Annotated in this window: 58 protein-coding genes (2 of these 58 cut by a window edge); 28 read left to right on the forward strand and 30 right to left on the reverse strand. The window is 58.5% G+C overall.

The features are described 5' to 3' along the window. The 6 genes from addB to regB all read right to left on the reverse strand — a co-directional run. Positions 1 to 280: the beginning of a double-strand break repair protein AddB gene (gene addB / locus ACTF58_RS01750; protein ID WP_438990238.1), read on the reverse strand. 2,687 nt of this gene lie to the left of the window's left edge; the window shows 280 of its 2,967 coding nt (coding positions 1-280); the start codon lies at positions 278 to 280; the stop codon falls past the left edge of the window. Next, on the reverse strand, positions 264 to 953 hold the full coding sequence (locus ACTF58_RS01755) for a nucleotidyltransferase family protein (RefSeq protein WP_438990239.1): 690 nt from the start codon (positions 951 to 953) through the stop codon (positions 264 to 266). Before ACTF58_RS01755 ends, addB begins: the two co-directional genes overlap by 17 nt. Next, positions 929 to 1,951, reverse strand: a complete 1,023-nt coding sequence (locus ACTF58_RS01760) for an aminoglycoside phosphotransferase family protein (protein WP_438990240.1) — start codon at positions 1,949 to 1,951, stop codon at positions 929 to 931. The genes ACTF58_RS01755 and ACTF58_RS01760 overlap by 25 nt, the downstream gene beginning before the upstream one ends. Then, positions 1,948 to 2,421, reverse strand: a complete 474-nt coding sequence (gene tsaE / locus ACTF58_RS01765; RefSeq protein ID WP_438990241.1) for a tRNA (adenosine(37)-N6)-threonylcarbamoyltransferase complex ATPase subunit type 1 TsaE — start codon at positions 2,419 to 2,421, stop codon at positions 1,948 to 1,950. Before tsaE ends, ACTF58_RS01760 begins: the two co-directional genes overlap by 4 nt. A gap of 41 nt (positions 2,422 to 2,462) precedes the next feature. Continuing rightward, positions 2,463 to 4,019, reverse strand: a complete 1,557-nt coding sequence (locus tag ACTF58_RS01770; protein ID WP_438990242.1) for a PAS-domain containing protein — start codon at positions 4,017 to 4,019, stop codon at positions 2,463 to 2,465. 61 nt (positions 4,020 to 4,080) lie between these two features. Further along, positions 4,081 to 5,493 (reverse strand): sensor histidine kinase RegB, encoded by a 1,413-nt coding sequence (gene regB / locus ACTF58_RS01775; protein ID WP_438990243.1) that lies wholly within the window; start codon positions 5,491 to 5,493, stop codon positions 4,081 to 4,083. A 71-nt stretch (positions 5,494 to 5,564) separates the two neighbouring features. Between regB and ACTF58_RS01780 the strand changes: the two genes are divergently transcribed. The 3 genes from ACTF58_RS01780 to ACTF58_RS01790 all read left to right on the forward strand — a co-directional run bounded on the left by ACTF58_RS01780 (position 5,565) and on the right by ACTF58_RS01790 (position 7,883). Then, entirely contained in the window at positions 5,565 to 6,194 is a 630-nt protein-coding gene (locus ACTF58_RS01780) for an SCO family protein (RefSeq protein WP_438990244.1), read from the forward strand. 78 nt (positions 6,195 to 6,272) lie between these two features. Continuing rightward, entirely contained in the window at positions 6,273 to 6,824 is a 552-nt protein-coding gene (locus tag ACTF58_RS01785; RefSeq protein WP_438990245.1) for an ActR/PrrA/RegA family redox response regulator transcription factor, read from the forward strand. Then, on the forward strand, positions 6,825 to 7,883 hold the full coding sequence (locus ACTF58_RS01790; RefSeq protein WP_438990246.1) for a glycosyltransferase 61 family protein: 1,059 nt from the start codon (positions 6,825 to 6,827) through the stop codon (positions 7,881 to 7,883). It begins immediately after the preceding gene. Here ACTF58_RS01790 and ACTF58_RS01795 read toward each other — a convergent pair. Continuing rightward, entirely contained in the window at positions 7,861 to 8,313 is a 453-nt protein-coding gene (locus ACTF58_RS01795; protein ID WP_438990247.1) for a GNAT family N-acetyltransferase, read from the reverse strand. The two genes, ACTF58_RS01790 and ACTF58_RS01795, sit on opposite strands and share 23 nt — an antisense overlap. Then, positions 8,313 to 8,921 carry an HD domain-containing protein gene (locus ACTF58_RS01800; RefSeq protein WP_438990248.1) on the reverse strand — a complete coding sequence of 203 codons (609 nt, stop codon included), beginning with the start codon at positions 8,919 to 8,921 and terminating at the stop codon, positions 8,313 to 8,315. Before ACTF58_RS01800 ends, ACTF58_RS01795 begins: the two co-directional genes overlap by 1 nt. A gap of 134 nt (positions 8,922 to 9,055) precedes the next feature. On the opposite strand from ACTF58_RS01800, the gene ACTF58_RS01805 reads away from it, so the two are divergent. The 3 genes from ACTF58_RS01805 (at position 9,056) to ACTF58_RS01815 (ending at position 11,414) form a co-directional block, all read left to right on the forward strand. After that, positions 9,056 to 9,379, forward strand: coding sequence for a hypothetical protein (locus tag ACTF58_RS01805; protein WP_438990249.1), 324 nt, complete (start codon positions 9,056 to 9,058; stop codon positions 9,377 to 9,379). A 73-nt stretch (positions 9,380 to 9,452) separates the two neighbouring features. After that, the gene (gene ahcY / locus ACTF58_RS01810; protein WP_438990250.1) at positions 9,453 to 10,841 is read left to right on the forward strand and encodes an adenosylhomocysteinase; all 1,389 of its coding nucleotides are present in this window, start codon (positions 9,453 to 9,455) and stop codon (positions 10,839 to 10,841) included. 231 nt (positions 10,842 to 11,072) lie between these two features. Then, a complete protein-coding gene (locus ACTF58_RS01815) occupies positions 11,073 to 11,414 on the forward strand; it encodes a DUF2853 family protein (protein WP_438990251.1) in 342 nt (113 codons plus the stop codon). 223 nt (positions 11,415 to 11,637) lie between these two features. Here ACTF58_RS01815 and ACTF58_RS01820 read toward each other — a convergent pair whose 3' ends face one another. From ACTF58_RS01820 to tsaD, 4 genes are read right to left on the reverse strand one after another with little or no spacing between them, the layout of a single operon-like run. Beyond that, positions 11,638 to 12,057 carry an EVE domain-containing protein gene (locus tag ACTF58_RS01820; RefSeq protein ID WP_438990252.1) on the reverse strand — a complete coding sequence of 140 codons (420 nt, stop codon included), beginning with the start codon at positions 12,055 to 12,057 and terminating at the stop codon, positions 11,638 to 11,640. Next, positions 12,057 to 12,329 (reverse strand): YciI family protein, encoded by a 273-nt coding sequence (locus ACTF58_RS01825; RefSeq protein ID WP_438990253.1) that lies wholly within the window; start codon positions 12,327 to 12,329, stop codon positions 12,057 to 12,059. The genes ACTF58_RS01820 and ACTF58_RS01825 overlap by 1 nt, the downstream gene beginning before the upstream one ends. A gap of 2 nt (positions 12,330 to 12,331) precedes the next feature. Next, a complete protein-coding gene (locus ACTF58_RS01830; RefSeq protein ID WP_438990254.1) occupies positions 12,332 to 13,288 on the reverse strand; it encodes an NAD(P)H-dependent glycerol-3-phosphate dehydrogenase in 957 nt (318 codons plus the stop codon). Then, positions 13,285 to 14,379: a tRNA (adenosine(37)-N6)-threonylcarbamoyltransferase complex transferase subunit TsaD gene (gene tsaD / locus ACTF58_RS01835; RefSeq protein WP_438990255.1), complete on the reverse strand. Its 1,095-nt coding sequence runs from the start codon at positions 14,377 to 14,379 to the stop codon at positions 13,285 to 13,287. Before tsaD ends, ACTF58_RS01830 begins: the two co-directional genes overlap by 4 nt. Before the next feature lie 47 nt (positions 14,380 to 14,426). Between tsaD and ACTF58_RS01840 the strand changes: the two genes are divergently transcribed. The 6 genes from ACTF58_RS01840 (at position 14,427) to ACTF58_RS01865 (ending at position 20,760) form a co-directional block, all read left to right on the forward strand. Then, a complete protein-coding gene (locus ACTF58_RS01840) occupies positions 14,427 to 15,110 on the forward strand; it encodes a uroporphyrinogen-III synthase (protein WP_438990256.1) in 684 nt (227 codons plus the stop codon). 79 nt (positions 15,111 to 15,189) lie between these two features. Further along, a complete protein-coding gene (locus ACTF58_RS01845; RefSeq protein WP_438990257.1) occupies positions 15,190 to 16,368 on the forward strand; it encodes a COG4223 family protein in 1,179 nt (392 codons plus the stop codon). 10 nt (positions 16,369 to 16,378) lie between these two features. Beyond that, positions 16,379 to 17,836, forward strand: a complete 1,458-nt coding sequence (locus ACTF58_RS01850) for a heme biosynthesis protein HemY (RefSeq protein WP_438990258.1) — start codon at positions 16,379 to 16,381, stop codon at positions 17,834 to 17,836. Positions 17,837 to 18,073: 237 nt separating this feature from the next. Continuing rightward, positions 18,074 to 18,556 (forward strand): SsrA-binding protein SmpB, encoded by a 483-nt coding sequence (gene smpB / locus ACTF58_RS01855; protein ID WP_438990259.1) that lies wholly within the window; start codon positions 18,074 to 18,076, stop codon positions 18,554 to 18,556. Positions 18,557 to 18,718: 162 nt separating this feature from the next. Beyond that, complete coding sequence (gene sseA, locus ACTF58_RS01860; protein WP_438990369.1) at positions 18,719 to 19,576, forward strand: 3-mercaptopyruvate sulfurtransferase; 858 nt, start codon at positions 18,719 to 18,721, stop codon at positions 19,574 to 19,576. Next, the gene (locus tag ACTF58_RS01865) at positions 19,576 to 20,760 is read left to right on the forward strand and encodes an aromatic amino acid transaminase (protein ID WP_438990260.1); all 1,185 of its coding nucleotides are present in this window, start codon (positions 19,576 to 19,578) and stop codon (positions 20,758 to 20,760) included. The genes sseA and ACTF58_RS01865 overlap by 1 nt, the downstream gene beginning before the upstream one ends. A gap of 97 nt (positions 20,761 to 20,857) precedes the next feature. Here the strand turns inward: ACTF58_RS01865 and ACTF58_RS01870 are convergent, their stop codons facing one another. From ACTF58_RS01870 to ACTF58_RS01885, 4 genes are all read right to left on the reverse strand, one after another. Next, positions 20,858 to 21,631, reverse strand: a complete 774-nt coding sequence (locus ACTF58_RS01870; RefSeq protein ID WP_438990261.1) for an inositol monophosphatase family protein — start codon at positions 21,629 to 21,631, stop codon at positions 20,858 to 20,860. Further along, entirely contained in the window at positions 21,618 to 22,964 is a 1,347-nt protein-coding gene (locus ACTF58_RS01875) for a TldD/PmbA family protein (RefSeq protein ID WP_438990370.1), read from the reverse strand. The genes ACTF58_RS01870 and ACTF58_RS01875 overlap by 14 nt, the downstream gene beginning before the upstream one ends. Before the next feature lie 51 nt (positions 22,965 to 23,015). Further along, positions 23,016 to 23,723 carry a hypothetical protein gene (locus ACTF58_RS01880; protein ID WP_438990262.1) on the reverse strand — a complete coding sequence of 236 codons (708 nt, stop codon included), beginning with the start codon at positions 23,721 to 23,723 and terminating at the stop codon, positions 23,016 to 23,018. A gap of 72 nt (positions 23,724 to 23,795) precedes the next feature. Next, positions 23,796 to 25,313, reverse strand: a complete 1,518-nt coding sequence (locus ACTF58_RS01885; RefSeq protein WP_438990263.1) for a DUF2125 domain-containing protein — start codon at positions 25,311 to 25,313, stop codon at positions 23,796 to 23,798. Between the two features lie 122 nt (positions 25,314 to 25,435). On the opposite strand from ACTF58_RS01885, the gene ACTF58_RS01890 reads away from it, so the two are divergent. After that, the gene (locus ACTF58_RS01890) at positions 25,436 to 26,188 is read left to right on the forward strand and encodes an SDR family oxidoreductase (protein ID WP_438990264.1); all 753 of its coding nucleotides are present in this window, start codon (positions 25,436 to 25,438) and stop codon (positions 26,186 to 26,188) included. Beyond that, positions 26,185 to 26,790, forward strand: coding sequence for an enoyl-CoA hydratase/isomerase family protein (locus tag ACTF58_RS01895; protein ID WP_438990265.1), 606 nt, complete (start codon positions 26,185 to 26,187; stop codon positions 26,788 to 26,790). The genes ACTF58_RS01890 and ACTF58_RS01895 overlap by 4 nt, the downstream gene beginning before the upstream one ends. On the opposite strand, the gene ACTF58_RS01900 is transcribed toward ACTF58_RS01895, so the two are convergent. After that, complete coding sequence (locus ACTF58_RS01900; protein WP_438990266.1) at positions 26,774 to 27,139, reverse strand: STAS/SEC14 domain-containing protein; 366 nt, start codon at positions 27,137 to 27,139, stop codon at positions 26,774 to 26,776. The genes ACTF58_RS01895 and ACTF58_RS01900 overlap by 17 nt on opposite strands. A gap of 73 nt (positions 27,140 to 27,212) precedes the next feature. Next, positions 27,213 to 27,512, reverse strand: a complete 300-nt coding sequence (locus ACTF58_RS01905) for an HNH endonuclease (RefSeq protein WP_438990267.1) — start codon at positions 27,510 to 27,512, stop codon at positions 27,213 to 27,215. Positions 27,513 to 27,588: 76 nt separating this feature from the next. Between ACTF58_RS01905 and ACTF58_RS01910 the strand changes: the two genes are divergently transcribed. Together ACTF58_RS01910 and ACTF58_RS01915 are read left to right on the forward strand one after the other, a co-directional pair. Further along, positions 27,589 to 28,902 carry a mechanosensitive ion channel family protein gene (locus tag ACTF58_RS01910; protein ID WP_438990268.1) on the forward strand — a complete coding sequence of 438 codons (1,314 nt, stop codon included), beginning with the start codon at positions 27,589 to 27,591 and terminating at the stop codon, positions 28,900 to 28,902. Further along, positions 28,899 to 30,029 carry a TIGR03862 family flavoprotein gene (locus ACTF58_RS01915; RefSeq protein WP_438990269.1) on the forward strand — a complete coding sequence of 377 codons (1,131 nt, stop codon included), beginning with the start codon at positions 28,899 to 28,901 and terminating at the stop codon, positions 30,027 to 30,029. Before ACTF58_RS01910 ends, ACTF58_RS01915 begins: the two co-directional genes overlap by 4 nt. Before the next feature lie 93 nt (positions 30,030 to 30,122). Here ACTF58_RS01915 and polA read toward each other — a convergent pair whose 3' ends face one another. From polA to ACTF58_RS01930, 3 genes are all read right to left on the reverse strand, one after another. Continuing rightward, positions 30,123 to 32,918, reverse strand: coding sequence for a DNA polymerase I (gene polA, locus ACTF58_RS01920; protein WP_438990270.1), 2,796 nt, complete (start codon positions 32,916 to 32,918; stop codon positions 30,123 to 30,125). Between the two features lie 175 nt (positions 32,919 to 33,093). Next, a complete protein-coding gene (locus tag ACTF58_RS01925; RefSeq protein WP_438990271.1) occupies positions 33,094 to 33,267 on the reverse strand; it encodes a zinc-finger domain-containing protein in 174 nt (57 codons plus the stop codon). A 60-nt stretch (positions 33,268 to 33,327) separates the two neighbouring features. After that, a complete protein-coding gene (locus tag ACTF58_RS01930; RefSeq protein ID WP_438990272.1) occupies positions 33,328 to 34,905 on the reverse strand; it encodes a DUF5928 domain-containing protein in 1,578 nt (525 codons plus the stop codon). A 139-nt stretch (positions 34,906 to 35,044) separates the two neighbouring features. Here ACTF58_RS01930 and ACTF58_RS01935 point away from each other — a divergent pair, with 139 nt between their 5' ends. Together ACTF58_RS01935 and ACTF58_RS01940 are read left to right on the forward strand one after the other, a co-directional pair. Beyond that, positions 35,045 to 35,863, forward strand: coding sequence for a sulfotransferase family protein (locus tag ACTF58_RS01935; RefSeq protein ID WP_438990273.1), 819 nt, complete (start codon positions 35,045 to 35,047; stop codon positions 35,861 to 35,863). Between the two features lie 70 nt (positions 35,864 to 35,933). Further along, positions 35,934 to 37,286, forward strand: coding sequence for an MmgE/PrpD family protein (locus ACTF58_RS01940; protein ID WP_438990274.1), 1,353 nt, complete (start codon positions 35,934 to 35,936; stop codon positions 37,284 to 37,286). 3 nt (positions 37,287 to 37,289) lie between these two features. Here the strand turns inward: ACTF58_RS01940 and ACTF58_RS01945 are convergent, their stop codons facing one another. From ACTF58_RS01945 to ACTF58_RS01955, 3 genes are all read right to left on the reverse strand, one after another. Next, positions 37,290 to 38,279 carry an adenosine kinase gene (locus ACTF58_RS01945; RefSeq protein ID WP_438990275.1) on the reverse strand — a complete coding sequence of 330 codons (990 nt, stop codon included), beginning with the start codon at positions 38,277 to 38,279 and terminating at the stop codon, positions 37,290 to 37,292. After that, positions 38,276 to 38,920, reverse strand: coding sequence for an endonuclease III (gene nth, locus ACTF58_RS01950; RefSeq protein WP_438990276.1), 645 nt, complete (start codon positions 38,918 to 38,920; stop codon positions 38,276 to 38,278). The genes ACTF58_RS01945 and nth overlap by 4 nt, the downstream gene beginning before the upstream one ends. Positions 38,921 to 38,990: 70 nt before the next feature. Then, positions 38,991 to 39,425 (reverse strand): hypothetical protein, encoded by a 435-nt coding sequence (locus ACTF58_RS01955; RefSeq protein ID WP_438990277.1) that lies wholly within the window; start codon positions 39,423 to 39,425, stop codon positions 38,991 to 38,993. A 171-nt stretch (positions 39,426 to 39,596) separates the two neighbouring features. Between ACTF58_RS01955 and ACTF58_RS01960 the strand changes: the two genes are divergently transcribed. The 3 genes from ACTF58_RS01960 to ACTF58_RS01970 all read left to right on the forward strand — a co-directional run bounded on the left by ACTF58_RS01960 (position 39,597) and on the right by ACTF58_RS01970 (position 41,903). Continuing rightward, complete coding sequence (locus ACTF58_RS01960) at positions 39,597 to 40,436, forward strand: methylated-DNA--[protein]-cysteine S-methyltransferase (RefSeq protein ID WP_438990278.1); 840 nt, start codon at positions 39,597 to 39,599, stop codon at positions 40,434 to 40,436. 114 nt (positions 40,437 to 40,550) lie between these two features. Beyond that, positions 40,551 to 41,210 carry an OmpA family protein gene (locus ACTF58_RS01965; RefSeq protein ID WP_438990279.1) on the forward strand — a complete coding sequence of 220 codons (660 nt, stop codon included), beginning with the start codon at positions 40,551 to 40,553 and terminating at the stop codon, positions 41,208 to 41,210. Between the two features lie 156 nt (positions 41,211 to 41,366). Then, on the forward strand, positions 41,367 to 41,903 hold the full coding sequence (locus tag ACTF58_RS01970; protein ID WP_438990280.1) for an NADPH-dependent FMN reductase: 537 nt from the start codon (positions 41,367 to 41,369) through the stop codon (positions 41,901 to 41,903). 145 nt (positions 41,904 to 42,048) lie between these two features. Here the strand turns inward: ACTF58_RS01970 and ACTF58_RS01975 are convergent, their stop codons facing one another. Together ACTF58_RS01975 and ACTF58_RS01980 are read right to left on the reverse strand one after the other, a co-directional pair. Further along, on the reverse strand, positions 42,049 to 42,753 hold the full coding sequence (locus ACTF58_RS01975) for a winged helix-turn-helix domain-containing protein (protein ID WP_438990281.1): 705 nt from the start codon (positions 42,751 to 42,753) through the stop codon (positions 42,049 to 42,051). Then, positions 42,725 to 43,009 carry a hypothetical protein gene (locus ACTF58_RS01980; RefSeq protein ID WP_438990371.1) on the reverse strand — a complete coding sequence of 95 codons (285 nt, stop codon included), beginning with the start codon at positions 43,007 to 43,009 and terminating at the stop codon, positions 42,725 to 42,727. The genes ACTF58_RS01975 and ACTF58_RS01980 overlap by 29 nt, the downstream gene beginning before the upstream one ends. Positions 43,010 to 43,185: 176 nt before the next feature. On the opposite strand from ACTF58_RS01980, the gene ACTF58_RS01985 reads away from it, so the two are divergent. The 4 genes from ACTF58_RS01985 to rsgA all read left to right on the forward strand — a co-directional run bounded on the left by ACTF58_RS01985 (position 43,186) and on the right by rsgA (position 46,796). Continuing rightward, positions 43,186 to 43,662, forward strand: coding sequence for a hypothetical protein (locus ACTF58_RS01985; protein ID WP_438990282.1), 477 nt, complete (start codon positions 43,186 to 43,188; stop codon positions 43,660 to 43,662). 44 nt (positions 43,663 to 43,706) lie between these two features. Continuing rightward, a complete protein-coding gene (locus tag ACTF58_RS01990) occupies positions 43,707 to 44,339 on the forward strand; it encodes a ribonuclease HII (RefSeq protein WP_438990283.1) in 633 nt (210 codons plus the stop codon). Between the two features lie 89 nt (positions 44,340 to 44,428). Then, the gene (locus tag ACTF58_RS01995; RefSeq protein ID WP_089893301.1) at positions 44,429 to 45,535 is read left to right on the forward strand and encodes a site-specific DNA-methyltransferase; all 1,107 of its coding nucleotides are present in this window, start codon (positions 44,429 to 44,431) and stop codon (positions 45,533 to 45,535) included. A gap of 202 nt (positions 45,536 to 45,737) precedes the next feature. After that, positions 45,738 to 46,796 (forward strand): ribosome small subunit-dependent GTPase A, encoded by a 1,059-nt coding sequence (gene rsgA, locus ACTF58_RS02000; protein WP_438990284.1) that lies wholly within the window; start codon positions 45,738 to 45,740, stop codon positions 46,794 to 46,796. A 2-nt stretch (positions 46,797 to 46,798) separates the two neighbouring features. Here rsgA and ACTF58_RS02005 read toward each other — a convergent pair whose 3' ends face one another. Together ACTF58_RS02005 and mutY are read right to left on the reverse strand one after the other, a co-directional pair. Next, complete coding sequence (locus tag ACTF58_RS02005) at positions 46,799 to 47,932, reverse strand: alkane 1-monooxygenase (protein WP_438990285.1); 1,134 nt, start codon at positions 47,930 to 47,932, stop codon at positions 46,799 to 46,801. A 36-nt stretch (positions 47,933 to 47,968) separates the two neighbouring features. Further along, on the reverse strand, positions 47,969 to 49,024 hold the full coding sequence (gene mutY, locus ACTF58_RS02010) for an A/G-specific adenine glycosylase (RefSeq protein WP_438990286.1): 1,056 nt from the start codon (positions 49,022 to 49,024) through the stop codon (positions 47,969 to 47,971). A gap of 63 nt (positions 49,025 to 49,087) precedes the next feature. On the opposite strand from mutY, the gene ACTF58_RS02015 reads away from it, so the two are divergent. Genes ACTF58_RS02015 through ACTF58_RS02025 form a run of 3 tightly spaced genes read left to right on the forward strand, consistent with a single transcriptional unit; the run spans position 49,088 to position 51,419 of the window. Next, positions 49,088 to 49,606 (forward strand): DUF721 domain-containing protein, encoded by a 519-nt coding sequence (locus ACTF58_RS02015; protein ID WP_438990287.1) that lies wholly within the window; start codon positions 49,088 to 49,090, stop codon positions 49,604 to 49,606. Between the two features lie 13 nt (positions 49,607 to 49,619). Further along, on the forward strand, positions 49,620 to 50,303 hold the full coding sequence (locus ACTF58_RS02020; RefSeq protein ID WP_438990288.1) for a thioredoxin domain-containing protein: 684 nt from the start codon (positions 49,620 to 49,622) through the stop codon (positions 50,301 to 50,303). 3 nt (positions 50,304 to 50,306) lie between these two features. Next, the gene (locus tag ACTF58_RS02025) at positions 50,307 to 51,419 is read left to right on the forward strand and encodes a CaiB/BaiF CoA transferase family protein (protein WP_438990289.1); all 1,113 of its coding nucleotides are present in this window, start codon (positions 50,307 to 50,309) and stop codon (positions 51,417 to 51,419) included. A gap of 90 nt (positions 51,420 to 51,509) precedes the next feature. On the opposite strand, the gene lpxK is transcribed toward ACTF58_RS02025, so the two are convergent. Together lpxK and ACTF58_RS02035 are read right to left on the reverse strand one after the other, a co-directional pair. Then, the gene (gene lpxK, locus ACTF58_RS02030) at positions 51,510 to 52,481 is read right to left on the reverse strand and encodes a tetraacyldisaccharide 4'-kinase (RefSeq protein ID WP_438990290.1); all 972 of its coding nucleotides are present in this window, start codon (positions 52,479 to 52,481) and stop codon (positions 51,510 to 51,512) included. Continuing rightward, a protein-coding gene (locus tag ACTF58_RS02035) for a 3-deoxy-D-manno-octulosonic acid transferase (RefSeq protein ID WP_438990291.1) crosses the window boundary here: on the reverse strand, positions 52,481 to 53,424 show its 3' portion. The gene runs 268 nt beyond the window's last position; only the last 944 of its 1,212 coding nucleotides appear in the window; the start codon falls outside the window, past its right edge; it ends in the stop codon at positions 52,481 to 52,483. The genes lpxK and ACTF58_RS02035 overlap by 1 nt, the downstream gene beginning before the upstream one ends.

Below are 53,424 nucleotides of genomic sequence, written 5' to 3' on the forward strand. Positions count from 1 at the left end.
CAGGCTCGGAGGCGGGCAGCGGGCTGCGCGGATCAAGGGTGGCGAAGTCCGAAATAAGCGAAATGCGGGGCAGCAGGCCTGCGCCACCTTCATCAAACAGCTCCAAGACGCGGCGGGCCATGCGGCGTGTGTTGAGAACAAGATGCACGCGGGCGAGGGCCTCGGGCGGCGCGTCGGCGTAAGCGGCTTTAAGGGCATCAACCAGCGCGCGGGGAAAGTCAGCTCCAAGCGGCGTGCCGAAGAGTTGGGGTGTGTTAGAGCCGTTAAACAGGGGTGTCATCAAGCATCCTTTCGGCGCGGGTTATGCCTTCGGGGGAGCCGACATCACACCATTGGCCAGAATAGGGCAGCCCGTAGAGGCGGCCAGAGGCGAGGAGCCTGTCCCAGACCAGATTGAGCGAAAAGGCGCGTTCGGGGATGTCTTCTGTCAGCTCTGGTTTGATGATTTGTGCGCCAGAGTAGACAAGGCCTGCGCCACGGGTGAGCTGGCCTGTTTCGCCAACCAGAAAGTCGCCTGTGCCCGTGTGGCCGAGGGCATTTTCGCGCGGGATCAGGAGAAGGAGCGCGTCCATTTTGTCGGGATTCCATGCGGCCTGCAAAGCGCTGAGCGGATTGGGGCCGCGCCAGAGCGCATCGGAATTGAGCGTGAACGCGGGGCCATCGCCCAGATGAGGCCGTGCATTTCGCAGACCTCCGCCTGTTTCGAGGATGTCGGGAGCTTCTGTGACGGTTGTCACGCCGCGACCTGCGAGGTGGTCTTCCAGAACCTTTGGAAGGTAGTGCAGATTGACTACCGTTTTGAGGCCCAGTGGCGCGGCGAGCGCGAGGGTATGATCAATCAGCGGTATGCCCGCGACTTTGACCATGGGCTTGGGTTGCTGAGCGGTAAGCGCGCCCATGCGTGTGCCAAAACCGGCGGCAAAGATCATCAGGGCGTTTGGACTGTTGCGCATTTGGCCTTCAATTCTGTGAGGAGCGTCTCGGAGGGCGCTGGCAAGTCTGCGAGGAGCTGAGCGCGGATATCCAAGAGCAAAGGGTGCTCCAGATCGCGCATCAGATAGTCCCAGACGCGGGGAATAAAATCAACGTAGTGGGGCTTGCCTGCCAAGAGTGAGAGACGTGCAAAGACGCCGAGAATGCGCAGGTTGCGCTGGGCACCGAGGAGGGCGTAGGCGGCTTGGAATTGCGCCGCGTCATGGCCGCTTTTGGCGATATAGCGGGCGATCATCTCCTGCTCGACCGCAGGCGGGACATCGCGGCGGGCGTCTTGCAAGAGCGAAACGAGGTCATAGGCGGGATGGCCCAGCATGGCGTCTTGAAAATCAAGCAGGCCGACGCGGGCGGGGCCGGAACGGGCGGGGAGCCAGAGCAGATTTTCGGCGTGATAGTCACGCTGGATCAGCACGGTTTGATCAGGGATATGCTCGGCAAGAAGCGCTTGAAAGGCAGCGTGAAAGGTCTGCGATAGGGCGGCCATACTGCCTGTCTCTTGCGCGCCATACCATCGGTAGGCGAGGGCGGCCATATCGGCCATGACGGGCGCATCATAAGGTGCGAGGGCGGGTGGCGGCCTATGGCTGTGGAGCGCGAGGAGCACATCTGTTGCCGCGCAATACAGCTCTGTTTCGAGCGCGGGACGGTCGAGCACAACGCGGGCGAAGAGATCATCGCCAAGGTCTTCAAGCAGCAGGAAGCCATGCTCCGGATCGGCGGCAAGGATGCGCGGGGCGGAGAGGCCAAGGCCTGTAAGATATTCTGCAATCGCCACAAAGGGGCGCACGTCTTCGCCCTTTTCGGGGGGGGCGTCCATCAGCACTGCGGGGGCACCATCGGCAGCTTGCAGGCGTTCGTAGCGGCGGTTGGAGGCGTCGCCCGCAAGAGGGGCGCGCAGGGCCTCGCCCCAGCCTGCGGCGGCGAGAAAGCCAGTGGACAGATCGTGACGCTGTGTCATGTGAAGCTCAGTTCTTTGAGGAAAGACCAGCGCGCGGGGCCGGACATATGCAAGACTCTTTCGCTCTCCTGCGCCGTCAGGTCAAGCCTGAGGGTGAGGGCGGAGGCGGGGCGCAGGCTGCCGAGGCGGTCGGGCCATTCGATAAGGCAGATGGCCTCTTCAAACGCGTCGGTGAGGCCCAGCTCTTCAAGTTCTGAAGGGTCTGTCAGGCGATAGAGATCGGCGTGCCAAAGCTCCACACCGTCTTTTGCTTCATAGGTCTGAACCAAAGTGAAGGTGGGCGAGGGGATATCTTCGGGGGCAGCAAGGCGTGACAGGATGAGGGCGCGGGCGAAGTGGGTTTTGCCAGCGCCAATCCCGCCCTCGAGCAGAATGGTATCGCCCGCAGCAAGGCGCGCGCCGAGGGCCGCGGCAAAGCGGGACGTGGCGCTTTCGCTGCCTAAAATTATGGTGTGAGCAAATTGCGCCATGGGCCAAAGATGACCTCTGATGCGCTAGGCTGCAAGGGGTTTTAGCCCGCTTCGGCGCAAGCCGTTTCGGGGGGTGCCTCCTGTTTTGGGAGGCTTGATGTATGCAATGTTATGACGGTTGCGTTGTTGTCATGAACACGCAGCCCGTAGCCGAGCTTTTCGCCGTTGAGAAGTGTCAGGCTTCCCATTTGTTCGCGACCATGCCGCAGCCGAGCCGAGAGCGTATCGCGCACGGCGCCTGGCTCAAGTTTGTCTTTCCAAAGCTGGATGATATTGCCAAGCGAATAGCTTGTGGCCTCTTCTGTATCGGGCAGGCCGATAAAGTTTTTGAACGCAGGGTTCCAGAACAGAATTGTTCCATCTATTTCAAAACAGATCAAAGCGTCTTGCGCGGTCTCTAAGGCGATATTGCGCATATCAATTTGGTCTTTGAAGCGCTCTGTGACGGATATTTCGACGCTGACATCTTCAATCAGGATTGCAATCGCTCCGTCAGGGTGAGGGCGGCCGTTGATCCTGTAGGTGAGGCCGTTGGGAAGACGCCATGTTTCCTGATAGCGCCCGTTCTCGGACTTGACCACGAGATCGGCAATTTGCCTGCGCCAAGACGAATAGTCTTTCGGCTCGGGCATGATCCTGTTGTCGCGCAGGCGATCAAAGAAGCTTTGCAAATTGGGCTGGGCAGACAGGAAGTGAGCGGGAAGAGATGTCAGGTCAATTAGGGCGGGATTGAACAACACCAGCCGCCTGTCGCGATCAAAGATGGCGAGGCCTGTGGAAAGCTGGGCGAATGTTTTGGCGAGGGTCTGGACAAACTTGCGCTGGGCCGTTTCGGCGGCGATCAGGCCGTCAACGTTTACGGCGCAATGCAGCAGGATATCTTCGGATATTTCGACACTCGAGATATCATACCAATGCACTTCGCTTTGGGACGGACCAAGCGCAATAGAGGCTCTCTGGCTTTGCCCGCCGAGGGCACGAAGGCTGTTGAACTGAAAGACATTGAGAGCGTCTGCGTCACCGTCTTCGCTGTGTTGGTTTTTTTGTAGGGTGCGGAAGGCTTTGTTTGTCCAGAAAACCTCGCTATTTCTGGTGGCCCACATGGGGTGCGCCAGCTTGTTGATGGCATCATCGCGCAACTCGACATTGGAGCGGTGGAGAAGCTCCCTGTGTTTGTCGACAGGGCTGAGGGGGGCTTCATCTGTTATTGTAATGAGAAGAGATGACCCTTCGGCCTCAATGTGCAAAATACCGCTGTCGTCTGGAAAACGGGAGGGGTAGCTCTCTTGAGCGCTGTCCTCTGTTGGCTTGGGGAGGGTTCTTGGCAGATCGGCGAAGCGAATTTTTAGAGCGTTGCGAACTTGAGTCCAATCCAGCGACCGTGGGGTCGGGGCGTCGACGATTTGAAGGGCGGTGCTGCTGGCCGAGACGCAGGCTGCGCCCGTAAAGCGCATCCAAGGGCTTTCTGCATAGCGTCTTGAGGAGACGGCTTTGGGCTTAACAAAGCGGTCTGTGAAATAAACGACGGCAAGGACGAGAGCGGCGGTGATCATTCCCGCGATCAAAATGACCAATATATCAAAAGCGTTTATGAACATGACCTATTCCCTAAAATAATTACTACTTTGATATTAATTTAGTTAAATATTAGTTAAACCATTAAGTCTCTATTGGATGGTTAACCCCGAGGGGTGTTCTGCCGGCTGTTGTGTCGACGGCGATGGCTGTGGTTTTCCAGCGCACAATGATCAGTGCGCCTGAGCGTTGTGGCTCTTTTGCGCCTTTTCGCGAGCGATCAGGGCCATTGGCAAAGTTAAGCTCGGCACCGGAGCGCTCAAGCAGTGTTTTGGCGATAAAGAGGCCAAGGCCCATACCTTCATAAGCTGTCTTGCGGGCGCGCTCCTGACTGTTTGTCCGTCGGCGCATAAACGGGTCGCCGATACGGCCAATCATTCCTGGCGGAAAGCCGCGGCCATCGTCATGAATGCGAACTGTGATATGCTGTGCGCTCCAGATTGTTTCGACCCAGACATTGGCGCGCGAAAAATCAACAGCGTTTTGAACCAGATTGCGCAGGCCATGAATAATCTCGGGTTTGCGGTAAATCTCGGGCTGGAGCGTCCCGTCGGCGCTGTCTTCGAGGAAGTGAATGTCGCGGCCGCGGTCTGTATGCGGGCTTGCCGCGTCTTGCACGACGGCTGTGACGGGGGCTTGGCGCATATAAATGTCGTCTTTGCCCGCGCGGCCCATTGAGCGCAGAATATCGCGGCAGCGGTCGGTCTGTTCTACGATCAGTTGTATATCCTCGCGCAGATCGCTGCCTTCGGGGAACTCGTCAAGAAGCTCTGAACTTGTGAGCTTGATTGTGGCGAGAGGTGTGCCGAGCTCGTGCGCGGCGGCCGCAACCACCCCGCCGAGATCTGTGAGCTTCTGCTCGCGGGAGAGGGCAAGCTGCGCCGCTTGGAAGGCTTCGGACATCGCATTGGCATCAAGGGCAATGCGGCGCACATAGACGCCGAGAAAAGTCACAGCAATGATCACGGCGGCCCATGTGCCGAAGATGAATATCTCGGGAATTCGTAATATATAGCCCTGATCGGTGCGCAGGGGGTAATAGAACTGGCTGAGGACGGAGGCTATCAGGACGGTGATCAGCCCCAAAGTGATTGTGCTTTTGGTGGACAGGACAGCAGCAGAGACTGCGACAGGCCCCACGATCAGAACTGAAAACGGATTGTTCAGGCCCCCCGCAAGGAAGAGCAGCGCGCCGAGCTGCAACAGGTCAAACAAGACCATAAAGAAGTTTTCCCGCTCCGAGAGGCGGCGATTTTCGGGAAAGACAAACATGGCAATCAGGTTTGCCAGAACCGAGGCCCCTATCACGAGGTAGAACAGGCCAACTTCAAGGCGCATATTGTAATAGCGTTCGGCCACAAAGAGCGCGGCAAGCTGGCCAAAAACCGCAGCCCATCTGAGCCAGATGATTGTGCGCAGGCGAATATAACTGCCGCGGCGCAAGCCTTCGGGCGGGGGGTATGCGGGAGAGCGTTGAGGCGTATTGTCCGATTGCATTTTGCGATTGGGAGCCTAAATGACGAAAGAATATGCAATCATGCAAAGTATGAACCGAAAAAGGAAGCGTAATGTCACGGAATTTGGCGATTGGAGCGGCGGCAGCGGCCGGAGCTCTCCTGCTTGGAACCTTTGGATACACATATTTTGCTGGCGGTTCGGGCGATAAATTTGCCGAATGCCGCATTGGCGCTGTTGCGGGCGGCACATCTGCGATTGGTGGGCCGTTCGAGCTTGTGGACGAGACAGGCAAGACTGTGACGGATAAAGACGTGATCACGAAGCCGACGCTGCTTTACTTTGGCTATACGTTCTGCCCCGATGTCTGCCCGCTTGATACCTCGCGCAACGGCGAGGCGGCTGTGCTTCTGGAAGAGCGTGGATATGATGTGGGCACGGCGTTTATCTCTATCGATCCTGAGCGCGACACGCCTGAGACACTGGCCGAGTTTACCGATGTGATGCACCCCGAGATGCTTGGACTTACTGGCACGGAAGAGCAGGTAAAGGCGGCGAGCATGGCGTATCGCACCTATTTCAAGAAGCAAGATCCGGAAGAAGGCGACGAGTTTTATCTCGTGGATCATTCGACCTTTACCTATCTTGTGACTCCAGAGCAGGGCTTTATCGACTTTTTCAAGCGCGATGAAAGTCCTGAGCAGATGGCAGATCGGGTTCAGTGCTTTGTCGATAAGCTGTAAAATGACGGTAGGTTTGTTTGACGGGGCGCAAGGGGCAAGCTAAGACTTGTTTCAGCACAATTGGGGGAGTGTTGTCACGTGTCGGAAGAGCCTCTGGATATCGGGGAAGACAAATCCCTTTTGCTTGTCGATGATGACGAGCCGTTTTTGCGCCGTTTGGCCAAGGCCATGGAAAAGCGTGGGTTTGACGTCGAGACTGCCGGGTCTGTTGTGGCTGGGAAAGCGATTGCGACAGCGCGCCCGCCTGCTTATGCGGTCTGTGATTTGCGGCTGGAGGACGGCAACGGCCTCGATGTTGTGGAAGTGATCCGCGAGAAGCGCCCTGACAGCCGCGTTGTTGTTCTCACAGGCTATGGCGCGATTGCTACGGCTGTGGCGGCTGTCAAGATCGGCGCGACTGATTATCTGAGCAAGCCTGCCGATGCGCGCGATATCACCAATGCGCTTTTGGCCAATGGCGGGGAGCTGCCTCCGCCGCCCGAAAACCCGATGTCTGCGGACCGTGTGCGCTGGGAGCATATCCAGCGGGTGTATGAGTTGTGTGACCGTAATGTGAGCGAAACTGCGCGACGGCTGAATATGCACCGCCGCACGCTTCAACGCATTTTGGCCAAGCGCAGCCCCAAATAAGTGAGCGCCGAGGCGACAGACCCCCCAAGCCCCAAGGGCGGGTGGTCTCAGTCTGTTCGAGACTATGAGGGCGCGCGTGTTTTGCCGCCCTGCGCGCGTGACGGGCGCATTCTGTATACGGGTGTTTTTGACAGGCAGGGCGCGCTCTTGCCTATGGCTGCGACATGGCGGCGCGACGAGCTGATCACCTATGCACCTGACTTTCCCGAGCAGGCCGAGGCACAGCTTGCCGGCAAGTGGCTTTGGGGCGGGGTGCTTTACCACCATTTTGGACATTTTCAGATGCAGAGCATTGCGCGGCTCTGGGCGATACGCAGATATCAAGGCGCGCTTGAAGGGATCGTTTTTGTTGCGCGGGGGCAGGCAGAGCTTATGCCTTTTGCGCGGGAGTACCTGCGCCTTTTGATCGGGGATGTGCCTGTGCGTGTGGTGAGCGAGGTGACAGATATCGAGGCACTTGTGGTGCCGGGGCAGGGCTTTGGCCTTGGTAAAATCGCCTCGGGCACGCGGGTGTTCCGCCGTTTTATATCGGCCGAATTTGCTCGCGATGTTGCGCCTGAAGGGCCGCAAGATTTGTTTATTTCGCGCTCGCTTCAGCCCTTGGACAAGGGCGGCTTTGTGGGCGAAGAGCTTCTGGACGCGCGGATGGAAGAGGCGGGATATACCGTCTTCTGGCCTGAGCAGCACGGGCTGGAAGAGCAGATTGCCCACTACAAGGCGGCGCGGCGGGTTGTGGCGCTGGACGGGTCGGCGCTTCATTTGTTTGCAATGGTGGCGCGCAGCGAGCAGAAGGCGGCTGTCATTTTGCGGCGCGAGCGAGTGGCGAGCCGTTCACTGAGGCGGCATATGACTGCGTTTATGGGGGCCAAGCCGCTGACCATCAATGCGCTCTCAAAGGGGGCAGAAATCAGCCTTGGCAAGAAGCGTGCGATCAGCGAGCTTGATTTTGAAATGATCGGGCGGCTCTTGAAACGGCACGGCTTTATCAAGCGCAGCGTTGAATGGGGGCCTCTCACTCAGGCTGAACTTGACCTCATCAGTGCAGGAGAAAGCGCATAAAGACCCGTTCTGTTGTGTGCTTATAAGGCTCGAACCCGCGCGATTGATAGTAGGCTTGGCCGCCTGTGTTATGGGTCAGGATGGATGCGTTAATCCACTGATAGCCAAGGGCGTGCGCCTGTTTTTCTGTAGCTTTGAAGAGGGCAGAACCTATGCCGAGCTGGGCCTTGCCAGAGCGTGTGAACGTCGCGATGTCGCAGGCCGTTGGCGGCAGGGTGTCGCGCGGGCCAATGGCTTGGAAGCCGAGGGCTTGGCCGCGCGCATCTTCGGCCATCAAAAAGGCATATTGGGCAGGGTTAGAGACGATCCATGTGATCATGTCGGCTTTGTTGAGCGGTTTGAGCGCCGTCGTCCCGCCCAAGGCGATAATCTCGTTTAGAAGCTCGCAGAGCGGGCGTGCATCCGCGGCGTTTGCCGGACGAATGTGCATCAGTCGATCTCGGCGAGAAGCGCTTTATGGCGCGCTGTGAAATCTTTACGGACCTCGACGGGCGGGCGCAGAGAAATGCTGAGACTTTCAAGGAGGGCGGGATCAGGCTTGCCAAAGAGTTTATCGGACTCATCCACTGAAAACCCTGCGATCTGTGTGGCTTCGAGCCAAGCCGAAATCCGATCGGCCTTTTTGATTTGCTTTTTGATCAGGGGGGGCGTTTTGGCGGGCAGGCCAAAACGGATATGGATGGCGGCTGTGAGGCGCTCATCAAGCTCTTCATAGCCGGGGCCAACTGCGTTTTTTACAGGCGAGATCATGTCGCCGATCACGTATTCGGGGGCGTCATGCAAGAGCGCTGCGAGCCGCCACTTTGGGTCAGCAGAGGGGACGATCCGCCCAAAAAGCGCCTCGACTAGCAAGGAATGCTCGGCGACAGAATAGGCAAAGTCGCCCTGTGTTTGACCATTCCAACGCGCTACAAAGGCGAGGCCATGAGCGATATCTTCGATTTCGATGTCCATAGGGGTTGGATCAAGCAGATCAAGCCTGCGACCAGAGAGCATACGCTGCCACGCGCGGGCTTGTTTTGGTGTTGATTTCGCCATTATTCGGCCCTCTTGACTGACTGCGCCCTTTTCTTGCCACATTTAATTCGTATTGTAAGGATGTGGTTGGGAAAAACTGACCCAAAGGGCCAATCAATAGGCCCGTTTTTGAGAGTAGCATCGAGGAGCTTGATATGATCGAGCGAATTTACACACGGCGTATGTTTGCGCTTTTTCTGGGCTGTGCAGCCATCCTGACATCTCTTCCCGCTTATGCAGCCGAGAGCTGCACCCTTCGCGAGGTTATGGTCGAGCGTTTGCAGGCGGATTTTCATGAAAATCTTGCGGGCGGCGGTCTTCATGGAGACGCGGCTGTTGTCGAAGTCTGGACCTCTGCCGAGACGGGCACATTTACCGTGATCAGCACAGACACAGCAGGGCAATCTTGTATTTTGGCAACAGGCACAGACTGGCAGGGGCCGTCTGCGCTCACAAAAGTGTCAGGCCAGTCAAGCTGAGGTCTGCGCAAGATTGCGCCGATTTGGATAAAGTGATACCGCCAAGGCAAATTGGCTTAACACAGGTATCCCCATGTCCAACGACTATATTGTAAAAGACATCGCGCTTGCGGACTTCGGCCGCAAGGAGCTCAACATTGCTGAAACAGAAATGCCGGGGCTTATGGCCTGTCGTCAGGAGTTTGGCGAAACGAAGCCACTTAAAGGCGCGCGCATTGTCGGCTCACTTCACATGACAATCCAGACCGCTGTTTTGATTGAAACGCTGGTCGAGCTTGGCGCGGATGTGCGCTGGGCGTCTTGTAACATTTTCTCCACACAAGACCACGCTGCGGCCGCGATTGCCGAGGCGGGTGTGCCTGTGTTTGCGATCAAGGGCCAGTCGCTTGAAGAGCATTGGGACTATCTGGACAAATCCTTCATGTTCCCTGAGGGCGCGAACATGATCCTTGATGATGGCGGCGACGCGACACTTTATGTGCTGCTTGGCGCGCGTATGGAAGCGGGCGAAGATGTGCTGGCTGTGCCGACATCAGAAGAAGAAGAAGTGATCAAGGCGCAAATCAAGAAGCGCATGGCCGAAACACCCGGCTGGTTTGCCAAGACGCGTGACGCGATTTTGGGCGTTTCGGAAGAGACAACAACGGGCGTTCACCGCCTGTATGATCTGCACAAGAAGGGCCAGCTGCCTTTCCCTGCGATCAATGTGAACGATTCTGTGACCAAGTCGAAGTTTGACAACAAATACGGCTGTAAAGAGAGCCTTGTCGACGGTATTCGCCGCGCGACCGATACCATGATGGCGGGTAAAGTTGCTGTTGTTATGGGCTATGGCGACGTTGGCAAAGGCTCTGCGGCGAGCCTCAGCGGCGCTGGTGCGCGTGTGATTGTGACAGAAGTTGATCCGATCTGTGCGCTTCAGGCGGCTATGGACGGCTATCAGGTGACGACATTGGAAGATGTTGTGGCGACTGCTGATATCTTTGTGACCACAACAGGCAACAAAGACGTGATCCGCATCGAGCATATGCGCGAAATGAAGGACATGGCGATTGTCGGGAACATCGGCCACTTTGATAACGAGATCCAAGTTGCCAGCCTGAAAAACCACAAGTGGACCAATATCAAAGAGCAGGTCGATATGATCGAGATGCCGAATGGCAACCGCTTGATCCTCTTGTCTGAGGGCCGTTTGCTCAACCTTGGCAATGCGACGGGCCATCCTTCATTTGTGATGTCTGCCTCGTTTACCAATCAGGTTCTCGCGCAGATCGAGCTTTACAAGAATGGCGACGACTACCAGCCTGGTGTCTACATTCTGCCCAAGCATCTGGACGAAAAGGTTGCGCGTCTGCACCTTGATCGTATCGGCGTGAAGCTCTCAAAGCTTGATAAAGAACAGGCAGATTATATTGGCGTGAGCACAGAGGGGCCGTTCAAGCCCGAGCACTACCGCTACTAAATGACCGTTTCAAAATAGAGAAAAGCCCTGCGCAGTCTTGAGCCGCGTGGGGCTTTTTATGTTTGGCAGCTTAGTGTCTGGAGGGAGGGTTTGCGCCAAGTTTCTTTGGGCGACGGTGCGTTGTTCAGGAGTGTTGCCAGATTTTACTTTTTTATACGTCTGAGCCGCGCTAGGCTTAGGGCAGCGCCCTGACCCGGGCCCAATGTAGTAAGTTAAAGGTGGGAGATTACGATGGGTAAGAGAGACGATCTGATTGCGAAATATGCGGATGATCTCAAAAACAAATGCGGCATGACACCAGATATGGACCTTTTGACAAAGGTGACAATCGGCTGTGGCCCCGCGATTTATAATGCGGATGCGTCGACAGTGGCTGGCTCGCAAGCGAGCGAGCTTGAAACTGTCAAAGAGAATTTCCTAATGAAAAAGCTTGGGTTGGCGGATGGCCCCAAGCTGATGGAAGCGATCGACTCTGTGCTTGAAACATATGGAAAATCCGAGCGAAACAAGTATCGCGCTGTGGTTTATTATATGTTGACCAAGCATTTTGGCAAAGAGTCTGTTTATAAGTAAACGAACCATTCAAAGACGATAACGCCTGCCATTCTGGTGGGCGTTTTCTATTTGAGTTGTGTTTTAGGCAGTTGGTGTTTGGGTCTGTGCCTGATTTGCGCTAGGTTTAAGTTGTTCGAGTCAGTATGGCCGAACCCAGATTGATATTCGCGTGTGGTGGTTCGGGAGCACGTGGGGAGAAAGAGGGTTCAGCCAGATTTTTTGGGCGAACCCTCTTTTTATTTCAAGCTTCGGTTGCGCCCATGGCGCAGATGATCTGCCATTGCTCTTCTGTCACAGGCTGAACCGATAGGCGCGGGCTTTTGACAAGCGGCATCTCGGCAAGGCGGGGATTTTCTTTGATCATTGCGAGCGAAACGGGCTGCGCGAAGGGGCGCAGCGCTTTGATATCGACGCATTCCCAGCGAGGGTCCTCAGTGCTGCTGTCGGGGTGGGCCTCTTTGATCACCTCGACGATCCCGACAACCGCCTTGTCAGACTGGGAATGGTAGAAGAAGCCACGGTCGCCCAGGCGCATCTCGCGCATGAAATTGCGCGCTTGGTAGTTGCGCACCCCGTCCCATTCCTCGCCTGCGGCGCCTTTGGCCACTTGGGCGGGCCAGCCCCATGTGTCGGGCTCTGATTTGAAGAGCCAGTAGCGCATCAGCCTATCACTTTTTTCCAAGGTTGAATGCGCACGTCAGAGAAGAGGCCCGCTTTGGCGTAGGGGTCATTGTCAGCCCAGCTTTGCGCGGCGGTGGCATCGGCCACATCCAGGATCACGAGAGATCCTGCCATTTCGCCCGCCTCATCAAGCAGGGGGCCTGCCATGGCGACAACACCTGTATCGGCGATATAGGCGAGGTGTGCGTCGCGGTTGGCTTTGCGGGTTTGAAGGCCACCTTGTTTGTCGGTGCAGATGAGGGCGATGAGCATGGCTATTCTTCCTTGAGCGGGCGTGAGAGGAGGGTTTGTAGGGCGTCTGAAACGCTATAGTCACCGTCGCTGAGGGCTGCAACAGCCGTGCAAATCGGCATATCGATTTTATGCTCAGCGGCCCAAGCGACAACAGCTTTGGCTGTGGGCACGCCTTCGACCGTGACGGAGGCATCAAATGGCTCGGCGCGACCGAGCGCAAGGCCGAAGCGGTAGTTGCGCGACAGTTCGGATGTGCAGGTGAGCGCCAGATCGCCAAAGCCTGAAAGGCCTGTGAGCGTATCGGGCTGTGCGCCACGGCGCAGGGCGAGACGCTGCATTTCGGCGAAGCCACGCGTCATCAGGGCGGCGCGGGCGCTGTCGCCCATGCCTTTTCCAATACAGGCGCCACAGGCAATGGCGATGACGTTTTTAAGCGCGCCGCCGAGCTCTGCGCCTGTTGTGTCTGTGGTCCGATAAATCCGCAAGTTGGGCGTTGTGAGAGCCTGTTGCAGGGTTTTGCCGAGTGCTGCATCTTCGCAGGCCAGCGTGAGCGCAGTTGGCAGGCCACTGGCGATATCGGCGGCAAAGCTGGGGCCTGTTAGGAGGGCTGCATTTGCGCTGGGAAGGGTGGTGCGGATGGTCTCGATGGGGCCAAGATGGGTTTCAAGATCAAGGCCTTTGCAGGCGGCAACGAGTGCGCGTTGCGCCAAGATATCTGCGTTTTCGGTGAGAAAGCTGCGAAGCTGCTGCATGGGAACGGCGAGCAAGACGGGGCCGTCTTGGGGGATATCTGACAGGGAAGAGCTCACTGTGAGACTGTCGGGAAAGGGCGCGTCGGGCAAGCGGCGGGCGTTTTGGCGGCTTGCTTGCATATCTGCCCCGCCACTGCGCGCCCAGAGGGTTATGGGCTGGCCCGTATGCGCCAGCGAGATTGCCAAAGAGGTGCCAAAAGCGCCTGCGCCGAGAACGGTGATCATGCTTTGGCTCCTTTCTTGCCTGAGCCGAGCATAGAGGGGCTGTTTGTGTCAAGCGGCCAGCGCGGACGCGCGGCGAGTGTCAGATCATCTTGCTGACCGGCTTCAAAAAGCTCAAGGCCTGCATAGGCGATCATTGCGGCATTGTCTGTGCAAAGGGCGAGGGGCGGGCTCAGGAACTCTGCACCAAACTCTGCGGCAACAGTCTCTAATGCGGCGCGAATGCTTGTATTGGCCGCAACGCCACCTGCAACGGCAAGCACAGGCTGCGCGGGGGAGAGCGCCATATAGAGCGCCATGGCGCGGCGGGATTTTTCGGCCAATACATCCGTCACGGCAGCTTGAAAACTGGCGCAGAGATCGGCGCGATCTTGGCGCGTGATCCCGTCTTTCTCAGCAACGAGAGCATCACGGGCACGCAAGAGTGCGGTCTTGAGGCCAGAGAAGGACATATCACATCCCGCGCGGTCCAGGAGCGGACGGGGCAGGCGGACGCGCTTGGGGTCACCCTTGAGCGCCTCGGCTTCGACGCTTGGCCCGCCTGGTTGGGGCAAGGCGAGGAGGCGCGCGGTTTTGTCAAAGGCTTCGCCAGGGGCGTCATCAATCGTTCCGCCAAGGCGGGTGAAGTCTTGCGGGCTGCGCACAAGGAGAAACTGGCAATGTCCGCCCGACACAAGGAGCATCAGGTAAGGATAGCATGGCGCATCTGTGAGCCGCGGTGTGAGAGCGTGGCCCGCGAGGTGATTGACGCCGATCAGGGGCTTGCCCGAGCCAGCGGAGAGGCCCTTGGCGAGCGCCACGCCTGACATGACCCCGCCAATGAGGCCTGGGCCAGCCGTGACGGCGATTGCGTCAATATCGCCGAGCGTCAGACCAGCCTGAGCGAGTGCCTGATCCACGCAACCATCAAGCCTCTCGGCATGGGCGCGCGCGGCGATCTCGGGAACGACGCCGCCGAAGTCGGCATGAAGGCTTGTTTGACCCTCGACCACAGACGAGAGCACCGAGGCCGCGCCTGATGTGCCGCGCACAACGGCGGCGGCGGTGTCATCGCAGCTGCTTTCTATGCCGAGAAGAGTGAGTGTCTTTTGCATGGGTCTTTTCATTGCATGGGTGCTTGGGTGCAGGTAACACCTTAGCTATGGTTAAAACAAGTTTGCCTCTCGTTCTTCTGACACGTCCGCGTGCGGCGGCAGAGCGTTTTGCGGCTTTGCTTTTGGCCGAGCGTCCCGAGCTTGATGTTCTGATTAACCCGATCATGGAAATTGTTTATCTTGTGCCTGAGCGTTTGCCCGCAGCTGATGTGGTTTTATTTACTTCTGTGCACGGTGTTGCGGGATATGTTGCGGCGGGTGGGACACCCTCTGAAGCGTATTGTGTAGGCGCTGTCACGGCAGAAAAGGCGCGGAAGGCGGGCTTTGATGTCTTGCAGGTTGCGCCTGATCTGGCGGCTTTGAGGCCTGCCTTGGCGGGTGAACAGCGCGAGCTTTTGCAAGTGCGCGGCACATATGTGACAGCGGATCTGGTGGCAGAGTTTGGGCACGTGGCCAGTGTGATTGTTTATGATCAGCCGCGTGTCGGGCTGGGCGATCAGGCCGTTGCGGCGCTGGCCAGCGGGCGGGCTGTGGTTGTGCCGCTGTTTTCGCCCCGCAGTGCGCGCGCGTTTGCCAAAGAGGCGGGCCAGCCTCGGGCGCTATATGCCGCATATATCAGCGCAGCGGTGCAAGCGGCGGCAGAACTGCCTTTTATAGAGGCAGAAACGGCCCAAACGCCCGATGCACGGGGCATGGTTGCCGTGACCTTGAGGCTTATTGATAAGGTTTGACGGCTTGAGGCCTGTGCAAGGGGCGTCTAAGCTCTGTTTGGTATAGTAAATCGAGTGAGATTCGGGAGGGCCGTGCGCTGTGGCACGCAAGACAAGCAAAACCAAAAAGCCAACCGTAGAGGCCAGCTCCGAGGTAGAAGAGGCTGTGATCGAGGCGGTGGATGTTGAGACACCATCCGAGGATGTTGCGCCAGCCGAGCCTGAGCCCGAAGATTTGGATACGCCTGTAGCGGACGCGGAAGAGGCGCCCGAGCCAGACGCACCTACAGAAGAGACAGCAGAACCCGACCCAGCCCCGCAAGCGACCATTGTGCGCAAGGGCGGTTTTGTGCCGATGGTTCTTGGCGGTGTTGTTGCCGCAGGAATAGGCTTTGGCGCGGCGCTTTATGTACTGCCGAGTTTGCCAGCGGCCTGGCTGCCTTCGCAGGGCGAAGACCCTATGGTCGCAGTGGCGCAGAGGCTGGACGCGCAGAGCCAAGAGATTGTGGCCTTGAAAGCCGAGATCGCCGATGCGAGCGCGATTGAGGCGCAGCTTGCAGATGTCAGTGGGCAAGTCTCAGGGCTTGCAAGCGAGATTGCGGCGATGAAGGCGTCTGTCGATGCGATTGCTGCGCTCGAAGTGCGGCTTGCCACTCTGGAAAAAGCCCCTGTTGCCAATGCCTCGCCCTTGGCCGTGGAGGCGTATCAACGCGAGATGGACGAGCTGCGCGCAGAGATTGGCGCTATGGCGGCGGAGGCCGAGGCCAAACGGGCGTCGGCAGAGATGACGGCAGAGGAGGCGTTGCGGCGCTCGGCGATGAGCCAGATTTTGACGTCACTTGAGACGGGATCGCAATTTGGAGATGCGCTTCAAAGCTTGAGTGCAACCGGAATTGATGTGCCTGATTCGCTGGTCACTCAGGCGACAGGTGTGCCAACGGTTGCAAGGCTGAGTGCGGCGTTTCCAGAGGCGGCGCGAGAGGCTTTGGGGGTGGCTCGGAGGTTGGAGGGCAGTGAGACAAGCGGTTTTGGTGCTTTCCTGAAGTCTCAACTTGGCGCGCGCTCGCTTGAGCCGCGAGAGGGCACCGACCCTGACGCTGTGCTGTCACGGATGGAAGCGGCGGTGCGCGAGGGGCGTTTGGGCGATGCTTTGGCCGAGGCCGAAGGCCTGCCAGAGGCCGCCAAAGTGCCGCTTCAGGGCTGGCTGGATGACGCCAAAGCGCGTCAGGCGGCGACCATGGCAGCCGAGGCCTTGAGCCAGACAATGAAGACGAATTGAGGGTGACGATATGCTTTGGTCATTGATAAAGATTATTCTTTTTTTCGCCCTGATTGCAGGGGTCAGTTTTGGCGCGCTGGAGCTGCTTGCCATGGAGGGCGGTATCCGCATTGCCATTGCGGGGCAGGAGTATAGCCTCTCGCCGCTGCAAGCTGTGATTGCGCTCGTTTTGCTCGTGATTGCGGTCTGGATTTTCCTGAAGGTGATGGGTCTTTTGCTCGCCACATTCCACTTTCTCAACGGCGATGAAACCGCAATTTCGCGCTACTTTGACCGCAACCGAGAGCGCAAGGGCTTTCAGGCTTTGGCCGACGGAATGCTGGCGCTTGCCTCTGGCGAGGGACGGCTCGCTATGGCCAAGGCGGCGCGGGCAAACAAGTATCTCGACCGCCCCGATCTGACCAATCTCTTGACAGCGCAGGCCGCCGAAATGGCGGGCGATAAGGGCAAGGCCGAGGAGGCTTACAAGCGCCTGCTGACGGAAGACCGCACCCGCTTTGTCGGGGTGCGTGGGATCATGAAACAACGCCTTGCAGCGGGCGACACCGACAAGGCGCTGGCGCTGGCGAAGTCGGCCTTTGCGCTCAAGCCCACCCATGAAGAAACACAGGACATTCTCCTTAAATTACAGGCCCAAGGCGCGGATTGGAAGGGCGCGCGCGAGACGCTGAAAGCCAAGCTCAAACACGGCAGCCTGCCGCGCGATGTGCACAAGCGACGCGACGCCGTTCTGGCGCTGAGCGAGGCGAAAGATGTCTTGTCCGAGGACAGCGGAATTGACGGGCAGGAGCGCGCAATCGAGGCGAATAAACTCTCGCCTGATCTCATTCCTGCGGCTGTGATGGCGGCGAAAAGTTACATCGCTCAGGGCAAGCCGAAATACGCGGCGCGCGTTGTCTCCAAGGCTTGGGCAGCACGCCCGCACCCTGACTTGGCGGGCGCGTTTGCCGACATTAGCCCCGAGGAAACACCTGACCAACGCATCAAGCGTTTTCGGGCTTTGACCAAGAGCAATCCGAACGACCCTGAGACAAAAATGCTAGTGGCCGAACTCAATATCGCGGCGGAGAACTTTCCCGAGGCAAGGCGCGCTTTGGGCGACCTTGTGGAGACACAGGCGGACGCCCGTGCGCTGACGATTATGGCGGCTGTCGAGCGGGGCGAGGGCGCGTCTGATACTGTGGTGAAAGGCTGGCTGGCGCGGGCCTTGAGCGCGCCGCGCGGGCCTCAGTGGGTCTGTGACAATTGCCAGCATATTCATGCGGAATGGACGCCGACCTGCGACAACTGCGGCGCACTTGATACTCTGTCTTGGAAGCGTCCACCCGAGAGCGAGGTGCAGGCGCTTTCGAGTGCGGCGATGCTGCCGCTGATCGTTGGGGCGGGGGACGACAAACACCCTGATATTGACCCCGAAATCGACGAGGCCGAGATCGTCGATGTTAACGCAGCGCGCGCAGAGGGTTAACGGCTGATTCTAGGGGGGTGAAAAGCGTGCACCATGCGTGCACCACCCGTGCACCGGCAAAACGCCCGCCCGCCCGCGTTAACCTTTAAAAAAAACTTTTAAGGGTTTGGTAAGCTGCACAATGACTTCGCACGCAGGTTTGGCAAGTTGCGCAACGAATGCGCAGCCTACGGCGGGTGTGTTCGGAAGGCGACGAGCGCTCTCGACTTTTGATGTTTGGGTGATTATCTGGCAGGCATGGCACAAGGCAATGGAAAATCAGATCCGAATTATAAGGTGATCGCCGAGAACCGGCGGGCGCGGTATGATTATGCGATTGAGGATGATCTTGAATGCGGGATCATGCTTGAGGGGTCGGAAGTGAAGTCGCTGCGCGAGGGCGGCTCCAACATTGCCGAAAGTTATGCGGCTGTGGAAGACGGCGAGCTTTGGCTCGTGAACAGCTATATTGCGCCCTACAAGCAGGCGCGGCAATTCAAGCACGAAGAGCGGCGGCGGCGCAAACTGCTGATCAGTCGCAAGGAGCTTGCCAATCTTTGGAGCGCGACCAACCGCAAGGGCATGACGCTTGTTCCGTTGGTGATGTATTTCAACCATCGGGGTATGGTGAAGCTCAAGATCGGGATCGCCAAGGGCAAGAAAAACCACGACAAGCGCGCCTCTGACGCCAAGCGCGACTGGGGCCGCCAGAAGCAGCGCCTCTTGCGCCACGGCGACTGACGCCTACGGGGGCTGTGGCTGCTACGGCCTTGCGCAACATGATCGGCAAGTAAGAGACGCCAGAGAGATTTGTGAAAAGGCCGAGGGCGGGAAACTGTGCTCGGCCTTGCTCCTTTGGGTCTTGCGCGCTAGAGATTTGAGAGATGAAAGATGAGGGTGATGATGGCGCAAGATGATCCCAAGACCTTGGTGAGCACAGAGTGGCTTGCCGCACATTTGAAAAACCCTGATCTGAGGATCCTGGACGCGACATGGGTGTTGCCCCATATCGAGCTTGATGCTGTGGCGGGCTACAACGCGGCGCATATTCCGGGCGCGCGGTTCTTTGATATTGACGAGATTTCCGATCATCGCTCCGAGCTTCCACATATGGTTCCGCCTGTTGAGAAGTTTATGAGCCGGATGCGGGCCATGGGCGTCGGCGACGGGCATCAGGTTGTTGTCTATGACCAAGTGGGTGTCAGCTCGGCACCTCGGGTCTGGTGGCTGTTCAAGCTGATGGGGCAGGAGAATGTCGCTGTCTTGGATGGTGGTTTGCCGAAGTGGCTTTCTGAGGGGCGCAAGACCGAAGACCTGCCGCCCATTGTGCGCGACAGGCATATGACTGTCAGGGTGCAGAACCATCTTGTGAAGGATGTCACGCAGGTCTCTTCGGCAGCGAAGCTTGGCGATTATGAAATTGTTGATGCGCGTTCGGCGGGGCGCTTTGCGGGGACGGAGCCCGAGCCGCGCGCGGGGCTGCGCGGCGGGCATATCCCGAACTCCAAGAATGTGCCGTTTGGCGAGCTGCTCACCGAGAGCAAGACGCTGAAAGCGCCAGACGAATTGCGCGCGATTTTTGAAGCGGCGGGCGTCGATCTTGGCAAGCCTGTGATCACCACCTGCGGATCAGGGATCACTGCGGCGATCCTTTCGCTTGCTTTGGAGCGGATCGGCAAGACGGACCACGCAGTATATGACGGCTCATGGGCCGAATGGGGCGCGTTTGGAACGCTGCCAGTGAAAACGGGAGACGCCTGATGTTTTCGAACCTGAAGAACCAACCTGTTGATAAGATCATGCAAGTGATGGCCAAGTTTAAGGCTGATCCGCGCCCCGGTAAGATTGATCTCGGGGTCGGAGTTTACAAGAACGCGCTGGGCGTCACGCCTGTGATGCGCGCGATCAAGCAGGCCGAGCACAAGCTCTGGGAAGAGCAGGAGACCAAGGCTTATGTTGGCCTTGTGGGCGACCCTGCCTATGCGGATGCGATGATCAAGCTGGTGCTTGGCGAAGCTGTGGCGCGCGAAAATATCGGCGCGGCGGCGACACCGGGCGGCACGGGCGCTGTGCGGCAGGCGTTTGAGATGATCAAGATGGCCACGCCTGAGGCGCGGGTGTTTGTGAGCAATCCGACATGGCCGAACCACATCAGCATTCTGGACTATGTGGGCCTTGAGTGTGTGCAGTATCGCTATTTTGACGCCGAGACGCGCTCTGTCGATTTTGACGGGATGATGGCGGACTTGGACGGGCTGCGCGCGGGCGATGTTGTGCTGCTGCACGGCTGTTGCCACAATCCGACGGGGGCGAACCTGACGCTTGAGCAGTTTGGCCAAGTGATTGAGGTGATGAATACCAAGGGCGCGATCCCGATGGTGGACATTGCCTATCAGGGTTTTGGCGACGGCTTGGAGGAAGATGCGGCGGCGACGCGGCTTGTGGCTGCAAGCGTGCCTGAATGTCTGATCGCGGCGAGCTGCTCGAAGAACTTTGGCATTTATCGCGAGCGCACGGGGCTTTTGATGTGTGTGTCTCAGGACGCGAGCAAGACGCCGCTGACGCAGGAGAACCTCGCCTTTCTCAACCGTCAGAATTACAGCTTTCCGCCCGACCACGGCGCGCGGCTTGTGAGCATGATCTTGAACGATGACGCGTTGAAAGCGGAGTGGATGAGCGAGCTGGAAGAGGTGCGGCTTGGAATGCTTGGTCTGCGCGAGCAGCTTGCGGGCGAACTTGCACGGCTCACCAACTCGGACCGTTTCAACTTTTTGCGCGAGCATCGCGGGATGTTTTCTTTGTTGGGCACGGGGCCTGATATGGTGGAACTCATGCGCGAGAAAAACGGGATTTATATGATCCCTGACAGTCGCATGAATATTGCCGGTTTGAACCGCGAGACTGTGCCGCTTCTGGCGAAAGCCATTGTCGAGGCGGGTCTTTAGGTTTCGCATTTTCGCTTTGCGAAAATCCGAGTGGTGCGAGAGGGCTTTGCCCCCTCGCGCTCCCCCAGGATATTTATAGAAAGAGGAAGCGCGGGGCTTAGGCGAGAGCTTTGATCAGCTCGGCGTGGAGGCCAGTGCTTGAGGCGACGACGCCGTTTGAGGCGGGGTCTGTTTTGTTGAAGCTGAGGGCCTTGCCTTTTCGGTCCGTGACCTTGGCGCCTGCTTCTGTGATGAGGAGGGCGCCAGCGGCGATATCCCATTCCCATGAGCGGCGCAGGGTGAGCATTCCGTCATAGCGGCCTTCGGCGACCAGCGCGAGGCGGTAGGCCAGTGAGGGGCGATAGGCGCGTTTGAGATCGGGGGGAGCGCTTTTCCAATGATGTGGCTCAAAGGCGGGGCGGGCGGCGAGAAGCTCTGCGCCTGACAGCGCGCTGCGTTTTGACGCGGTGATGGGTGCGCCATTGAGGGTTGCGCCTTTTCCTTTTGCGGCGGCGTAGAGCTTTTGGCGCAGGGGCAGATAGACCACGGCCGCGACAGGCAGGCCGTTTTCGACCACGGCGATCGAATGTGCCCAAGTTGTTGCGCCTTCGATGAAGCTGCGGGTTCCGTCTATGGGATCAATGACGAAAGCGCGGGTCTTGCCGAGGCGGGCCGCTGTGTCTTCGGTTTCTTCAGACAGCCAGCCATAGTCGGGACGGGCGGTTTGGAGGGTGTCTTCCAGATAGGCGTTGACGGCGAGGTCGGCCTCTGTGACGGGGCCTGCGCCTGCGTCCTTGTCCCATTTTTTGAGGCGGTCCATGGCGAAGCCTGTGGCGATTTCGCCGGAGGTATGCGCGGCTTTTATGAGCAGCTCGAGGTCAGGATCCTGCAAGGGTCAGCCCTTCGACGAGCAGGGAGGGCACAACGCGGGAGAGATGTGTGCGGGCGTCATTGGCGGGGGTCATGCTGCGCAGCATATCGCGCAGGTTGCCCGCAATTGTGACTTCGTTGACGGCGTGGATGATCTCGCCGTTCTGGACCCAGAAGCCTGATGCGCCGCGGGAATAGTCGCCTGTGTTGGGATTGATTGTGGAACCGATCAGCGAGGTCACAAGGAAGCCTGTGCCCATGTCGCGCAGAAGCGCTTCGCGGGTGTCTGTGCCTTGGGTGAGGGCGATGTTCCAGACGCTGGGCGAGGGTGCGCTGCCTGTGCCGCGCGCGGCGTTGGCTGTGCTTTGCAACCCGAGTTTGCGCGCGTTGGCAAGATCAAGTGTCCAGCCCTCAAGCACGCCGTTGCGGACGATATGGCGGGGGGCCGTGGGCAGGCCTTCGGCATCAAACGGGCGCGAGGCCGAGGTACGCGGGCGGTGCGGATCTTCCAGAATGGAAAGATGTTTGGGCAGAACCTCTTCGCCCAGAGCGTCGCGCAGCCATGAGGAGCCGCGCGCGACCATTGCGCCATTTACCGCGGCGAGGAGGTGGCCCACGAGGGTGCTTGAGATGCGCTCGTCAAACAGGACGGGGTAGCTGCCTGTCTTAGGCTTTTTGGGGTTGAGCCGCTCGACGGCACGGGCGGCGGCGAGGGCGCCGATCTCCTCTGCGGAGCGCAGATCGGCCTGAAAGATGCGACCGTCGCCGTCATAGTCGCGCTCCATCTGAAGGCCTGTGCCTGCGATGGCGACGCAAGAGAGCGAACGCGAGGAGCGCTGGTAGCCGCCAGAAAAGCCTGTGCTTGTGGCGAGCTGGACTGTGGTTTGGGAATAGCTTGCGCTGGCGGATTGGACCTGACTGATGCCCTTGTTTGCCAGTGCTGCCGCTTCGGCGCGGCGGGCGTCTTCCTGTAGCGCGTCGGGGCTTGGCTCGGGGGTATCGTCATAAAGCTCGAAGGCGGCGATATCCCACGATGTGGCCAGCGCGTCGCGCGCGGCAAGGCCTATGTAGGGGTCTTCGGGCGCTTCATGGGCCATGGCGACGGCGCGCTCGGCGACTTGGGCGATGGCTTCGGGGCGGGTGTCGGAGGAGGAGACCATGGCCTGACGCTGCCCGACCATGACGCGCAGGCCGAGGTCTGTCCCTTCGGCGCGCTCGGCCTGTTCGAGCTTGCCCTGGCGGATATCAAGCGAGACAGAGCGGCCTTCAAGGGTGATGACATCGGCGCTGTCGGCGCCGGCTTTGAGCGCGGCGGCGAGAGCGGATTGGGCGAGGGCTTCCAGCGTGTTTTTCATGAGACTGTTGTGGGCCATAAGCGGTGCGCGTTCAAGTCACGACTGCGTTTCTCAGGCGGCGAGGGCGGCGAGCCAGAGATCGTCTATGGTGTCGAGCTTTTGCGGCGAGAACGGCGTTTTGCTGTCCCAATAGCGGCCTGAGGGGACGTGGTAGGCGAGTTTTTCCTCCTCGGCTTTTACAGACTGGAAGGCCTCGGCATCTGGGAGGACGGCCTCTGTTTCAAAGGCTTCGGGCGTTGCAGTGGGAAAAACCAGCCGGCTTTCGGGCGTGTCGGCGCGCAGGCAGGCGCAGCCTTGGGCGGCGGCGTGGAGCATGAGGCGGGCCGATTTGGCCTCAAGATTGCGCAGGGAAATATCGTCTCGCAGCGGGTCTGCTGTGCCTGTGCCGTAGAAATGTGTGCGCTTGTCTTGTGGGTAGATCATATCGCAGCCGACAAAGAGCATGGCGGAGGGCTTGAGCGCGGCGAGCGCCCAATAACCTGCTGTGAAGGCCATTGTGCCGCCCGCATAGAGGATGCCGCCGTAGCGGTTGTTGGCGGGGACATAGGCGGAGGATGTTACGCGCATCTGGCCTGCCTGGAGAGCTTGGGGCGCGCGCTCGCGGGGGAAATCGTCGGGCGCGATGTGGTGGGTCCAGTCGGGGCGGACCTGCCATGCGTTATTGATCGCGACGATGGCAGAAAAGCGGGAGCGGGGCCAAGCGGCGCAGGCGGTGACATTTGGAGCGCTGCCCATGATGAGAACCGGTTTGTCAGGCATTTGATCGCCCCTGTCAGTTGCAATTGCAAGCTATACAGGAGCGACGCCCCGCAGGATCACTTTTAGCTTGTGTTAGCGCAGGCGCTGGCCGTTGGCGAGGACGTGGCCTTGCTCGGTCACCTCGATTTTGGAGGTGAGTGTATCGGGGGTTTCGCTTGGGATGGTAAAGAGGCCCATCATCATGCGCGCGCCCATGGCTTGGTCTTCGGGGAGCAGGCCCATGGCGACGAGCTTGTCTATGAGGCCGTTGCCGCCGACGAGCTTGAGATCAACCGCGCCGACGGGTTTGGGCACGCCTGCAAATGTCCGGGTGTCGGTGTTGTCGATCTGGAACGCGCCTGTGCCTGTGAGGGAGGCACCTGCGGCGGAAAGCTCAAGCGCGTTGAGGGTCACGGAGTTCACTTCGCCGGGGCTTTGCGCGCCCGCTTCAAGCGCGGCGATGCTGTCTGGATCGAGCATATCAAAGAGGAGTTTTGCTTTGCCCGAGAGGTCTATGTGCAGCGTGGCGGGATTTCGGGGGAGCTGGGCTGTTGGGTCAACCATGGCCCAGAGCATTTCGGAAGTCGTGAAATTGCTCAATTCGATTTTGAAGCCGTAGTCTTGCGCTTCATCAGATGCGCTGATGGGCATTGTGAGGGCGAAGGCGCTTTTTTCGGCAGTCAGTGCGACCGGCAAGGGAAACTGGCTGTTTGTCATGGTCGAGCTGAGGGCAGTGACCTCGCCGCCATAATGCAGGCCTGCCGCGCTCATGGCGACTTTGAGGAGGCCGCTTTGGGAGGAGGATGCGCCGCTTGTTTTCTGTCCGCTTTCCGAGATTTCGAAAGTGCTGTTGCCGTTTTGATAGGCAAAGCCGCCGTCAAAAGCGAAGCCCGATGCGAGCAGGGCCGAGATATTTTGCGGCTTAGGGCTGCCAGCGTTCGGGTAGGCCCCTGTGCCGTTGAACGACAGCGCATTGAGCGCGCCTGTCATTTTGAAAGTTTCCAGATCGGGCGCTTTTAGATCAACCGTGTAGCTCAGCCTATCGACGGCGAAGGACTGCACAACATTGCGGATCGTGCCGAGCTTCATATTGGAGGTGCCGGTGAGGCCTGCCATGGTCATGGCGAGTGTGCCTATGTCGACAGGCTTTCCCTCGACGGTGAGATTGGCAAGGCTCATATCAAGCGTGGCGGCTGATGTGTCGTAAGTCATGTCGTCGGGGGTGCCCGAGACGATGAGGGAGAGGTCTGTTGTGTCGTAGGTAAGGGTTCCTGCGAGCTCGCTTTCGCCGTCTGAGACCATGTTGAAGGCCATTGGAAGTCTGTCTGGCACGGTGATCTGGACTGTGCCGTCAGCGAGGCTGGTGAAGGACATCGCGCCCATATCCAGCGTGATCTGGCTGTTTTGCTCTGGCAGCGGAATCGTAAGTGTGAGGTCCGAGACTGTCAGCCTGTCGCCTGATGTGGCCTCGGCGCCTTGGACGCTATAGCCGAAGCCCTGAATGTAGCTCTTCCAGTCCATCCAGACATCTTGCGCTTTGAGATCGGCCAAGGCGGTTGTGGCTGTGAGGGCAAAGGCGGCGCTGCTGAGGAGCAAGGGGCGGAGAAACATGAAAAACCTTTCGGGGAATACGATCTGCTTAATGTTGTGGGCGCGAGGCGGCAGGTCAAGGGGGATGCTGCTGGACCTTAGCATATCAGCAGATTACCACTGTTGGGAAACAGGAGGATGACATGAGTGATGTAACTGGCAAGACTGTGCTGATCACGGGCGCGAGCCGCGGGATTGGCGAGGCCACGGCGCGGCTTTTTGCGCGCGAAGGGGCCAATGTTGTTTTGACGGCGCGCAGCGAAGCGGTGATTGACGAGATCGCGCTTGATATTGGCGAAAACGCTATGGCGATTGCCTGTGACGTCTCCAGATACGGCGATATGCGCGACGCTGTGGAGCACGCCATCGGGCGGTTTGGCAGCCTTGATATCCTGATTGGCAACGCCGGCGTGATCGAGCCTGTGGCGATGCTGGCAGAGAGCGACCCCGAGGCATGGGGCGCGGCCATCGATATCAACCTCAAGGGGGTGTATCACGGGATGCGCGCGGCAATGCCGCATATGCTCAAGCAAGGTCACGGCACGATCATCACCATCAGCTCTGGTGCGGCGCATAATGCGCTTGACGGCTGGAGCCACTATTGCGCCTCCAAGGCGGGGGCCGCCATGATGACCAAGGCCGCCCATGTGGAAGGCGCGGCACAGGGGCTGCGCGTGATGGGGCTTTCGCCCGGAACTGTGGCGACGCAAATGCAGCGCGAAATCAAGGCGAGCGGTGTAAACCCCGTCAGTGAAATGAACTGGGAAGATCATATCCCTGCCGAGTGGCCTGCGCGCACGCTTCTCTGGATGTGCAGTGCGGCGGCGGACCCGTTTCTGGGGCAGGAACTGGCCCTGCGCGACGAGGGGCTGCGCAAGGCGGTGGGCCTGATATGATCACATTGACAAAAGACGATGCCTTCTGGGTTGTGTCTCTAAACCGCCCTGAAAAGGCCAATTCGCTCACGGCTGCCATGCTGGAAGAGCTTTGCGAAACCATTGAGGGCGCGAGTGCGGCACGGGTGCTTGTGCTGACGGGCGAGGGGAAGGTTTTCTCGGCCGGGGCCGACCTTGACGAGGCGCGCGCAGGGCTTGCGACCTCTCCTTTGTGGGAGCGGCTTTCGAGCGCTGTGGCGGCCTTTGAAGGCCTCAGTATTGCCGCGCTCAACGGCACGCTGGCAGGCGGCGCTATGGGTATGGCGCTTGCTTGTGACATCAGACTGGCCGTGCCGAGCGCGAAATTTTTCTATCCTGTGATGAAGCTCGGCTTTTTGCCACAGCCTTCTGATCCTGCGCGGATGAGCGCGCTGATCGGGCCTGCGCGCACCAAGCTTGTCTTGATGGGCGGTCAAAAGATCATGGCAGAGGAGGCGCTTGCCTTTGGTTTGATCGACCGCATTGTTGCGCCCGAGGCGCTCATGGATCAGGCGCGAGAGCTTGCGGCTCACGTGCTGGCGGCAAAGCCTGAGATTGTCTTGGGGATCAAGCGGATGATCTGATCCAAGCCTGCGCTTCGTCAAGGTCTGCGAGATCAAACATACGCAATTTTGTCGACATGAAATACCCCGCCGCTTTGGTAAAGGGGCTGATCCAACCGAGATCGGAGACAACAGCGACGCGGTTGATGTGTTTGAGATTTGCGATGTCAAACTTGAGGCCAGGCCAGATTATGGACGGCTCAAAGCCTGACAGGCTCTCTATCACTTCGATGAAGTTGATGCTGCCATGCTTGTCTATAAAGGCTTGAATGGGGACCATCACCGCGTCGTAATCGTCTCGGGTTATCTTGCCAGACACGGTGATCATGGCCGTTTTGGTGCTGTCGTCTTCCGAGTATGTCAGGGTCATTGTGAACTCTCCTTATAATCTCTCAAGTCTACAGCACGTTTGGATGCGTTACTTTGCGCTCGCGCAAACCGGCTTATCGGCTGCGGCGCTTGCCCGGAGTTTTTGATTTGAAGTCGGGCGGGCGCTTTGCGACCCAGCGGATGAACTTCTCCAGCCGTGGATGCGCGCGCAGGGCCTCGGGCGTGTTATAGCTGCGCGCCAGTTCTGTTTCGCTCAAGGAGGCATGGATTTCGTTGTGGCAGATCTGATGGAGGAGCACCGTTTCGCCGCCTTTGCCGCCACGCAGGCGCGGGATCAGGTGATGCCGGCTTTGCGGCACGCCCGCAGGAATAGGGCGGAGGCAGATCGGACAGATCGGATCGGGCGTTTCCATTGCGTTGCTCAGTTGTCAAAAGGGGCCGAAAGAGGCATTAGGGTTTTGTTTAACCCAGTTGGTAAGGGATGTAGAGATGGACGGGCAACCGGAGATCATCAAAACGGCGTTGGTTTATGCCGAACAAGGCTGGACTTTGGCGCAGAGCTGGCTTTTGAGCCCTGCGGCGTGGTCGCAATTTGGCCTTCTGATATTGGCTTATGTTTTGGCTGTGATTGTGACACGGCGGCTGCGCCCCAAGCTTGCGCAGCTTTTGACGCCCGATGCCGCGCAGCAAAATATGCTGGCCAGCGGGCGGCGCTGGCTTTTGATGTTTGTGCCGCTGATCCTGCCGCTTCTGGCCTATGTCTTTACGGCGGTGGGCGAAAGCGTGGTGCGCTCGCTGTTTGACTCAGGCGCTGTGATTGCCTTTGGCAAGCGTGTGTTTCTCTTCCTTGCGGCGCGCACATTGGTCAATGAGGCGCTGCGCGATCCGTTTCTGAAACTGCTCGGGCGCTATGTGCTTGTCCCTGTGATGGCGCTTTATGCTGTTGGCTTGCTTGATCTGGTCAGTTTGAAGCTGACCGAAACCGTGATCGGCCTTGGCAATATCAGCTTCTCGCTGATGTCAGTGGTGCGCGGGCTGATTGCCGGGTCAGTGCTTTTTTGGCTGGGCCGCTGGTCTAACGACCAGTCCAATGCGTTCATCGAAAAACAACGTGAAATGCCTGCGGCGACGCGCACGCTGGCGGCGAAGGCGGCAGAGCTGCTGATCTTTAGTGTCGCCTTCCTGCTCCTGATGAACATCATGGGGATTTCGCTCACCTCACTGGCTGTGATTGGGGGCGCGATTGGCGTCGGGCTTGGCTTTGGCTTGCAGAAGATCGCCTCAAACTTTATCTCGGGTGTGATCCTTCTGCTCGAAGGGCAGGCCACCGTGGGCGATTATGTCGCGCTTGACGGCGGCGAGGCGGGCAAGATTGTCAAAATGACGGCGCGCGCGGCCATATTAGAGACGTTTGATGGCCGCTGGATTGTTGTTCCCAACGAAGACTTTATCATCACACGGGTGGTGAATTATTCGGATTCTGGCAGCGCCAACCGCTATGAGGCGCCCTTTTCTGTGAGCTATGACACCGACATCAATCTTGTCCCCGCGATTGTCGAGGCGGCTGTCGCGACGCACGCCAAAGTGCTCGATGCGCCCTATCCGCCTGACTGCGAGCTGCGCGGCTTTGGCGACTCTGGCGTTGATTTTGCGGTCGAGTTCTGGGTCAACGGGCTGGACGACGGCGAAAACAAATTCACATCCGATGTGCTTTTCCTGATCTGGAACGCGCTGAAAGACAACAACATCACGATCCCCTATCCCCACCGCGTGGTGGAGCTTCACGACAAGCGCGCGCCATGAAGCAAGCTTTGGTCATAGGGGCGGGGCCTGCGGGGCTGATGGCGGCCGAAGAGCTGGCGAAAGCGGGTTTGCGCGTCACTGTGGCCGAGGCCAAGCCCTCGCCGGCGCGCAAGTTTCTCATGGCGGGAAAGTCGGGACTGAACCTGACAAAAGACGAGGCCTTTGAGGAGTTTGTCGCGGCCTATGAAACGCCCGCGCTGCGCCCGATGCTTGAGGCCTTCGGGCCAGAAGATGTGAAGCGTTGGGCCGAGGCGCTGGACCAAGAGATATTTACAGGCTCTTCCGGGCGGGTGTTCCCCAAGGCGATGAAGGCGTCCCCGCTGTTGCGGGCATGGCTCGGGCGGCTTGAGACGCTGGGTGTCGAACTCAAAACGCGCTGGCGTTGGGTCGGCGGAGCAGAGTTTGAAACGCCAGAGGGGCAGGTCAAACTCGCGCCTGATGTGACCGTCTTGGCCATGGGCGGGGCAAGTTGGGCGCGGCTTGGCTCTGATGGCGCTTGGGCCGCAGAGATGCCTGATCTGGTTGCGCCGTTTCAACCTGCCAATATGGGCTTTGCTGTGGATTGGTCGGCACATATGGCGCCGCTTTTCGGCGCGCCCGTCAAGCAGGTCGAGCTGCGCGCTGGTGGGATAAAGCACCGTGGCGAGTTTGTTGTTTCAAAGCGTGGCTTGGAGGGGGGCGGCATTTATGCGCTCTCCAAAGCCATGCGCGAGGGGGCGGCGCTCTGGCTCGATCTGATGCCAGATGTGCCCTTGGCCGATGTCGAAACACGGCTCGCCAAAGCGGGCAAACAGAGCCTGCCCAATGTGCTCAAACGCCTCAAGCTTGATCCCGTGAAGCGTGCGCTTTTCTTCGAGTTTGGCAAGGATAGAGACGGATCAACAGCAGAGAATCTCAAAAACCTGCCTCTCGTTCACACTGGCCCAAGGCCGCTTGACGAGGCGATTTCCACAGCTGGCGGCTTACGTTTTGAGGCGCTCACCGAAGGCCTCATGCTGAAGTCCCAGCCCAATGTGTTCGCTGCAGGCGAAATGCTCGATTGGGAAGCGCCCACAGGCGGTTATCTGATCACAGCCTGCCTCGCCACAGGCAAATGGGCAGGCCAGCACGCCGCAAAGACGGCCTAGTCTTTCTTTTTGCGACAAATATCCCAGGGGGAGTTTGAGGGGGACTGGTCCCCCTCAACGGGTCGGAGTGTGCGAAGCACACTTCGAAACAGATTAATGCGCCTCGGCCCAGTTCGCGCCTTGGCCCGCGTCGACAATCAGCTTCACATCAATCTTCACGGCGGGCTCCGCTGCGCCTTCCATAATCTCGCGGGCCACAGCGATGGTCTGCTCGACGGCCTCGGTTTCAACTTCAAACAAAAGTTCGTCGTGCACCTGCAAAAGCATCTTCGCAGGCAAGTCTGCAATCGCCTCTGGCATACGGATCATGGCGCGGCGGATGATGTCGGCGGCTGTGCCTTGGATGGGCGCGTTGATGGCCGCGCGCTTGGCAAAGCCCGCGCGGGGGCCTTTGGCGGCAATCTCGGGTGTGTGGATTTTGCGGCCAAAAAGCGTCTCTACATAACCGTGACTTTTGGCAAATTCGGTCGTTGCGTCCATATAGGCGCGGATGCCGGGGAAGCGCTCGAAGTAGCGGTCGATGAAGCCCTGCGCTTCGCCACGCGGGATGCGCAGATTGCGTGCGAGGCCAAAGCCCGAGATGCCATAGATCACTCCGAAGTTGATCGCTTTGGCGCGGCGGCGGATGTCGGGGGTCATCTCGTCGAGCGGCACATCAAAGATTTCCGAGGCGGTCATGGCGTGAATATCGTGGCCGTCGCGGAAGGCCTGCTTCAGCGTGTCTATGCCTGCGATATGCGCGAGGATGCGCAGTTCGATTTGTGAATAATCAAGCGCGATGAGCGTTTTGCCTTCTTCGGCGATAAAGGCCTCTCTGATGCGGCGGCCTTCCTCGCTGCGGATGGGAATATTCTGCAAGTTTGGATCAGAGGAGGCGAGGCGGCCCGTGGTGGCGCCTGTCTGCAGATAGGAGGTATGGACGCGGCCTGTTTCGGGGTTGATATGGTCTTGGAGCGCGTCGGTGTAGGTGCTTTTCAGCTTTGAGAGCTGGCGCCAGTCAAGCACGCGGGCGGGGAGCTCGTGTTCTGTCGCCAGCTCCTCCAAGATATCGGCGCCCGTGGCGTAGGCCCCTGTTTTGCCCTTTTTGCCGCCCTCGATGCCCATTTCGTCAAACAGGATTTCGCCGAGCTGCTTTGGGCTGCCGACATTGAAGCTGCGCCCTGCTAATTCGTGGATTTCAGACTCTAATCCAGCCATTTTTTGCGCAAAAGCGTTGGACATACGGCTGAGCGTGTCACGATCCACCTTGATGCCGTGCATCTCCATCTCCGCGAGCACAGGCACGAGCGGGCGCTCGAGGCGTTCGTATACGGAGGTGACTTTGGCTGCGTGCAGCTGTGGCTTGAAGATCTGCCAGAGACGCAGGGTGATATCGGCGTCTTCGGAGGCGTATTTCACCGCGTCTTCGATCCCGACACGGTCAAATGTGATCGCGGATTTGCCGCCGCCGAGGAGCGATTTGATGGGGATCGGTGTGTGGCCCAAGTAGCGCTCTGAGAGAGCGTCCATGCCGTGGTTGTGCTCGCCTGCGTGAAGCGCGTAGGACATGAGCATGGTGTCATCTATCGGGGCGATTGTGACACCGTAGCGCTTGAGCATTTTGGCGTCATATTTCATGTTCTGCCCGATCTTTATGACCGAGGGGTCTTCGAGCAATGGCTTGAGCAGGGACAGGCACTGTTCCAGCCCGATTTGGCCTTTTGTCAGCTCATCAGAGCCAAAGAGCTGGCCTTCTTCGCCGTCTTTATGGGCGAGCGGAATATAGCAGGCATGGCCCGCCTCAACGCAGAGCGAGATGCCGACAAGATCGGCGCGCATTTCGTCAAGCCCCGTGGTTTCGGTATCTACGGCGACGTAGCCGCGGGCTTTTGCGAGGGCGATCCAAGCGGCCAGGTCTTCGGCTGTGCTGACCTTTTCATAGGTGGCTTCGCCAAAATCGGGGGCCTCGGGCGTGCCGGCGGGGGCGCTTGGCGCGTCGGGCTCGACGATCTCTGGCGCTTCTGCGCCGAGCTGGTCGGCGATGCGCTTGCTGAGCGTGCGAAACTCCATTTCGGCGAGGAAACCGAGGAGCCTGTCTGGGTCTGGCTCTTTGACTTCAAGATCATCAAGGCCGAAGTCGAGCGGCGTTTCGCAATCAAGCTGCACGAGGCGCTTGGACAGCTCGATCTGGGCGCGGTGCTCGATCAGGGTTTCGCGGCGCTTGGGCTGTTTGATTTCGCCTGCGCGGTCGAGAAGCTCTTCGAGGGTTCCGTATTCATTGATCAGAAGCGCGGCTGTTTTAATCCCGATCCCCGGCGCGCCGGGGACGTTATCGACAGAGTCGCCTGCGAGCGCCTGAACATCGACAACGCGCTCGGGGAAGACGCCGAATTTTTCGTGCACGCCGTCGCGGTCGATCCGGCGGTTTTTCATGGCGTCGAGCATTTCGACGCCGCCGCCGACAAGCTGCATCAGGTCTTTATCCGAGGAGATAATGGTCACGCGGCCGCCAGCCTCGCGGGCTTGGACGGCCAGTGTCGCGATCATGTCGTCGGCTTCATAGCCCTCCAGCTCCTTGCAGGCGATGTTGAAGGCCTCGGTGGCGCGGCGGGTGAGCGGCATTTGCGGGCGCAAATCTTCGGGCATGGCGTCGCGATTGGCTTTGTAGAGGTCATACATATCGTTGCGGAAGGTATGGGAGCCTTTGTCAAAGATCACGGCGACATGAGTGGGCGCGTCGGGGCCTGTGTTGCCTTCGACGTAGCGGTGCAACATATTGCAAAACCCCGCGACCGCGCCGATGGGTAGGCCATCAGACTTGCGCGTGAGCGGCGGCAGCGCGTGATAGGCGCGAAAGATGAAGGCAGAGCCGTCGATCAGATGAAGGTGGCAGCCTTTGCCGAATGTCATGCGCGTGTCTCCCCTTGGATGCCCTGTAGGTTTGCCACGAAGCGGGCCGCGCTGAAAGGGGGAAGTCTCCGGCTTGGGGCGCGCCATGAAAATTGATCATGTCTGTCGCCCTGCTACGCCCTAAATCAAAAAGGCCGCCCGTGGGCGACCTGTGTCTTGTGAAAGGCTTTGTGGCTCAGACTTTGCCTTCGAAGTCTTTGTGCACCAGTTTGCAATCACAATAGGGGCATTCGACCCAGCCGTGCTCGCTCGGGATCTGGAGCCAGACGCGTGGATGGCCGCCTTCGCCGCCGTCACAGGCCACGCGGTAGCTGTCAACGATTTTGGTTTCTGGAGCTTGGGTTGTCATATTGTTTTGTCCTTACCGCGCGTGATGTTGGAGGTAGTATAAGGCGGGCGTGCGGCCTGATCAATCGGCAAAGAGATAGTCGATATTGGCGATTTCATAGGATTTTTCGGGGGTGACAGCGAGGAATTGTGCCAATGCGGCGGCGTTGGCCTCTATTGTCTCGGTTTCGCGGAGGCGGAAGTGGCCATCAAAACTGGCGTCGCGCAGCTCGTCACTTTCATGGATCATATCCGCGCGGATTGTGGGAAGGAGGCGCTCCAGCGTTTCTTTGGGGGTTTTCTCGCCGGCAAGGCCAACGCGTTTTGCATGGCCTGTGAGATAGTCGTCAGAGAAGCGGCACTCGATTTCGAGCAAGCGGGTTTTGGCGCGGTCGGCGCAGAAGTCTTGCAGAAGGTCGAGGTTGCTTGGGTCAATACAGACGACGAGCTGGTCGGTGTCATAATAATCAAATAACATTCGAACGAGGGCGCGGCGGTGGCGGTGGCGTTTGTCCATTGTGGACTGGATGCCGCCGAGATCGGGGAGGTCTGTGGCCTCTTCGTTGAAGAGATATTCGATGCAGGGCACATTGGTCATCTTGCGGATACGCTCGACAAGGCGTTTGGCGACGTGCCACTTTTTGCAGACGATAATGAGCATTTCGCGTTCGCGGCCAAGGGAGCCTTCGTTCTCCCAAAAGCGCAGACCGAAGCGGCGGCCAATACGGCCCCGACCCGCAAGAAACTTGAAGAGCGACGCGCCTTCATTGGAAATTTTGAAATCCCAGCCGCGGGTTGCGTAGAGGAGGCCGAGGCGGCGCTTGAGCTCTTTGGCTTCGGGGCTGATCTTGCGGGCGAAGATATAGTCCTGGCTGAGCAACAGATCGTAGTGGTCATTGTAAAACGTCACCGGCAAGCCATAGTCGGTGAACATAAGGAAGGTGAGTGTGCGGGTCTGGATCTCGTGTTCGGGGACGAGGTGGCGCACGAGTGTTTGGAAAAACGTCTCGTCGGGGATCCATGTGGTTTTGAAAAAGCGCATCACGTCGCGGCGTTTTTTGGTAAAGTCGATGATCCATTCGACCGTGCGGCGGCGCAGACACCACCACTGGCTGCCGATCTGGATCTGGAGATCGTCGGGGATTTTGCGGGTGAGGCCGAGCTTTTGCTGAAGATGGAAGGCGGCGTAGAAAAGGCGCTTTTGGGTGCGCTCGTTGAAGAAATGGCGATAGATGAGCCGTTCTTCTTTCATGCCGGTTTTGATCCAGTCGCTTTCGAAATAATCGAAGCTCTCGACATAGTCGACATCGGCACGGTCAAGAAACTCATGGGCGTATTCGGCGGATTTGATGGCCATGCAATCGCCCGAGAGCATATAAAAATGTGTGGCACGGGGGAAAGCATCGACCGCTGCTTCGACGGCAAGGAGCGTGGCTTGCACCAAAGACCACTCGCCCCAGCCGCATTTGATCCGCTTTTTGGCGAAAGTCACATTCGGGTTGCCTTCAAGCGCGTCTTTTATTGCGGTGAAATGGTCCGGATTGGCGCGGGCATCAAAGTGGATCGACATATAGTCGCCCACAGCGGTGAGGCGTTCGGCCTGCTTGATGATGGCCTCTGGGTCTTTATGGCAAAGAAGGATGAAAGCTATTTTTGCCATATTCGAAACATTTACCCCTAGTTAGACACACTGTTTACTTGATAAAGGTGAAGTGCAGTTGAATAAACACGAAATCTTTGCTTTTTTGCGATTAAAAATAACGAGTACCGCTGCGTAAGGCAGCTTTAGGAGGCAAAATATGGGTTTTCCCGGAACGTGGATGACTGAAAGTGAGAGCGTGGTTTATCGCGTGGTGCCAAAATGCGCTTGCTCCACAATTGGCCAAATCATGTATTATTCTGATCATGGCGCGTTTTTTGACGGCGATATCCATGATGCGACAGACGGTTTGCACAAATGGGCGCGCGAAGAGAGCCAGGGGCTGATCAACGCCAATGTGAAGACGCATAATTCATATGCTTTTACCTGCGTGAGAAATCCTTACACGCGAATTCTCTCCAGCTTTTTTGACAAAATTTGCGGAATTCAGCGCAATGGCCGCCGCTATCGGGGCAATCTTGTGCCGCTTCTGATCCAGAAATACGGGATCGAAGTCGGCGGCGACGATGGCAAGGAAGAGTTTGACCAGATCAAGAGCTTCCGCCGCTTTCTTCTGTTTGCGCGTGATACCATCCGCTGGCGGCGTCCGATGGATCCTGACATTCACTGGAGCGCGATGTCGGGCCATGTCGGCACTTTTGTCGCCAATGGCGGGCGCTATGACAATATTTTCTGGACCGAACAGTTTAACGACGGGATGCAAGGCGTGCTGGATGCAATCGAGACGCCTCATAAGGTCAACCTCAAGAAAATCCCGCGGTTTAACGAAAGCGAAGGCCATGGGCCAAAGCGCTTGCACAATGTTGAAGACTATTTCGACGATCTGTCGATGCATTTGGTCTACGAAATTTTTAAGCGCGACTTCGAGCTGTTTAAGTATGATTTCAACGATCCGTCTAACAAGATGCCGATTGGCGAGATTGATCTTGATGAGGTTCATGCCAAACTTGGCGACTGAGCTTTCACTTTAGGGCTTTTCAAATCAGTGGCCTCTGTCACTCTCTCGCTGAAAAGCGGGGGAGTTTTTTATGACGCAGACGATGCACGGGTTTGCCACGGGGCTGATGTATGAAGATGTGCCAGAGGCGATGCGCGCTTTGCTGCGCGTGAGCTTTGCCGACACGATGGGCGTGGCCGCGATTGGCGCGACAACGGATATGGCGGAGGCGGCGCGTAAGAGCACTATGCGTTTGTTCGGGGCAGGTAGCGCCGGGGCGGCGCGGATGCTAATGGATGGGCGGGCTGTTAGCCCTGTCGGTGCGGCTATGGCGGGCGGATTTACCGTTGATAGTGTCGATGCTCACGACGGGACCACGCCGAACAAGGGCCATGTGGGCAGCGCTGTTTTCCCCGCTTTGCTGGCAGTGGCTGATGCGATGCGCGCTGAGGGGCGGGCTGTGACGGGGGCAGACTTTCTGCTTTGGCTGGCGATCGGCTATGAGGTCAGCAGTCGCGCGGGCAAGGCGCAGCACGCCACCTGCCCTGATTATCACACCTCGGGAAGCTGGACGGCTGTGGGCGTGGCTGTGGCCGTGGCGCGGATGCTTGGGCTTGACGGCGAAGGCGTGCGCCATGCGGCGGGGATTGGCGAATATCACGGGCCGCGCAGCCAGATGATGCGCTGTATCGACTTTCCGACCATGCTGCGCGACGGCGTCGGCTGGGGCGCGCCAAGTGGTGTGACGGCGGCTTACCTCGCGCAGGACGGCTTTACGGGCGCGCCTGCGCTCACCTGCGAAAGCGAGGAGGCGACAGAGTTTTGGGCTGGATTAGGCTCTGATTGGATGACGCTGGCGGACACGCATTACAAGAAGTTTCCCTGTTGTCGCTGGGCGCACCCGTCAATGGATGCGGCGCAGGCTTTGATGGAAGAGAACGGTTTGCATCATAGCGATGTGGCGCGGGTTGAAATTCGCACGTTTCATTATGCCACGCGGCTGGCGGGGCACAGGCCTGCGAGTATGGACGAGCTTGCCTATTCGATCGCCTTTCCTGTTGCGACGATGATTGTGCGGGGTGGCTTTGGCGCGGCCGAGATGGACGCTTCTGTGCTGGAGGACAAAGACATCATCCGCGTGAGCGAGGCGACAGAGCTTATTGACGACGACGAGATGACAGCACGCTCTGTGGAGAAGCGCTGGGCGGCTGTGACGATCATCACAAAGGATGGCGTGCGCTATGAGGCGGAGCCGCGCTCGGCGCGGGGCGATGTGGACGCGCCTTTGACGGAGCAGGAGATGCACGACAAGTATCATATGTTTGCCGACCCCGTTCTGGGCCGTGCAAAGGCGGAGGAGATCAGGGCGCTGTGCCTGCGGTTTGATGACTTGGACAGCGGAGAATTTGCGGGGCTGCTCGACCTCTTGCTTGCAGCCCCGTAACTCTTAGAGGAGGCCGTTTTTGGCAAAAAGCGCCTTCATGTCGGCCTCCGGGCGCGGGCCGATGTGGCTGATCACTTCGGCGGCGCAGATATTGCCCATGGTGCCGCAGGTTTCCATATCGCGGCCTGTGACGAGGCCAAAGAGGAAGCCTGCGGCGAACTGGTCGCCTGCGCCCGTGGCATCAACGGGGACGATCTTTTTCACCGAGATGTCGGTGCGCACGCCCTCGTGAACGATGCTGACGCCATCACCCGAGCGGGTGCAGACGACGAGCGGGCAGGCGGCAGCGACGCGGGCGAGATCGGCCTCTAGGTCATTGTCCTGATAGAGCGAGCGGATCTCGGCTTCGTTGCCAATGACGAAGTCCATTTCTTTTTCGATCAGGTTGATGAAATCGGCGCGGTGACGCTCGACACAGAAGGGATCGGAAATGGCGATACCGGCCTTGCCGCCCGCAGCGCGGCAGGCGCGAGCTGTGCGAATGAAGGCGTCTTTGCCTTTGTCTTTGTCAAAGAGATAGCCCTCAAGGAACACAACCTCAGCGCCAGCGGCGACGCTTTCATCCACGTCATCAGGGCCAAGTTCGGCCGAGATACCGAGATAGGTGTTCATCGAGCGCTCGCCATCGGGGGAGACAAAAATCATCGAGCGGGAGGTGGGCAGTTCGCCGCCTGCGACGGGGGCATTTACAAACTCTATGCCTTCGCGGGTCATGGCCTCGGCGTAGAAGTGGCCCAGCTCGTCGTCGCGCACGCGGCCTATGAAGCCTGTGGCGAGGCCGAGGCTGCCGATCCCTGCGATTGTATTGGCGACAGAGCCGCCTGGTGTCTGGACACGCTCGCCCATGGCGGAAAAGAGCTGTTCGGAGCGCTCTGTTTCGACCAGCTGCATGATTCCTTTTTCGATCCCCATGTCAGAGAGGAACCCGTCGGTTGACTGGGTGATGACATCAACAACGGCGTTGCCGATCCCGACGACTTTATACTTTTTCATAGGTTTTTGTCCTCAAATTCACAGAGATCGCGGATGATACAGGTGTTGCAAAGCGGCTTGCGCGCTTTGCAGTGATAGCGGCCATGCAGGATGAGCCAGTGATGGGCGTGGAGCTGAAAGTCCGCGGGGATATTGTCTTCTATGGCGCGTTCGACAGTGTCGACATCTTTGCCAGGGCAGATGCCCGAGCGGTTGCCGACGCGGAAGATATGGGTATCGACGGCCTGCGCGGGCATCCGCCACCACATATTGAGCACGACATTGGCCGTCTTGCGGCCCACGCCGGGAAGCGAACACAGAGCGGCGCGGGAATTGGGAACTTCGCCGTCATAGTCTTCGACCAGAATGCGCGACAGCTTGATGACGTTTTTGGCCTTGTTGCGGAAGAGGCCGATCGTTTTGATATGTTCGATCAGGCCCTCTTCGCCCAAGGCGAGCATTTTTTCAGGGGTATCGGCGATTTTGAACAGCTCTTTTGTGGCTTTGTTCACGCCCACATCCGTCGCTTGGGCGGAGAGCGCCACAGCGACAACCAATGTATAGACATTCACATGATCAAGCTCGCCCACGGGGGCGGGATCGGCCGCGTGAAAGCGGGTGAAAATCTCACGGAGGGTTTGATAGTTGAGTTGTTTGGCCATGGTCAAAACCTATGCCTGCCTTGGCCAAAAAGGGCAAGAGGCCGGCGCGAGGCCAGCCTCTTGCTTTTTGTTAGAAGGGCCAGACGATTGTGTCGTCGGCGGACATTGCAGCGGCCATGGCGGGCGGCTTGGCCACGCCAACGCCCTCCATAAGAACAGAGGCATCTGCGCTTTTTCCAGGCAGGTAGATGGCGCAGACTTCAACAGTTGCGCCTTTTTCCATCGCGGCTTTCAGCAGGCCCTGAGGGCTTGCACCCATTGGTGGCTGTGGAGCGGTGGCGGAGTCGGGAGCCTCGGCGAGGGCCAGATCACCTGCGGGGCCGCAGAGGAGAATATGCGTTGGGTGGCCCTTGGCCATGGCTTGAGATGTGAGAACCATCGACATCAGCTGTGTCTGTGGCTCGGCTGTTGTGACGATTGTGACCAGTTTATCCGGGCCGTCGCTGGCCAGAACCGGGGCTGCGAAAGCTGTGGCGACGAGGGCCGCTGCGATCATTTTTTTCATCGAACTCTCCGATATGTCAATAAGCTGCGCGCTCCGTCGAAAAACATATTCCAAATATACAATATTAAAACGCGCCATTGTGACGCGGCTCTGAAGAGCGGCGAATTTGCGCAGGAAACGGGTCGCGGGATGCAGCTGTGAGCGCTAAGGTGAGTGCAAGGGAGAGATATGATGCAGGTGGACCAGCCCGAGGGGCGCTATCATTACCAGTTGATGCGCCGTGCTTTGGCGGCGATTGATGCCTCTGAAGCACCGCTTTCGCTTGAGGCGCTGGCGGGCGAGATGAATATGAGTGCGGCGCATTTCCAGCGGGTCTTTTCCGCTTGGGTGGGTGTGTCGCCCAAGCGCTATCAGCAGTATTTGCAGCTTGGACAGGCAAAGCGGATGTTGAGCGCGCGGTTTACCACGCTTGAAACAGCGCAATCTGTTGGGCTGTCGGGCGGCGGACGGCTGCACGACCTTTTTCTGCGTTGGGAAGCAATGAGCCCTGGGGAATTTGCTAAGAAGGGGGCGGGACTGACTGTGAACTATGGTTGGTTTGACACACCTTTTGGCGAAACGCTGGTGATGGGCACAGAGCGGGGCATTTGCGGGATGGGATTTGCCGAAGAGATGGGCCGCGACGTTTGCTTTGAGGACTTGGCGCAGCGCTGGCCGAAGGCGGAGTTTGTAGAGAAGCCAGCGGCGCTTCAGGGCTGGGTCAGGGCGGGGCAGGACCAAAAGGGCGAAACCGCGCTGCACCTGATGGGCGCGCCGTTCCAGATCAAGGTTTGGGAGGCATTGTTGCAGGTGCCGTCGGGTCATGTGACCACATATAGCGAGATCGCGGGGGCGATTGGACACCCCAAGGCTGTGCGCGCTGTGGGCACGGCTGTGGGGCGCAACCCTGTGAGCTGGTTGATCCCCTGTCATCGGGCGCTGCGCAAATCGGGAGCGCTGGGGGGCTATCACTGGGGCTTGCCTGTGAAGCGGGCGCTCTTGGCTTGGGAGTCTGCGCGCGAAGAAGCGTGAAGCGATGGGCGAATTGCTGCCGATCACGCGGGTGTTGCTTCTTTGTGACGGGGCGCAGACGGTATATATAGGCCTTAAGCCGCAGGATGTGTGGCACTAAGAAACGAGGCAGATATGAAGACGATTTCAAAATCTATTGGTGTGGGCGCTGTGAGTGCGATGGTCTTGCTGGCCGGCTGCACGGATCCGGGCCTTGTTAGCCCCAATGATCCGAACCGAAAGGCCAAGGAAGGCGCTTTGCTTGGTGCGGCGGCGGGGGCTATTATCGGCGGGTTGACGCAGGATGACGGCAAGAAAGGCGCGTTTCGCGGCGCGATTGTCGGCGCGGGCCTTGGCGGGCTGACAGGGGCGGCGCTGGACCAGCAGGAGCGCGATTTGCGCGCGCGGCTTGGCACCGAGGCCAAGATTGTGAACACTGGCGAACGCCTGATTGTCACGATGCCGCAGGATATTTTGTTTGCCAGCGACAGCGCCAGCCTGCGCCCCGATCTGACCAGTGATATCCGGTCTGTTGCGAGCAGCCTGAACACCTATGGTGACTCGACTGTGCAAGTGGTTGGCCACACCGATAACACGGGCGATGCGGGCTACAACCAGAGCCTGAGTTTGCGCCGTGCACAGGCGGTGACGGCTGTTTTGGCGAGTGAGGGTGTGAACAGCTTTCGGATGCAGGCCGTGGGCCGTGGCGAAGATATGCCTTTGGCGACCAATCTGACGCCTGAGGGGCGCCAGCTCAACCGCCGTGTGGAAATTGTGATTACGCCGAGCGTATAAGCCGCGCGACAGTTTTACGGGACGGCCCTGCCAGATGTGGCGGGGCCTTTTCTGTTTTGCTCGGCATTTTTTTGCACAGGGGCTGTGCGCCTGTGAGAATTGCCCCGAGAGCGCTGTGAGGGTAGGAGCGAGGAAATTTCACAGAGGGAGGCCAATATGGCTCAGGTAAAACTTCTCGGACTTTCGGGCGCGCTGCGCAAAGGCTCAACCAACACCTTGCTCTTGCAAGAAGCGGCGCGGCTGATGGGCGATGCCGAGCTGACGCTGGCGGACCTCAACCTGCCGCTCTATGACGGCGACCTTGAGGCAGCTGACGGCGTGCCTGCTGCTGTCCAGACATTGGCGGCGCAGATTGCCGAGGCGGATGCTGTTGTGATTTCGACGCCAGAATATAACCGCGGGATTTCGGGTGTTTTGAAGAATGCTCTGGACTGGGTGAGCCGAGTGGAAGGTGGCGTTTGGAGTAGTAAACCTGTGGCTCTGATGTCTTCTGCTGCGGGACGCGCGGGGGGCGATCGTGGGCTTGTTATGCTGCATAGCTGTATGACGCCGTTTCAGCCCAAAATTGTTGCGGGGCCAGAAGTGACTGTGGCGGCGAACTACACCGAGTTTGACGCTGAAGGGCGCTTGCAAGGCGAGCTCTATGTGAAGAACCTGACCACGCTTATGGGCAACCTGCGCGCGGCGATCTGATTTCGGATTTTCGCTTTGCGAAAACCCGACCAAGGCGGGGGACCAGTCCCCCGCACCACAGAACAGGCGGGGGACGCTGTCCCCCGCACCCCCTGGGATATTTTAAGAAAGAAAAAGGCGAGGGCCATTTTAGTGCGGGGGGGGCTTAGAGCACCTGAATGACGCTTTTGTCTATGCTGAGGATATAGCCGCGGCGGGCGATATTTTTGATCAGCAACTCCGAGACGAGCTGATTGCCCAAAGTGTCGCGCAAGCGTTTGATACGGGTGGCGCCTGCGGCTTCGTCGCAGTCTGAGGCGAGGCGGCCCGAGATAACGGCCTCTATTTCGGCGCCGTTGAGGACATCATCGTCCATGCGGGCTTCGGCGAGGACACTGAGGGTTTCCATGGCGGCGCCTGTGAGCTTGAAGCCCATGTTGTTGAGATAGACGGTGTTTTCTTCGCGGCTGATCAAGAGCGAGTTGACCTGAATGCCCGAGCGCTCGATGGTGGCCATGCGGCGGCTGAAGGCGGCGAGCATGACGAGAAAGACGAAGGCAGCGATCAGCATCGCGGTGGCGAAGACGAGCAGCACAAAAATCACCATGCGGTAGCTTGAGAGCGTATCGGAGAAGGCTGTACCGGATTGGGCCAGAATTTCGAGCAGTTTGATTTCGGCTTGTGTGCTCAAGTTGTCATTTTCGACAAAGAGCTGTTCCACGCGGGCGTTGAAGGCGCCAGCATCGGGCAGGGTAAAGAAGAGCACGACGGCGGCGATGAGCAAGATTGCGACGATTGCCGCGATCCCGATAAAGACGGTGCGGTTTGGATTACTCATACGCTCAGAAGCGGAGATAGAAGGGTCCTGCACTCTCTTTCCTCTCATTAAGGCCGCTGGCGTCAAACACCGAAACAACATTGAGCAGCACCCAGCCGGCTTTGGCAAGGCGGGGGGCGAGTTCGGCCTGGGCCGAGGCGGGGCTACACTCTCCTGTGATTTGGGCGACGCCGTAGTGAAGCTTGAGCGGGTTGTCTTGCTTGGCTTTGTAGTCGGCATAGCAATCGCTCGCGTGAAGCGGCGAGGACAGAAGCGCCAGAGCGGCGGATATGAGCATGATGTTTTTCATAGGATCAGACTGCGCGTTTTGGGTTTGATATTCAATATCCATCCGCCCTTGGCGCAGGTGCTATCTGATAGCAGCGGGCTGTTATTGCCTGTCTTAGGGAGGGTGCTGATTTTGGGTTTATCGCTGGTTTGCATGATGAGGTGCGGGCCGATTTAAAACCGAAAGGAAACTCTCTTATGTCACGTAAATTTATAGCTGCGATTACGTTAAGCGCCCTCTTGGCGGCATCTTTTTCGGCCGTTCCAGCACGCGCAGATGACAGGGATACAGCGCGCGCCCTTGCGGGGATTGTGGCGCTTGCGCTGATTGGGAAAGCGCTGAGTGATCGCAAGGACGACCGCCATCTGCACCAGACCCATCGCCCAGAACCGCGCCAGCCCAAAGGCAAAGCGGTGCATCGGTCTGGTCAGTTTGAGCATCAGCCTTTGCCGCCGCGTGTGCGCAAGATGACGCTGCCGCGGCGCTGTTTGACTGTGGTGCAGGGCCGTCACAAGACGTTCCGCTATATGGGCGAGCGGTGCTTGCAGAACAATTATCAGTGGTCGCGGAGTCTTCCGCGCGCCTGCGAGATCAGGGTGAAGGGGCCACGCGGTGTGCGCACGGGCTATCAGGCGGGCTGTCTGAAGCGGAACGGATATCGCCTGAACGGATAATACCTGCTTGATCTGGGCCTGTTGTCTCTGTCATCTCTGGCAGAATGACAGGCCCGGATTTTTCTTATGAGCGCGCGGCGATGAGTCGTGGATTTGCCCGCATTGCGGGAGTTGACGAGGTTGGCCGCGGGCCGCTGGCGGGGCCAGTGACGGCCTGTGCCGTTGTTTTGGATATGTCGCGCATTCCCGAAGGCCTCAACGACAGCAAGAAGCTGAGCGCAAAGCGGCGGGACGCTCTGGCGGAGGCGATTTTGGCTTGTGCTGAAGTGAGCGTGGCGAGTGCGAGCGTGGAAGAAATCGACGCGTTGAACATTCTGCGCGCGTCTCATTTGGCGATGGAGCGGGCTGTGGCGGGGCTTTTGACGCCGCCAGATCATTGTTTGATTGATGGAAACCTCATTCCCAAGGGCCTGACCGTCTCGGCGGAGGCGATTGTGAAGGGGGATAGCAAATCAGTGAGCATTTCTGCGGCCTCTATTGTGGCGAAAATCAGGCGGGATTTTGTCATGTCGGCACTGGCGCAACAGTTTCCGGGCTATGGCTGGGAGACGAACGCCGGATATCCATCAAAAAGTCACAGGTTGGCTTTGGAAAATCTTGGTGTGACCCCACACCATAGACGTTCGTTCAAACCAGTGCACAATATCTTGTATCAACAAAAAAATGTAAGTGACTGATTCAAAAAAGAAATTGACCGCGAATCGTCAATGACTCATCTTAGGCCTCAACCAATGAGTGCAAAACGCACCGTGTATGAGGCAGAAAAATGAAAACGAAAACGAACGCAAAGAGCGCGGTGTCGCTTCCTTTGAACACCATTCTGGACGGGGATTGCATCGAGCGCATGAACGCGCTTCCAGCAGAAAGCATTGATCTTATCTTTGCGGACCCGCCCTATAACTTGCAGCTCAAGGGCGACTTGCACCGCCCTGACAACTCAAAAGTGGATGCGGTGGATGACCACTGGGACCAATTTGACAGCTTCAAGGTTTATGACAAATTTACGCGCGAATGGCTTGCGGCGGCGCGTCGTCTGCTGAAGCCGAATGGTGCGATCTGGGTGATTGGCTCCTATCACAACGTGTTCCGCATGGGCGCCGAACTTCAGAACCAAGGGTTTTGGATTCTCAATGATGTGGTATGGCGCAAGTCAAACCCGATGCCGAACTTTCGCGGCAAGCGCTTTACCAATGCGCATGAGACAATGATTTGGGCGGGTAAAACCGAAACAAGCAAATACACCTTCAATTACGAAGCTCTGAAGGCTTTGAACGAAGGCATCCAGATGCGCTCTGATTGGGTTATTCCGATCTGCAACGGCGGCGAGCGCCTGAAAGACGACAACGGCGACAAGGCCCACCCGACACAGAAACCAGAGGCGCTTTTGCACCGTGTGATGGTTGGTTCGACCAATGTCGGCGATGTGGTTTTGGACCCGTTCTTTGGCACGGGCACAACAGGCGCGGTTGCCAAGATGCTGGGTCGTGAGTTTATCGGGATCGAACGCGAGGAAGCTTACCGCAAGGTTGCTGAAAAGCGGATCGCCAATGTGCGCAAGTTTGACAAGGAAGCGCTCGAAGTGAGTGTGAGCAAGCGCAGCGAGCCGCGTGTGCCGTTTGGGCAGCTTGTGGAGCGCGGAATGCTGCGCCCGGGCGAAGAACTTTATTCGCTCAATGGCCGTCACAAGGCAAAAGTGCGCGCAGACGGCACGCTGATTGGCGACGATATCAAGGGATCGATCCACCAAGTGGGCGCGCATCTTGAAGGCGCACCAAGCTGCAACGGCTGGACCTACTGGAGCATCAAGCGGGATGGCAAGCAAGTTCCGATCGAACTGTTCCGCCAGCAGATCCGCGCCGAGATGCGCAACTGAATTAAAACGAGACTTCACCTGCAACCATGGCTCAGCTTTGAGTCAGCGGGTGAGCTCTGTCTTTTACCGAACACCGCCGGTGCCTGTGGCCTGACTCCACGGCACTTTACCTTAAGCCCCGTCCTACTCCAGAGGCGGGGCCTTTTTTTGTCGGTGTTTTGATATAGACTGGGCGGCAACACGAATAGAAAGCACACCCTTGATGACTGACGACACCCAAGAGGCTTTGCGGCCAAAGACGGCGCCCCTTTCGCTTTTGCAACAGCTGGGGTGGGGCCCGTTTTTTGAAGACCAAGCCGAGGCGTCTGTGATCGCTGCGACACCGCCTGTCAGGGTCACCGAAGTGCACCGCAGCGGTCATCATGTTTTGGGAGAGGGGATCGACATGATCCTTCCGCCGCGTCCTGATGCGACGGTGGGGGACTGGCTCTTGCTCAATGCTGAAGAGCCTGCCGAAAGCGTGGTTCTTGAGCGCAAGAACCTGATCAAGCGGCGCGCGCCGGGGGGTGAGCGGCAGGTTCAGCTGATCGGGGCGAACCTTGATACCACCTTCATTGTCACCTCTTGCAATGATGATTTCAATATTGCGCGGCTGGAGCGATATGTTGCGCTTGCGCTTGAAGATAGGGCGTCGCCCGTAATTTTGCTGACCAAGGCTGATCTGGCGGAGGATGTGGAGAGCTATCTCAGCCAAGCGCGCTCGATCTCGGCGGATGTGCCTGTGCTTGCGATTGACGGGCGCGGTGAGGAGCCGCGCGAGAGGCTGGCCCACTGGTGCAAGCCTGGTAAGACGGTTGCATTTATCGGCTCTTCGGGTGTGGGGAAGTCGACGCTGACCAACACGTTGTCAGGCGGTCAGGAAGTCAAGACCCAAGGGATCAGAGAGGCGGATGCGCGAGGGCGGCACACCACAACGAGCCGTCAGCTTCACTTGCTGGTGAGCGGCTGCACCGTGCTGGATACGCCGGGTATGAGAGAAGTTCAGCTTACGGATGCGGCGTCGGGGCTGGGCGAATTGTTTGCTGATTTGCAAGAACTGGGCACGCAATGTCGCTTTCGGGACTGTATGCACGAGAGCGAGCCGGGATGTGCCATTAAGGCTGCGCTGGCAGCGGGAGAGATTGGCAAGGCGCGCCTCTTGCGCTGGAAAAAGCTTGTCGCGGAAGATGCGTTTAACTCGGAAAGTCTCAGCCCGCGCAAAGCCATGGACCGAACCTTTGGTCGCGTGGCCAAGCAAGGTAAAAAACGCGGGAAGAAGTAACCCTAGCGCGGCATCGGGTTTTTCGCTTTGTTATAGGGCTTCCACTCGGTGATTTCGGGGTAATACATCTCGCGCCAGCGCTTGACGCGTGGGTTCATTTTCTTGCGCCAAAGCGGAGGAACCATCGCGGCCATCGTCATCAGAGGATAGCCATAGGGCAGCTGGGGCGCTTGGGAGGCGTCGTAGTTTTGCAAGAGAGGGAAGCGGCGGTCTGGCTTGTAGTGATGATCGGAGTGGCGCTGGAGATTGATTAGAAGCCAGTTTGACGCTTTGTGCGCCGCGTTCCAGCTGTGATGGGGCATCACGTGCTCATATTTGCCATTGCCAAGGTGTTTGCGGGTCAGGCCGTAGTGTTCAACATAGTTGACCAGCTCGAGCTGCCAGACGGCGGCGAAGGCTTGCCAGAGAAAGAGTGCGAGGCCGACCCAACCGCCGACGACAAGAGCCAGAGCAAGCATAAGGCCTTGCAACGCCCAATAGCGGAAGAACGGATTGGAGCTGTCGCTCCACGGCAGGTCTTTGCGGGCGAGCATCTCTTTTTCGGCTTTGAAGGCCGAGCTTGGCCCCTCGCGCAGAACACGGGGGAAGTAGCGGTAAAACCCCTCATTGTAGCGGGCGGTGACGGCGTCGCGCGGGGTTCCGACGTAGCGATGATGCACGAGCAGGTGCTCTGTTCGAAAATGGGAGTAGAGCACCATGGAGAGCAGGATATCGCCAAGCCAGCGCTCGAACCTGTTTTTCTGGTGCATCAGCTCGTGGGAGTAGTTGATCCCGACTGTGCCTGTGATGACGCCGACGCCGAAGAAGAGCACTATTGTTTCGAGTGTTCCGAGATGCTCGGCGCGGGGGACATAGTAGAGCAGGCCAAAGAGCGTCAGGAACTGTAGCGGCATCCAGAGTTTGGTGATGAGGGAATAGGCTGTGAGGTGTTCTTCGCCAATGTTAGGGTCTGCATTTTCGGTATTGAGGCCGAGGACGGCATCAAGGCCAGAGAAAAGATACCAAGTCGCCAGTGGCAGCAGCGCGACCGTCCAGCCGCCATAAAATGCGCCGATCCAAGCAAGAGGAATGAGCGTAAGAGAAAGCCAGAACGGCAGAGCGCGGCTGAGGCTGGCGACGTGTTGGGCGTTGAGCATTTGAAGACCCTTTACTCAGGACAATTGGCGGAACTCTTACGATCTATTGTCGAACGCGCTTTGCGCAAGGTCAAATGCCTTTCGCATGACCGTGGGCAAAGCCTTGGGGGAAAAGCTGTGTTTGGGGATAAATTCCAGCCCCTCGATTTCGGCATCATAAGGCAGATGAGCGATGTAAATATCAAGGCGCAGGTGAAAATGTGTGAAGGTGTGAAGCGCTTCGGCGTTGAGCTTTTGCCAATCTGCGTCAAGCGGGGGCGCGGCGATACGCTCCTCGCCCCAAGCGGCTCCGGGCCAGCCGAGCATTCCACCAAGGAGGCCTTTGTCGGGGCGGCGCTCCATCAGCCATGCCCCATCCGCGCGACGCGCGATATAGGCTATGCCGAGACGCGTCGGCTTGGCGGCTTTGGGGCGCTTGCGGGGCAAGGTCTCGGCGATCCCTTCGGCGCGGGCCACGCAGGGCGCACGCCACGGGCAGATGCCACAGGCGGGGGATTTGGGCGTGCAGAGCGTTGCGCCAAGGTCCATGACGGCTTGGGCATAGTCGCCTGCGCGCAGCTCGGGCGTCAGGCCAGCGGCATGGGCGCGCAGGGTCTCTTTGCTGTCAGGAAGCGGCTCTAACACGGCATAAAGCCGCGACATCACCCGCTCGACATTGCCGTCGAGCACTGTCTCTGCGTGATCATAGGCGATCGAGGAAATGGCCGCAGACGTATAGGGCCCGATCCCGGGCAGGGCCTCAAGCGCGGCGCGTGTTTTGGGGAAGCCGCCAAGCTCTGTGACGGCGCGGGCGCATTTCAAGAGATTGCGAGCGCGGGCGTAATAGCCCAGGCCTGCCCATTCTGCCATGACGTCTTCGTCGCGCGCGGCGGCGAGGGCCTCGACCGTGGGCCAGAGCAAAAGAAAGCGGGTGAAGTATGCTTTAACGGCCGCGACAGTCGTTTGCTGAAGCATGATTTCGGAGAGCCAGACGGCATAAGGGTCTGGAGTGACTCCGGCGGCTCTATCAGACGGGCTGGTGCGCCACGGCAGGCTGCGCGCGTGTGCATCATACCAGTCGAGCAGATCGGAGGCTTTTGCCGTGTCACGCATTGTTTATATCCTGTTTACCAATCGCTCTGTCCAAGGAGCCTTTGCGGGGGTAACATGGCGTTGATGAGTAAAGATGCAAGCCAAACCAAACGCAACCGCGGCTTTAAGCGGGCCGCGAATCTGATGGGAGAGCGGATTAACGCTGTGTCTCAACAGCGTGGTTTTGCTGTGTCGCGGCTTTTGACCCATTGGGAAGAGATTGCCGGACCCGAGATTGCCAGCATGAGCCGACCTGTTGAAATGAGCTATGGCAAAGGCGGCTTTGGCGCGACCCTCTGTTTGCTCACCACGGGGGCGAATGCGCCTGTTCTGGAGATGCAAAAAGCCAAGCTGCGCGAGAAGGTCAACGCGGTTTATGGTTACAACGCGATTTCCAGTATTCGTATCACCCAGACCCATGCCACAGGCTTTGCCGAGGGGCGCGTCGACTTTGAACACCGTAAGCGCAACGTGACCGCCAAGGTGGCTGACCCAGAAGTTGTTCAGGAGGTCAGGGCGCGTGCGGCGCAGGTCGGCAACGAGAGTTTGCGACTGGCCCTTGAAGCGCTGGGCCAAAACGTTTTATCCAAACACAAACGCTAGAAGAGAGATTTTTATGAACCGCAACATTCTTATCATTGCATTGGTTGCAATCCTTGGTGCTGGAGGCGCTTTCTTTTTTGTGAACGGTGGCGGGGCCAAGCAGGTCGAGGTTGCGCCGCAAACTGAAGCTGACGCTGAAACAGTTGTGCAGGCGAGTGATGTGGCTGCGTCCGAGATTATTGAAATGACGTTGGGCAATCCTGATGCGCCTGTGAGTGTGATTGAATATGCGTCCTTCACCTGCTCGCATTGTGGCGCGTTTCACCGTGAGGGCTTCAAGGAGCTGAAGGCCAACTACATCGACACTGGCAAGGTTCATTTCATCTATCGTGAGGTCTATTTTGACCGCGCTGCCCTTTGGGCGTCTATGGTGGCGCGCTGCGGCGGGGAAGAGAAGTTCTTCGGGATATCGGATTTGATTTATAAGGGTCAACGCGACTGGATGGGCGGCGGAGACCCCGTGCAAATGGCGGATGGTTTGCGCAAGATCGCCCGCGTGGCGGGGCTGTCATCAGAGACGATTGATGCCTGTCTTGAAGATCAGGATAAGGCTCAGAGCCTGATCAGCTGGTATCAGGCGAATGCTGAAAAGGACGGGATCGACTCAACCCCGTCGTTTATCATCGGAGCCGAGCGCGTGGCAGGCAACAACTATGCAAAACTGCGGGATGTGATCGACGCACAGCTCGGGAACTGAGCTATGAGTGCTCCTCTGGACGGCCTGAAGGTCATTGAACTTGCGCGGATTCTGGCTGGCCCTTGGGCGGGTCAGACGCTGGCAGACCTTGGCGCGGATGTTATCAAAGTCGAAGCCCCGCAGGGTGACGACACCCGCCAGTGGGGGCCTCCCTTTGTGGAGCGGGGCGCGGAGACATCTGCCTCGTATTTTCACTCCTGCAATCGTGGCAAATCGAGTGTTGTGATCGATTTTCGCACACCCGAGGGGCAGGCGCAGGTGCGCGCGCTCGTGAAAGACGCAGATATCCTGATCGAGAATTTCAAACTCGGCGGTCTGGCGAAATACGGGCTGGATTATGCGAGCCTCGCCGAGATCAATCCGCGGCTGATTTATTGCTCGATCACGGGCTTTGGCCAGACGGGGCCATATGCGCACCGCGCGGGCTATGACTATATCATTCAGGGGATGTCGGGGCTTATGTCGATCACCGGTGAACCTGACGGGCAGCCGCAACGCGCGGGTGTTGCGATCACGGATGTGTTCACCGGGGTTTACTCTGTCGCGGGCGTTCTGGCGGCGCTTTATCAGCGCGAACGCACGGGGCGCGGGCAGCATCTTGATATGGCGCTTTTGGATGTGGCTGTTTCCGTGACGGCGAACCAAGGGCTGAACTACCTGACCACAGGCGTGCCGCCGGGGCGGACGGGAAACTATCACCCCAATCTGACGCCCTATCAGGTCTTTGATTGTGCGGACGGGCATATCATCATCGCGACGGGAAATGACGGGCAATATCGTCGGCTCTGTGACCTTTTGGGTCTTGGTTGGATGAAGGAACATCCGGATTATCTGACCAATGCGGACCGTGTGGCCAACAGGCCGGCTATGATTGCGCTTTTGATGGCCGAGACAGCCAAGCAGAGCAAAGCCGAGCTTCTGGCGGGCTGTGAGGCCGAGGGCATTCCGGCCGGACCGATCAATGATATGGCCGAGGTGTTTGCTGATCCGCAGGTCAAGGCGCGGGGGATGCAGATCGAACTGGATGGCGTTCCGAGTGTGCGCTCGCCTTTTGTCTTTAGTGATGCGGATCTTGCCTTGAAGCGGCCCTCGCCGAAGCTGGGCGAGGACGGGTGAGCCCTTTCGAATTTTTGCTTTGCAAAAATCCGATTAAAGCGAGGGGCCTGCCCCTCGCGCTCCCCGGGATATTTTTAGAAAGAAAAAGAGTTAGGACGTGAGCCTCTCAAGTAGTGTCTTGAATTCGGGTGCATTTGTGAGCTGTAAGCGGACTGGAAGGGTGAGCACTTCCTGACGCAAGCTTTGAGGCAGGCGGACGGCGTCTTTTTCTGTGGTAACGAGGCGGGCGTTGTGACGCCTGGCGTCTGCTATCAGGCGGGACATGAGGGCTTGTGTCAGGGGCTGATGATCGGCCAGAGCCTCGGCATGGATGATCTCTGCGCCAAGATTTTTCAGGGTTGTGAAGAATTTTTCGGGGTGACCGATCCCTGCGAAGGCGAGCACGCGGGTTCCTGCCCAGTCCATGCCCATTGGAAGCGGCTCCAAGGAGGCTTCAAAGCGGGGCACGGTTTGAGGCGCGCGGAAGGCGATTTGCTCGGCTGCAGGGCCAATTGTTATGAGGGCATCGGCGCGGGCGAGGCCTTTTGCAGCGGGCTCGCGTAACGGGCCTGCAGGAATACAACGGCCATTGCCAAAGCCGTGTTTTGCATCGACCACAACGAGGGAGAGGTCTTTGTGGACCGAGGGGTCTTGCAGGCCATCATCAAAGAGGATGACGCTTGCGCCCTGTTGTGCCGCGTGCTCGGCGCCTTGGCGGCGCGATTTGGAAACGACAACGGGGCAAAACGCGGCCAAGAGCAATGGCTCGTCGCCGACATCTGCGGCAGAATGCTTGCGCGGGTCGACGAGCGCAGGGCCTTGGAGCGCGCCGCCATAGCCGCGAGAGACAACAACGGGGCTGTGGCCGAGTGACAGAAGTTCTTGAACAAGATAGATGACTGTTGGGGTTTTGCCTGTTCCGCCTGCGTTGATATTGCCGACGCATATGACGGGGGGTGCGAGTTTGACGCGGCGGCCGCGCCCGAGCCTGCGCGCTGTGCCGTAGGCGTAGAGCGCGCCGAGGGGGGCCAGCAGCAGCGACTGCCAGCTTTGCGGGCGGAACCAGAAGCGGGGCGCTTGCATCAGCTTTTCTCCAAATGATCCAGAGCGTCATGCACAAGGGATGTGATCCTGTCCGTGACATCTGCGCCTTCGGTGGCGATTTCCCATGCGGCCATCGCCATTTGTGCCGCACGGTCGGGTGCGGACAGGTGGATGACTGCGGCTGTGAGTGTGTTTATATCGCGCACGATCCTTGCGCCACCCGCAGCAGCAAAGCGGGAATAGCTTTCGAGATATTTGCCAACATTCGGGCCATAGAGAATCGCTGAGCCGAGGTTGGCGGGGGCGAATGGATTGTGACCGCCGTGGCCTGACACAAGGGAGGCAGCCATGAAGCTTACGGGAGACAAGCGCAACCAAAGACCCAGCTCATAGGGGTCTTCGGCCAAAAGAACCTGAGCGGTTTCGTCGCTGAGACCTTCGGTTTCGGGCCAGATGGCATATCGCAGCTGATGGTGTTCAAGAGCGGCTTTGAAGGCGTCTCCCTCTGCTTCATCATCGGGCACGAGGATCAGCAAGAGCCGATGCGCGGCGCGACTGGCTTTGAGATGAGCAGACAAAATAATATCGAGCTCTTGGGCACGCGCGCAGGCGGCGAGCCAAGTGGGGCGTGAATTGAGCGCGGAGGAAAGCTCTGCAAGGTCCGCCTCATTGCAGGGTAGGGACGGCACCCCTTGTTGCATCCGCCCGGCAATGAAGATGTCTTGCGCATCCACACCCATTTTGCGCAGAACTGTTTCGGCCTCGCTGTCACGGGCCAGAAAGCTTGAAAACAGCTTTAGTGCGCGCCGTTGGGATAGGCCCTGTCCGCGCCAGAGATTGGTTTGGAAGCCTTCGGCGTGGGCGTCGAGCAAGAATAGGGGGATTTGGCGCTTGTCTGCTTCCTGCGCAAGGGGCGGATTGATCCAGCCGCCTGCCCAAAGGCAAAGGCGCGGTGCGTAGAGAGCGAAAAAGGCAGAGATAG

The organism is Lentibacter sp., assembly GCF_965657785.1.
Lineage (GTDB): Bacteria > Pseudomonadota > Alphaproteobacteria > Rhodobacterales > Rhodobacteraceae > Lentibacter.

Excerpts from the sequence above, each read along its gene's own strand:
- ACTF58_RS01990 (WP_438990283.1), top strand. The coding sequence starts at position 43,707 with ATGACAGGCCCGGATTTTTCTTATGAGCGCGCGGCGATGAGTCGTGGA.
- ACTF58_RS01960 (WP_438990278.1), top strand. The coding sequence starts at position 39,597 with ATGCAGGTGGACCAGCCCGAGGGGCGCTATCATTACCAGTTGATGCGC.
- ACTF58_RS01940 (WP_438990274.1), top strand. The coding sequence starts at position 35,934 with ATGACGCAGACGATGCACGGGTTTGCCACGGGGCTGATGTATGAAGAT.
- ACTF58_RS02015 (WP_438990287.1), top strand. The coding sequence starts at position 49,088 with ATGAGTAAAGATGCAAGCCAAACCAAACGCAACCGCGGCTTTAAGCGG.
- ACTF58_RS01800 (WP_438990248.1), bottom strand. The coding sequence starts at position 8,921 with ATGGCGAAATCAACACCAAAACAAGCCCGCGCGTGGCAGCGTATGCTC.
- ACTF58_RS01970 (WP_438990280.1), top strand. The coding sequence starts at position 41,367 with ATGGCTCAGGTAAAACTTCTCGGACTTTCGGGCGCGCTGCGCAAAGGC.
- ACTF58_RS01895 (WP_438990265.1), top strand. The coding sequence starts at position 26,185 with ATGATCACATTGACAAAAGACGATGCCTTCTGGGTTGTGTCTCTAAAC.
- ACTF58_RS01915 (WP_438990269.1), top strand. The coding sequence starts at position 28,899 with ATGAAGCAAGCTTTGGTCATAGGGGCGGGGCCTGCGGGGCTGATGGCG.
- ACTF58_RS01885 (WP_438990263.1), bottom strand. The coding sequence starts at position 25,313 with ATGTTTCTCCGCCCCTTGCTCCTCAGCAGCGCCGCCTTTGCCCTCACA.
- ACTF58_RS01875 (WP_438990370.1), bottom strand. The coding sequence starts at position 22,964 with ATGAAAAACACGCTGGAAGCCCTCGCCCAATCCGCTCTCGCCGCCGCG.
- ACTF58_RS01980 (WP_438990371.1), bottom strand. The coding sequence starts at position 43,009 with ATGAAAAACATCATGCTCATATCCGCCGCTCTGGCGCTTCTGTCCTCG.
- ACTF58_RS01900 (WP_438990266.1), bottom strand. The coding sequence starts at position 27,139 with ATGACCCTGACATACTCGGAAGACGACAGCACCAAAACGGCCATGATC.
- ACTF58_RS01820 (WP_438990252.1), bottom strand. The coding sequence starts at position 12,057 with ATGCGCTACTGGCTCTTCAAATCAGAGCCCGACACATGGGGCTGGCCC.
- ACTF58_RS01930 (WP_438990272.1), bottom strand. The coding sequence starts at position 34,905 with ATGGCAAAAATAGCTTTCATCCTTCTTTGCCATAAAGACCCAGAGGCC.
- ACTF58_RS01755 (WP_438990239.1), bottom strand. The coding sequence starts at position 953 with ATGCGCAACAGTCCAAACGCCCTGATGATCTTTGCCGCCGGTTTTGGC.
- ahcY (WP_438990250.1), top strand. The coding sequence starts at position 9,453 with ATGTCCAACGACTATATTGTAAAAGACATCGCGCTTGCGGACTTCGGC.
- ACTF58_RS01865 (WP_438990260.1), top strand. The coding sequence starts at position 19,576 with ATGTTTTCGAACCTGAAGAACCAACCTGTTGATAAGATCATGCAAGTG.
- ACTF58_RS01795 (WP_438990247.1), bottom strand. The coding sequence starts at position 8,313 with ATGCACATTCGTCCGGCAAACGCCGCGGATGCACGCCCGCTCTGCGAG.
- ACTF58_RS01945 (WP_438990275.1), bottom strand. The coding sequence starts at position 38,279 with ATGAAAAAGTATAAAGTCGTCGGGATCGGCAACGCCGTTGTTGATGTC.
- rsgA (WP_438990284.1), top strand. The coding sequence starts at position 45,738 with ATGACTGACGACACCCAAGAGGCTTTGCGGCCAAAGACGGCGCCCCTT.
- ACTF58_RS01850 (WP_438990258.1), top strand. The coding sequence starts at position 16,379 with ATGCTTTGGTCATTGATAAAGATTATTCTTTTTTTCGCCCTGATTGCA.
- ACTF58_RS01825 (WP_438990253.1), bottom strand. The coding sequence starts at position 12,329 with ATGCTCATCGCCCTCATCTGCACCGACAAACAAGGTGGCCTTCAAACC.
- ACTF58_RS01880 (WP_438990262.1), bottom strand. The coding sequence starts at position 23,723 with ATGCCTGACAAACCGGTTCTCATCATGGGCAGCGCTCCAAATGTCACC.
- ACTF58_RS01935 (WP_438990273.1), top strand. The coding sequence starts at position 35,045 with ATGGGTTTTCCCGGAACGTGGATGACTGAAAGTGAGAGCGTGGTTTAT.
- nth (WP_438990276.1), bottom strand. The coding sequence starts at position 38,920 with ATGGCCAAACAACTCAACTATCAAACCCTCCGTGAGATTTTCACCCGC.
- mutY (WP_438990286.1), bottom strand. The coding sequence starts at position 49,024 with ATGCGTGACACGGCAAAAGCCTCCGATCTGCTCGACTGGTATGATGCA.
- ACTF58_RS01780 (WP_438990244.1), top strand. The coding sequence starts at position 5,565 with ATGTCACGGAATTTGGCGATTGGAGCGGCGGCAGCGGCCGGAGCTCTC.
- ACTF58_RS01760 (WP_438990240.1), bottom strand. The coding sequence starts at position 1,951 with ATGACACAGCGTCACGATCTGTCCACTGGCTTTCTCGCCGCCGCAGGC.
- ACTF58_RS01770 (WP_438990242.1), bottom strand. The coding sequence starts at position 4,019 with ATGTTCATAAACGCTTTTGATATATTGGTCATTTTGATCGCGGGAATG.
- ACTF58_RS01985 (WP_438990282.1), top strand. The coding sequence starts at position 43,186 with ATGTCACGTAAATTTATAGCTGCGATTACGTTAAGCGCCCTCTTGGCG.
- regB (WP_438990243.1), bottom strand. The coding sequence starts at position 5,493 with ATGCAATCGGACAATACGCCTCAACGCTCTCCCGCATACCCCCCGCCC.
- ACTF58_RS01965 (WP_438990279.1), top strand. The coding sequence starts at position 40,551 with ATGAAGACGATTTCAAAATCTATTGGTGTGGGCGCTGTGAGTGCGATG.
- ACTF58_RS01815 (WP_438990251.1), top strand. The coding sequence starts at position 11,073 with ATGGGTAAGAGAGACGATCTGATTGCGAAATATGCGGATGATCTCAAA.
- ACTF58_RS02005 (WP_438990285.1), bottom strand. The coding sequence starts at position 47,932 with ATGCTCAACGCCCAACACGTCGCCAGCCTCAGCCGCGCTCTGCCGTTC.
- ACTF58_RS01830 (WP_438990254.1), bottom strand. The coding sequence starts at position 13,288 with ATGATCACCGTTCTCGGCGCAGGCGCTTTTGGCACCTCTTTGGCAATC.
- sseA (WP_438990369.1), top strand. The coding sequence starts at position 18,719 with ATGGCGCAAGATGATCCCAAGACCTTGGTGAGCACAGAGTGGCTTGCC.
- ACTF58_RS01805 (WP_438990249.1), top strand. The coding sequence starts at position 9,056 with ATGATCGAGCGAATTTACACACGGCGTATGTTTGCGCTTTTTCTGGGC.
- lpxK (WP_438990290.1), bottom strand. The coding sequence starts at position 52,481 with ATGCAAGCGCCCCGCTTCTGGTTCCGCCCGCAAAGCTGGCAGTCGCTG.
- tsaE (WP_438990241.1), bottom strand. The coding sequence starts at position 2,421 with ATGGCGCAATTTGCTCACACCATAATTTTAGGCAGCGAAAGCGCCACG.
- ACTF58_RS01925 (WP_438990271.1), bottom strand. The coding sequence starts at position 33,267 with ATGACAACCCAAGCTCCAGAAACCAAAATCGTTGACAGCTACCGCGTG.
- ACTF58_RS02025 (WP_438990289.1), top strand. The coding sequence starts at position 50,307 with ATGAGTGCTCCTCTGGACGGCCTGAAGGTCATTGAACTTGCGCGGATT.
- polA (WP_438990270.1), bottom strand. The coding sequence starts at position 32,918 with ATGACATTCGGCAAAGGCTGCCACCTTCATCTGATCGACGGCTCTGCC.
- ACTF58_RS01995 (WP_089893301.1), top strand. The coding sequence starts at position 44,429 with ATGAAAACGAAAACGAACGCAAAGAGCGCGGTGTCGCTTCCTTTGAAC.
- ACTF58_RS01955 (WP_438990277.1), bottom strand. The coding sequence starts at position 39,425 with ATGAAAAAAATGATCGCAGCGGCCCTCGTCGCCACAGCTTTCGCAGCC.
- ACTF58_RS01905 (WP_438990267.1), bottom strand. The coding sequence starts at position 27,512 with ATGGAAACGCCCGATCCGATCTGTCCGATCTGCCTCCGCCCTATTCCT.
- ACTF58_RS02020 (WP_438990288.1), top strand. The coding sequence starts at position 49,620 with ATGAACCGCAACATTCTTATCATTGCATTGGTTGCAATCCTTGGTGCT.
- tsaD (WP_438990255.1), bottom strand. The coding sequence starts at position 14,379 with ATGCAAAAGACACTCACTCTTCTCGGCATAGAAAGCAGCTGCGATGAC.
- ACTF58_RS01910 (WP_438990268.1), top strand. The coding sequence starts at position 27,589 with ATGGACGGGCAACCGGAGATCATCAAAACGGCGTTGGTTTATGCCGAA.
- smpB (WP_438990259.1), top strand. The coding sequence starts at position 18,074 with ATGGCACAAGGCAATGGAAAATCAGATCCGAATTATAAGGTGATCGCC.
- ACTF58_RS01890 (WP_438990264.1), top strand. The coding sequence starts at position 25,436 with ATGAGTGATGTAACTGGCAAGACTGTGCTGATCACGGGCGCGAGCCGC.
- ACTF58_RS01840 (WP_438990256.1), top strand. The coding sequence starts at position 14,427 with ATGGTTAAAACAAGTTTGCCTCTCGTTCTTCTGACACGTCCGCGTGCG.